At 67.2% G+C, this 52,849-nt stretch carries 50 protein-coding genes and 2 pseudogenes; 30 read left to right on the plus strand and 22 right to left on the minus strand.

The window, feature by feature from the left end:
- Positions 1-97 precede the first annotated feature (97 nt).
- Positions 98-952: a DMT family transporter gene (locus QGG75_08790; protein ID MDP6067334.1), complete on the minus strand. Its 855-nt coding sequence runs from the start codon at positions 950-952 to the stop codon at positions 98-100.
- Positions 953-1,084: 132 nt separating this feature from the next.
- On the opposite strand from QGG75_08790, the gene QGG75_08795 reads away from it, so the two are divergent.
- Positions 1,085-1,864 carry an SDR family oxidoreductase gene (locus tag QGG75_08795; protein MDP6067335.1) on the plus strand — a complete coding sequence of 260 codons (780 nt, stop codon included), beginning with the start codon at positions 1,085-1,087 and terminating at the stop codon, positions 1,862-1,864.
- Positions 1,865-1,992: 128 nt separating this feature from the next.
- On the opposite strand, the gene metH is transcribed toward QGG75_08795, so the two are convergent.
- From metH to QGG75_08810, 3 genes are read right to left on the minus strand one after another with little or no spacing between them, the layout of a single operon-like run.
- Positions 1,993-5,508 (minus strand): methionine synthase, encoded by a 3,516-nt coding sequence (metH, locus tag QGG75_08800; GenBank protein ID MDP6067336.1) that lies wholly within the window; start codon positions 5,506-5,508, stop codon positions 1,993-1,995.
- A gap of 31 nt (positions 5,509-5,539) precedes the next feature.
- Entirely contained in the window at positions 5,540-6,475 is a 936-nt protein-coding gene (gene metF, locus QGG75_08805; GenBank protein MDP6067337.1) for a methylenetetrahydrofolate reductase, read from the minus strand.
- Positions 6,472-7,446, minus strand: a complete 975-nt coding sequence (locus QGG75_08810; GenBank protein ID MDP6067338.1) for a metalloregulator ArsR/SmtB family transcription factor — start codon at positions 7,444-7,446, stop codon at positions 6,472-6,474. Before QGG75_08810 ends, metF begins: the two co-directional genes overlap by 4 nt.
- 530 nt (positions 7,447-7,976) lie before the next feature.
- On the opposite strand from QGG75_08810, the gene QGG75_08815 reads away from it, so the two are divergent.
- Together QGG75_08815 and QGG75_08820 are read left to right on the plus strand one after the other, a co-directional pair.
- A complete protein-coding gene (locus QGG75_08815; GenBank protein MDP6067339.1) occupies positions 7,977-8,822 on the plus strand; it encodes a VacJ family lipoprotein in 846 nt (281 codons plus the stop codon).
- A 17-nt stretch (positions 8,823-8,839) separates the two neighbouring features.
- Positions 8,840-9,448: an ABC transporter substrate-binding protein gene (locus QGG75_08820; protein MDP6067340.1), complete on the plus strand. Its 609-nt coding sequence runs from the start codon at positions 8,840-8,842 to the stop codon at positions 9,446-9,448.
- A gap of 31 nt (positions 9,449-9,479) precedes the next feature.
- Here the strand turns inward: QGG75_08820 and QGG75_08825 are convergent, their stop codons facing one another.
- The 3 genes from QGG75_08825 to ettA form a co-directional block, all read right to left on the minus strand.
- Positions 9,480-9,791 carry a HigA family addiction module antitoxin gene (locus QGG75_08825; GenBank protein ID MDP6067341.1) on the minus strand — a complete coding sequence of 104 codons (312 nt, stop codon included), beginning with the start codon at positions 9,789-9,791 and terminating at the stop codon, positions 9,480-9,482.
- Between the two features lie 38 nt (positions 9,792-9,829).
- On the minus strand, positions 9,830-10,108 hold the full coding sequence (locus QGG75_08830; protein ID MDP6067342.1) for a type II toxin-antitoxin system RelE/ParE family toxin: 279 nt from the start codon (positions 10,106-10,108) through the stop codon (positions 9,830-9,832).
- 94 nt (positions 10,109-10,202) lie between these two features.
- On the minus strand, positions 10,203-11,885 hold the full coding sequence (ettA, locus tag QGG75_08835) for an energy-dependent translational throttle protein EttA (GenBank protein MDP6067343.1): 1,683 nt from the start codon (positions 11,883-11,885) through the stop codon (positions 10,203-10,205).
- 111 nt (positions 11,886-11,996) lie between these two features.
- On the opposite strand from ettA, the gene QGG75_08840 reads away from it, so the two are divergent.
- Complete coding sequence (locus QGG75_08840) at positions 11,997-12,716, plus strand: HAD-IA family hydrolase (GenBank protein MDP6067344.1); 720 nt, start codon at positions 11,997-11,999, stop codon at positions 12,714-12,716.
- A 188-nt stretch (positions 12,717-12,904) separates the two neighbouring features.
- On the opposite strand, the gene QGG75_08845 is transcribed toward QGG75_08840, so the two are convergent.
- The 3 genes from QGG75_08845 to QGG75_08855 are packed head-to-tail and all read right to left on the minus strand — an operon-like array spanning position 12,905 to position 17,418.
- Positions 12,905-14,938 carry an acetyl/propionyl/methylcrotonyl-CoA carboxylase subunit alpha gene (locus QGG75_08845; GenBank protein ID MDP6067345.1) on the minus strand — a complete coding sequence of 678 codons (2,034 nt, stop codon included), beginning with the start codon at positions 14,936-14,938 and terminating at the stop codon, positions 12,905-12,907.
- 33 nt (positions 14,939-14,971) lie between these two features.
- Positions 14,972-15,757, minus strand: a complete 786-nt coding sequence (locus QGG75_08850) for an enoyl-CoA hydratase-related protein (GenBank protein ID MDP6067346.1) — start codon at positions 15,755-15,757, stop codon at positions 14,972-14,974.
- 53 nt (positions 15,758-15,810) lie between these two features.
- Positions 15,811-17,418, minus strand: a complete 1,608-nt coding sequence (locus QGG75_08855) for a carboxyl transferase domain-containing protein (GenBank protein MDP6067347.1) — start codon at positions 17,416-17,418, stop codon at positions 15,811-15,813.
- Positions 17,419-17,542: 124 nt separating this feature from the next.
- Between QGG75_08855 and QGG75_08860 the strand changes: the two genes are divergently transcribed.
- Positions 17,543-18,325, plus strand: a complete 783-nt coding sequence (locus tag QGG75_08860; GenBank protein MDP6067348.1) for an SDR family NAD(P)-dependent oxidoreductase — start codon at positions 17,543-17,545, stop codon at positions 18,323-18,325.
- Here QGG75_08860 and QGG75_08865 read toward each other — a convergent pair.
- Together QGG75_08865 and QGG75_08870 are read right to left on the minus strand one after the other, a co-directional pair.
- Positions 18,322-20,223, minus strand: coding sequence for a tetratricopeptide repeat protein (locus QGG75_08865; GenBank protein MDP6067349.1), 1,902 nt, complete (start codon positions 20,221-20,223; stop codon positions 18,322-18,324). The two genes, QGG75_08860 and QGG75_08865, sit on opposite strands and share 4 nt — an antisense overlap.
- A gap of 126 nt (positions 20,224-20,349) precedes the next feature.
- Complete coding sequence (locus tag QGG75_08870; protein MDP6067350.1) at positions 20,350-20,793, minus strand: hypothetical protein; 444 nt, start codon at positions 20,791-20,793, stop codon at positions 20,350-20,352.
- Positions 20,794-21,074: 281 nt separating this feature from the next.
- On the opposite strand from QGG75_08870, the gene QGG75_08875 reads away from it, so the two are divergent.
- The 6 genes from QGG75_08875 (at position 21,075) to QGG75_08900 (ending at position 27,406) form a co-directional block, all read left to right on the plus strand.
- A complete protein-coding gene (locus QGG75_08875; GenBank protein MDP6067351.1) occupies positions 21,075-22,124 on the plus strand; it encodes a DUF3179 domain-containing protein in 1,050 nt (349 codons plus the stop codon).
- A 106-nt stretch (positions 22,125-22,230) separates the two neighbouring features.
- Positions 22,231-22,944, plus strand: a complete 714-nt coding sequence (locus QGG75_08880; protein MDP6067352.1) for a VWA domain-containing protein — start codon at positions 22,231-22,233, stop codon at positions 22,942-22,944.
- A gap of 3 nt (positions 22,945-22,947) precedes the next feature.
- The gene (locus QGG75_08885; GenBank protein ID MDP6067353.1) at positions 22,948-23,697 is read left to right on the plus strand and encodes a DnaJ domain-containing protein; all 750 of its coding nucleotides are present in this window, start codon (positions 22,948-22,950) and stop codon (positions 23,695-23,697) included.
- Between the two features lie 93 nt (positions 23,698-23,790).
- Positions 23,791-24,669 (plus strand): UTP--glucose-1-phosphate uridylyltransferase GalU, encoded by an 879-nt coding sequence (gene galU / locus QGG75_08890; GenBank protein MDP6067354.1) that lies wholly within the window; start codon positions 23,791-23,793, stop codon positions 24,667-24,669.
- A 31-nt stretch (positions 24,670-24,700) separates the two neighbouring features.
- On the plus strand, positions 24,701-26,023 hold the full coding sequence (locus QGG75_08895) for a UDP-glucose/GDP-mannose dehydrogenase family protein (protein ID MDP6067355.1): 1,323 nt from the start codon (positions 24,701-24,703) through the stop codon (positions 26,021-26,023).
- Positions 26,024-26,026: 3 nt separating this feature from the next.
- Entirely contained in the window at positions 26,027-27,406 is a 1,380-nt protein-coding gene (locus QGG75_08900; protein MDP6067356.1) for a phosphomannomutase/phosphoglucomutase, read from the plus strand.
- Here the strand turns inward: QGG75_08900 and QGG75_08905 are convergent.
- The 3 genes from QGG75_08905 to QGG75_08915 form a co-directional block, all read right to left on the minus strand.
- A complete protein-coding gene (locus tag QGG75_08905; GenBank protein MDP6067357.1) occupies positions 27,403-28,641 on the minus strand; it encodes an MFS transporter in 1,239 nt (412 codons plus the stop codon). The genes QGG75_08900 and QGG75_08905 overlap by 4 nt on opposite strands.
- A gap of 334 nt (positions 28,642-28,975) precedes the next feature.
- Positions 28,976-30,445, minus strand: coding sequence for a sulfotransferase domain-containing protein (locus QGG75_08910; GenBank protein ID MDP6067358.1), 1,470 nt, complete (start codon positions 30,443-30,445; stop codon positions 28,976-28,978).
- On the minus strand, positions 30,427-30,813 hold the full coding sequence (locus QGG75_08915) for a response regulator (GenBank protein MDP6067359.1): 387 nt from the start codon (positions 30,811-30,813) through the stop codon (positions 30,427-30,429). The genes QGG75_08910 and QGG75_08915 overlap by 19 nt, the downstream gene beginning before the upstream one ends.
- A 115-nt stretch (positions 30,814-30,928) precedes the next feature.
- Between QGG75_08915 and QGG75_08920 the strand changes: the two are divergent.
- The 4 genes and pseudogenes from QGG75_08920 to QGG75_08935 all read left to right on the plus strand — a co-directional run bounded on the left by QGG75_08920 (position 30,929) and on the right by QGG75_08935 (position 34,014).
- A pseudogene (locus tag QGG75_08920) lies at positions 30,929-32,278 on the plus strand (UbiD family decarboxylase).
- Positions 32,279-32,364: 86 nt separating this feature from the next.
- Positions 32,365-33,063: a DNA-3-methyladenine glycosylase I gene (locus QGG75_08925; protein MDP6067360.1), complete on the plus strand. Its 699-nt coding sequence runs from the start codon at positions 32,365-32,367 to the stop codon at positions 33,061-33,063.
- 4 nt (positions 33,064-33,067) lie between these two features.
- Positions 33,068-33,574 (plus strand): hypothetical protein, encoded by a 507-nt coding sequence (locus QGG75_08930; protein MDP6067361.1) that lies wholly within the window; start codon positions 33,068-33,070, stop codon positions 33,572-33,574.
- Between the two features lie 23 nt (positions 33,575-33,597).
- Positions 33,598-34,014 carry a PaaI family thioesterase gene (locus QGG75_08935; GenBank protein ID MDP6067362.1) on the plus strand — a complete coding sequence of 139 codons (417 nt, stop codon included), beginning with the start codon at positions 33,598-33,600 and terminating at the stop codon, positions 34,012-34,014.
- Here the strand turns inward: QGG75_08935 and QGG75_08940 are convergent.
- From QGG75_08940 to QGG75_08960, 5 genes and pseudogenes are all read right to left on the minus strand, one after another.
- Positions 33,992-34,624 (minus strand): hypothetical protein, encoded by a 633-nt coding sequence (locus tag QGG75_08940; GenBank protein MDP6067363.1) that lies wholly within the window; start codon positions 34,622-34,624, stop codon positions 33,992-33,994. The two genes, QGG75_08935 and QGG75_08940, sit on opposite strands and share 23 nt — an antisense overlap.
- 72 nt (positions 34,625-34,696) lie before the next feature.
- Entirely contained in the window at positions 34,697-35,446 is a 750-nt protein-coding gene (locus QGG75_08945) for a multiheme c-type cytochrome (GenBank protein MDP6067364.1), read from the minus strand.
- Positions 35,446-36,762 carry a multiheme c-type cytochrome gene (locus QGG75_08950; protein MDP6067365.1) on the minus strand — a complete coding sequence of 439 codons (1,317 nt, stop codon included), beginning with the start codon at positions 36,760-36,762 and terminating at the stop codon, positions 35,446-35,448. The genes QGG75_08945 and QGG75_08950 overlap by 1 nt, the downstream gene beginning before the upstream one ends.
- Before the next feature lie 32 nt (positions 36,763-36,794).
- A complete protein-coding gene (locus QGG75_08955; protein MDP6067366.1) occupies positions 36,795-37,988 on the minus strand; it encodes a 4Fe-4S binding protein in 1,194 nt (397 codons plus the stop codon).
- Positions 37,985-38,463 (minus strand): annotated as a pseudogene (locus tag QGG75_08960) (hypothetical protein). The gene QGG75_08955 and the pseudogene QGG75_08960 overlap by 4 nt, the downstream one beginning before the upstream one ends.
- Positions 38,464-38,717: 254 nt before the next feature.
- Between QGG75_08960 and QGG75_08965 the strand changes: the two are divergent.
- Positions 38,718-39,389: a metalloregulator ArsR/SmtB family transcription factor gene (locus tag QGG75_08965; protein MDP6067367.1), complete on the plus strand. Its 672-nt coding sequence runs from the start codon at positions 38,718-38,720 to the stop codon at positions 39,387-39,389.
- 7 nt (positions 39,390-39,396) lie between these two features.
- Here QGG75_08965 and QGG75_08970 read toward each other — a convergent pair whose 3' ends face one another.
- Positions 39,397-40,284, minus strand: a complete 888-nt coding sequence (locus tag QGG75_08970) for a helix-turn-helix transcriptional regulator (protein MDP6067368.1) — start codon at positions 40,282-40,284, stop codon at positions 39,397-39,399.
- A 146-nt stretch (positions 40,285-40,430) separates the two neighbouring features.
- On the opposite strand from QGG75_08970, the gene QGG75_08975 reads away from it, so the two are divergent.
- The 5 genes from QGG75_08975 to QGG75_08995 all read left to right on the plus strand — a co-directional run bounded on the left by QGG75_08975 (position 40,431) and on the right by QGG75_08995 (position 44,478).
- On the plus strand, positions 40,431-42,032 hold the full coding sequence (locus QGG75_08975) for a benzoate-CoA ligase family protein (protein MDP6067369.1): 1,602 nt from the start codon (positions 40,431-40,433) through the stop codon (positions 42,030-42,032).
- 11 nt (positions 42,033-42,043) lie between these two features.
- Positions 42,044-42,826 carry an alpha/beta hydrolase gene (locus tag QGG75_08980; GenBank protein MDP6067370.1) on the plus strand — a complete coding sequence of 261 codons (783 nt, stop codon included), beginning with the start codon at positions 42,044-42,046 and terminating at the stop codon, positions 42,824-42,826.
- An 85-nt stretch (positions 42,827-42,911) separates the two neighbouring features.
- Positions 42,912-43,256 carry a Crp/Fnr family transcriptional regulator gene (locus QGG75_08985; protein MDP6067371.1) on the plus strand — a complete coding sequence of 115 codons (345 nt, stop codon included), beginning with the start codon at positions 42,912-42,914 and terminating at the stop codon, positions 43,254-43,256.
- Between the two features lie 2 nt (positions 43,257-43,258).
- The gene (locus QGG75_08990; protein MDP6067372.1) at positions 43,259-43,525 is read left to right on the plus strand and encodes a hypothetical protein; all 267 of its coding nucleotides are present in this window, start codon (positions 43,259-43,261) and stop codon (positions 43,523-43,525) included.
- Positions 43,526-43,575: 50 nt separating this feature from the next.
- Entirely contained in the window at positions 43,576-44,478 is a 903-nt protein-coding gene (locus QGG75_08995) for an EamA family transporter (GenBank protein MDP6067373.1), read from the plus strand.
- Here QGG75_08995 and QGG75_09000 read toward each other — a convergent pair.
- Positions 44,475-45,245 (minus strand): methyltransferase domain-containing protein, encoded by a 771-nt coding sequence (locus QGG75_09000; GenBank protein MDP6067374.1) that lies wholly within the window; start codon positions 45,243-45,245, stop codon positions 44,475-44,477. The two genes, QGG75_08995 and QGG75_09000, sit on opposite strands and share 4 nt — an antisense overlap.
- Positions 45,246-45,373: 128 nt before the next feature.
- On the opposite strand from QGG75_09000, the gene QGG75_09005 reads away from it, so the two are divergent.
- The 9 genes from QGG75_09005 to aprA all read left to right on the plus strand — a co-directional run bounded on the left by QGG75_09005 (position 45,374) and on the right by aprA (position 52,791).
- Positions 45,374-45,994, plus strand: a complete 621-nt coding sequence (locus QGG75_09005; GenBank protein MDP6067375.1) for a methyltransferase domain-containing protein — start codon at positions 45,374-45,376, stop codon at positions 45,992-45,994.
- Between the two features lie 36 nt (positions 45,995-46,030).
- On the plus strand, positions 46,031-46,165 hold the full coding sequence (locus tag QGG75_09010) for a hypothetical protein (GenBank protein MDP6067376.1): 135 nt from the start codon (positions 46,031-46,033) through the stop codon (positions 46,163-46,165).
- Positions 46,166-46,404: 239 nt separating this feature from the next.
- Entirely contained in the window at positions 46,405-47,457 is a 1,053-nt protein-coding gene (locus QGG75_09015) for an amidohydrolase family protein (protein ID MDP6067377.1), read from the plus strand.
- A 13-nt stretch (positions 47,458-47,470) separates the two neighbouring features.
- Positions 47,471-49,168 (plus strand): thiamine pyrophosphate-requiring protein, encoded by a 1,698-nt coding sequence (locus QGG75_09020; GenBank protein MDP6067378.1) that lies wholly within the window; start codon positions 47,471-47,473, stop codon positions 49,166-49,168.
- A 21-nt stretch (positions 49,169-49,189) separates the two neighbouring features.
- Positions 49,190-49,363: a hypothetical protein gene (locus tag QGG75_09025; protein ID MDP6067379.1), complete on the plus strand. Its 174-nt coding sequence runs from the start codon at positions 49,190-49,192 to the stop codon at positions 49,361-49,363.
- A 119-nt stretch (positions 49,364-49,482) separates the two neighbouring features.
- Positions 49,483-49,833: a hypothetical protein gene (locus tag QGG75_09030; protein ID MDP6067380.1), complete on the plus strand. Its 351-nt coding sequence runs from the start codon at positions 49,483-49,485 to the stop codon at positions 49,831-49,833.
- A complete protein-coding gene (locus QGG75_09035; GenBank protein ID MDP6067381.1) occupies positions 49,830-50,084 on the plus strand; it encodes a hypothetical protein in 255 nt (84 codons plus the stop codon). Before QGG75_09030 ends, QGG75_09035 begins: the two co-directional genes overlap by 4 nt.
- A 289-nt stretch (positions 50,085-50,373) precedes the next feature.
- Positions 50,374-50,799, plus strand: a complete 426-nt coding sequence (gene aprB / locus QGG75_09040) for an adenylyl-sulfate reductase subunit beta (protein ID MDP6067382.1) — start codon at positions 50,374-50,376, stop codon at positions 50,797-50,799.
- An 81-nt stretch (positions 50,800-50,880) separates the two neighbouring features.
- Positions 50,881-52,791: an adenylyl-sulfate reductase subunit alpha gene (gene aprA / locus QGG75_09045; protein ID MDP6067383.1), complete on the plus strand. Its 1,911-nt coding sequence runs from the start codon at positions 50,881-50,883 to the stop codon at positions 52,789-52,791.
- Positions 52,792-52,849: the final 58 nt, after the last annotated feature.

The raw sequence follows: 52,849 nt of genomic DNA on the forward strand, positions 1-52,849 counted from the left end.
CCTCATCCCTGATGACGAAACGTCCCGTGTTCATCAAAACCTCCTTGCAAAAGGAAGTTTGAATCACTTTTTGACGCTCTTGGGAATCCCTTAAATGTCAACAGGCCCTAGCCCGCCAGTTCGGCAGCAACACGCCGGCCAGTACGATGACGATGGCTGTGTAGTCGAGGGCCGTTACCTGCGTTCCCAGGTACCAGGCCGCCATGGGTGCGGAAAGCGGTGCGATGAGGCAGATGAAGAGGCTGATGCGCCCCACGGGAATATGCCGAAGGGCGTAATTGTAGATCAGGAACGTGCCGCAGGTGCCCAAGAGTGCCATGTAGGCGATCGACGACCAGACCATGGCATCGGCCCCGGCATAAGGCGCCTCCGGGCGCTCCAGCGTCAGCATGACGAGAAGCGCCAGCGCCGCCGAGACCGTCAACTGCCAGGCCGTGACCAGCAGCGGCCGGCCGTAGGCCTGGGCCACGCGGCGCGCCAGCAACTGATTGACACAAAGCGTCAGCACGCCCAGCCCGACGATGAAATTCCCCAGCGCCGAGCCGCCGCCGTGACCGGCTTGGCCATGCAGCAAGAGCGCCGTGCCGGCGAAGGCAATGGCGGTGCCGATGTAGACCACCGGGCGCACCGCCTCGCCCAGCACCAGACGGCCCAGGAGCGGCATCAGCACCGGCATCAGGCTGAGGAAGACGGTGGCGCTGAGCGCACTGGTCATGGTCATGCCCCAGGTGATCAAGAGGCCGGCCAGGCCGGGCTCGAGGAGGCCCATGAGCAGGGGCCGCCAGCCGACCTGGCGCATGGCGCGCAAATCGCCGCTCAGCACCACCAGGACCCAGAGCACGATGGCGGCTATGGCGAAGCGGCCGCTAACCACCTCGCTGGGTCCGATGAAAGGCAGCACCGACTTGTTGACCACCCAAGATGAGGCCCACAGCGCGGCGGCGAGGATCATGGCGGCAGTGGGCATAGGGGGACCGGGGCAAGGCGGAGGGGCGGCAGAGCTTAGCCCCGCCTCCGTTGTCAGGCCAGCGGCGGCAGGCTAGAAAAGGATCCCCACCAGAGGCACTTCAGCAGGGAGAAAAAAATGGATCTGGGAATCACCGGGCGCAACGCCATCGTCTGCGCCTCCAGCCGCGGCCTGGGCAAGGGCTGCGCCCGGGCCTTGGCGGAGAACGGCGTCAATCTGGTGATCAACGGCCGCGACGCCGAGGTCACCCAGGCCACGGCCGAGGAGATCGGCAAGGAAAGCGACGTCAAGGTAACCCCGGTGATCGCCGATATCTCGACGCCCGAAGGCCAAAAAGCGCTCTTGGACGCCTGCCCGCAAGCCGACATCCTGGTCAACAACAACGGCGGCCCGCCCTTTCGCGATTTCCGCGAGCTCGACCGCGAAAGCATGCAGCAAGGCGTGGCGATGAACTTCGTCACCCCCATCGAGCTGGCCCAGGCGGTCATCGACGGCATGATCGAGCGCCGCTTCGGGCGCATCGTCAACATCACCTCGGTGTCGGTAAAACGGCCGGTCTTCGGCCTCGATCTTTCCTCGGGCGCCCGCGCCGGCCTCACCGCCTTCATGGCCGGGGTGGCGCGTTCGGTGGCCCAACACAACGTCACCATCAACCACATCCTGCCGGGCTACATCGACACGGATCGCCTGCGCGGCGGCCTCGCCTTCAACGCCCAGAAGCAGAACATCTCGGTCGACCAGGCAGCGGCCAGCCAGACCAGCCAGGTCCCGGCGGGGCGCTTCGGCAACCCGGGTGAATTCGGCCAGGCCTGCGCCTTCCTCTGCAGCCAGCACGCCAGCTACATCACCGGCCACAGCCTGCTGGTCGATGGCGGGCTTTTCGAAAGTAATTTTTGAGATGACGGCGGTCCCTGCGGGACCGCCTGCGTTCAGGCGCCACGCAGGCTTCCGCGCCCGCGGGCGCGAGGGCGGCCGACCTTGCCCGGCGGCAAAGGGCGGTGCCCGCCGATAACGCCCCCGTGGGGCTACAGCGAAAAATACTTGGCCTGGGGGTGGTGGAGGACCAGGGCCGAGGTTGACTGTTCGGGGTGGAGCTGGTCCGCCTCGGCCATTTCGACGCCGATTTGTTCGGCCTCCAAAAGAGCGAGAATCTGGCGCTGGTCGGCCAGCTTGGGACAGGCCGGGTAGCCGAAGGAATAGCGTGCGCCGCGGTAGCCCTGGCGCAGCAGTGCCTCCATCTCGCGCGCGTCTTGGTGGCCAAAGCCGAGCTCGCCGCGGATGCGCTTGTGGACGTATTCGGCCAGGGCCTCGGTCAACTCGACGCCGAGCCCATGCAGATAGAGGTAATCCTGGTAGCGGTCGTCGGCGAACCAGCGGCGCGCCGTATCGGCCACCTGCTGGCCCATGGTGACGAGCTGCAGGCCGACCACGTCGCGCTGGTTCGACGATACGTCGCGCACGAAATCGGCCAGGCACAGCCCGCCCGGCCGCGGCTGGCGGGGCAGCGGAAAACGCGCGGCCTCGGCGCCGTCGTCCGCGAACAGCACCAGATCGTCGCCTTGCGCGGCTGCCTGCCAAAACCCGTAAGCCGCCCGGGGCTGGAGAATGCCCTCGTCGGCACAGGTCTCCAGCAGCCGCACCAGGATCGGCTTGACCTCGCTTTCGGCCCAGGCCCGGAACCCGGTCAGGTCGCGGCCGGCTTTGCGAAAACCCCAGTGGAACTGGTAGAGCAGACGCTCGTTGAGGTAGGGCAGCAGCGCCTCGACAGCCACTTCCTCGAGCACCCGGGCGCCCAGGAAGGGCGGCTCCGGCACCTCGGCGTCGGCAGCCAGTTCATCGCGCCTGAGCTCGATCTCGGTCCAATCGATGGGTCGCTCGGGAGGCGCCTCGGGCGTCTGGCCCAAGCGCTTTTTGCTGCTCGGCCTGGCGGCGTGCGCTTGGGCTTCGCCCAAAACGTGGGCGTCGAAGCTGCCGGCCGCCACCTTGTTGGCGAGGTCGAGGCCGCCGAAGGCGTCACGGGCATAGGCCACGCGGCCCGGGCCGTAGGCCTGGCGGCAGTCTTCCTCGACATATCGCCGGGTCAGCGCCGCGCCACCCAGAAAGACCGGCAGATCGAGGCCCTCGCGGGTCAATTCCTCGAGGTTCTCGCGCATGATGACCGTCGACTTGACCAGCAGGCCCGACATGCCGATGGCGTCGGCCTGGTGGTCGCGGGCGGCCTGGATAATGGCGGCGATGGGCTGCTTGATGCCCAGGTTGACGACCTCGTAGCCGTTGTTGGTGAGGATGATGTCGACCAGGTTCTTGCCGATGTCGTGGACGTCGCCGCGCACCGTGGCCAGCACCACGGTACCGCGGGAAGCGCCCGCGCTTTTGTCCATATGGGGCTCCAGATAGGCCACCGCGGCCTTCATGGTTTCGGCCGATTGCAGCACGAAGGGCAACTGCATCTGGCCCGAGCCGAAAAGCTCGCCCACCACCTTCATGCCGGCCAGCAAGTGGTCGTTGACGATGTCGAGCGCCGGCATGGCGGTCAGGGCCAGGTCGAGGTCTTCCTCGAGGCCCTGGCGGTCGCCGTCGACGATGCGCTGGCTGAGCCGTTCCTCGACGGCCTCGGGGCGAATTTTCTCGCTCTGGGCGGCCGACTTGCGGTCCTCGAAAAGCGCCATGAACGAAATCAGCGGATCGTATCCCTCGTCGCCGTCGTCGCCGCTCGTGGCCGGACGGCGGCGGTCGAGGATCAGATCCTCGGCCATCTTGCGTTCGTTCTCGGGGATCTTGTGCAGCGGCATGACGCGGGCCAGGTGGACGATGGCGCCGGTCATGCCGCGCTCCAGGGCCTGCGCCAAGAAGACCGAGTTGAGCACGTGCCGGGCCGGCGGATTGAGCCCGAAGGAGACGTTGGAAACGCCCAGGATGATCTGCGAGGCGGGCATCTCGGCGGCCATGGCCTCGATGGCGTCGAGAGTGTTGAGCGCCAGGCGCCGGTCGTCTTCGTTACCGGTGCAGACGGTGAAGGTGAGGGGGTCGATCAGCAGGTCCTCGGGCGGCAAGCCATGCTGCTTGCAGGCAAAATCGTAGAGCCGGCGCGCGATCTCGAGCTTGTGTTCGGTCTCCTTGGCCATGCCGCTTTCGTCGATGGTCAGCGCAATGACGGCGGCGCCGAAACGGCGCGCCAGCTTGAGGCGATCGGCCGCCGCCTGCTCGCCGTCCTCGAAATTGATCGAATTGATGACGGCCTTGCCGCCATAAAGCTTGAGCGCCGCCTCGATGACCGGAAGCTCGGTCGAATCGATGACCACCGGCGCCGGCACGGCACCGCGCATGCGGCCCAGCACCTGGCCGATGTCGGCCATCTCGTCGCGGCCCACGTAAGCCGTGCAGAGATCGACGGTGTGGGAGCCCTCGCGGGCCTGTTCGCGGCCCATGGCGACGCAGGCGTCCCAGTCCTCGGCGGCCAGCAGTTCGCGGAACTTCTTCGAGCCATTGGCGTTGCAGCGCTCGCCGATGGAGAGATAGGCGTTTTCCTGGCGCAGCGGCACCTGGCTGTAGAGCGAGGCCAGCGAGGGCGTCCAGCTTCCCGGCCGGCTCGCCGGAGCGACACCCGGGCCGCCGCCGGCCAGACCCTCGAGCATACCTCGAAGCGCCGCGATATGTTTGGGCCCGGTGCCGCAGCAACCGCCGATCAGATTGATGCCGTCCTCGCGCACGAAGCGTTCCAGCCAGCCCGCGATCTCGTCGGGACCCAGGGGATAGCGGGTTTGGCCGTCGACCAGTTCGGGCAGGCCGGCGTTGGGCTGGACCGAAATCGGCTTGGGCCAGTTCTCGCTCAACCAGCGCACGTGCTCGGCCATCTCCTGGGGGCCGGTGGCGCAGTTGAGGCCGAGGCTGTCGACCTCGAGGGCATGCAGCACGGTGGCGGCGGCGGCGATCTCGGAGCCCACTAGCAGCGTGCCCGTGGTCTCCACCGTGACCTGCACCAGGATGGGCAACTGCTGCCCGGCGGCGGCCAGGGCCAGGCGGGCGCCGTTGACAGCGGCCTTGATCTGCAGCGGGTCCTGGCAGGTCTCGATAAGAATACCGTCGACGCCGCCGGCCACCAGGCCGGCGGCCTGCACTTCGAGGGCCGCTTCCAGGCTGTCGTAATCGACGTGGCCCAGGCTGGGAAGGCGAGTGCCGGGGCCGATCGAGCCGAGTACGAAACGGCGCTTGCCGTTCTCAGCGAACTCGGCCACCGCGGCGACCGCGATCTCGGCCGCCGCGCGGTTGATCTCATGGGCCTGGTCGGCCAGCCCGTACTCGCCCAGGGTCAGCGGCGAGCCGCCGAAGGTGTTGGTCTGGATGATGTCGGAGCCGGCCTTGAGATAACCCTGGTGGATCTCGCGGACCACGTCGGGGCGGCTCAGGTTGAGGATTTCGGCGCAATTCTCATGGCCCTGGAAGTCGGCCTCGAGATCGAGCTCGAAGGCCTGCACCTGGGTACCCATGGCACCGTCGCAAAGCAGCACGCGGCTGGCCAGTTGGTCGAGCAGTTCAGTCATATTGTCCCTGTAGATTCCTGTTGCGTTGCTGTCAGCCCCGTTCCGCGGCCAGGCACAGCGGCGCCGGCCGTAGCCCCAGGCCGTGGCAGATGGCGTAGGTCAGCTCGGACCGGTTGAGGGTGTAGAAGTGGAATTCATCGACGCCCTCGGCGGCCAGGCGGCGGCACTGATCGCCGGCCACCATGGCGGCGATCAGGCGGCGCGTCTCGGGGTCGTCTTCGAGGCCGGCGAAGCTCTCGGCCAGCCAGCCCGGCACGCTGGCGCCGCAGGTAGCGGCGAAGCGCACCACTTGGGTGAAGTTGGTCACCGGCAGGATGCCCGGCACCAGGGGCACGCTGATGCCGGCCGCCCGGACGCGGTCGCGAAAGCGCAGGAAGACCTCGGGGTCGAAGAAGAACTGGCTGATGGCGCGACTGGCGCCGGCGTCGAGCTTGGCTTTCAGGTTGTCGAGATCGTATGCCGCCGAGGGCGCCTCGGGGTGGCTTTCGGGATAGGCCGCGACGGTGATCTCGAAGTCGGCCACGGCCTTCAGCCCGGCCACCAGGTCGACGGCGTAGGCGTAGCCCTGTGGGTGGGGCCGGTAATGATCCTCGCTCGCTGGTCCCTGTGGCGCGTCGCCCCGCAGCGCCACCAGATGGCGCACGCCGGCCTGCCAGTAGTCCTCGGCCACGGCGTCCACCTCGGCCCGGCTGGCGCCGATGCAGGTCAGGTGGGCGGCCGGCTCGAGCCCGGTATCCTGGACCAGGCGACGGACAGTGGCGTGGGTGCGCTGGCGGGTGCTGCCGCCGGCGCCGTAGGTCACCGAAACGAACCTGGGTGCCAGCGGCTCAAGGCGGCGGATGGCCCGCCACAGAGCCTCTTCCATTTTCTCCGATTTGGGCGGAAAGAACTCGAACGAGACCGAGATATCGGCCGGCGGCCATGGTTGGGCCTCGGGTTGCGGCAGGCGGTTGGCCAGCAGGTTCATGGCCGGGCCTCGGTCCAGGCCGGCGGCGCCACGGCTGGGCCCAGGCCCGGCGCATGGCCGGGCCAAATGACGACGGTCAGCGGTTGGCCCTCGAGGCGCACGCTGGGGCCCAGTTCCAGGCCGCAGGCGTGGAACCATTCGGCCACCTCGGTATCGCTGAAACCGAGCCGGCGGTGGGCATGGTCGTGGCGCAGCGCCTCGAGCTCGTGGGGTGCGAAGTCGACCACCGCCAGGCGTCCACCGGGCGCCAGCACCCGGGCTCCTTCGGCCAGCGCCGCCGCCGGCTGGTCGGCGAAGTGCAGCACCTGGTGGAAGGTCACGGCGTCGAGCGAAGCGTCGGCAAAGGGTAGGCGGTACATGTCGGCGTGGCGCACCTGGCAGTGGTGCAAACCGCTATCCTCGAGGCTGGCCCGGGCCACCGCCAGCATGTCGTGGCTCAGGTCGACGCCGATGCCACGGCGAATTTGCTCGGCGAAAAGTTGCAGCATCCGGCCGGTGCCGGTGCCGATGTCGAGGAAGCTGTCGATGGCGCGGTCGGCGAACAGCGCCAGCAGTGCCGCCTCGACCTCGGCCTCGGGCACGTGCAGCGAGCGGATCTCGCTCCAACACGAGGCGTTGGCCCGGAAATAGGCGTTGGCCTCGTCGGCCCGGGCCCGCTTGACCGCCTGCAACCGTTGCAGATCCTGGCCCAGGGCCGCGTCGTCGGCCGGCAGCAAGGCAATCAGGGTGCGGCCGAGTTCGCCACAGGCGCCCTCCTCGGCCAGCCGATAGAAGGCCCAGGTGCCTTCGCGCAGGCGTTCCAAAAGGCCGGCGTCGCAGAGCAGCTTGAGGTGGCGCGAGACCCGCGGCTGGCTCTGACCCAGAATCTGCGTCAGCTCCGTCACCGTGAGCTCGCCCCGGGCGCAGAGCGCCAGGATTCTCAAGCGGGTGGTCTCGCCGGCCGCCCGCAGCCCGTTGAGCAGCGCCTCCATGTCAGGTCATAGCCTCGCGGTTCATCGATCAATGCCGTCCTGTGTAGATACGCATATATAAACATATATTTATATGTATGTCGAGATCATATTGCGCCGCCCTCGGGCGGCTCCCCGATCGCCTGGAAATCCGGTGTCAAGGTCGTTGGATTTTAGGCTATATTTTGTGGCCCAACATCGATCACACCCAATATGTTGAGCGATTTGAACTTGCGGCAAAAAAGCAACAGAATCCCATTTCCTGTGGCAGGAAGCCCACGGCTGGCTGGCCAAGCGTTGCCAGTTGTGCTACTGACAAAGTCGAAGTGCCTGATCCGATCGGGGCTGGGCGGCGATGTTTGCCTTGCACCTGGCAAGCGTGCTGTGAGCTTTTTTCAAGTTCATGCAGTGCCGCCAGGGTGGCCCTGAAGCGGGATCGGAACGGGACGGAGAACGACGCGAGTGGGCAACCCGAACGGGCGACGCGTGCATGAAACAAAAGGACGCCGGATCAAGGCGGAGACAGTTGAGACGGGGAGCCCGCTAGCACCATGTTGACGGGCGTAAAACTGCGTCGTTGGTGGCTGGTCGGTATGTTGGGGGCAACGCTGGCCCTGGCCGGATCGCTGGCCGGCTGTGCCTCGTTCCCCGATTCCGATGACGCCCAGGCGGTGGCCGAGTACAAGGCCGCCAACGATCCGCTGGAACCGCTGAACCGTTATTTCTTCGAACTCAACCGCGGCCTGGATATGCTGCTGCTGCGCTGGGTGGCCGAGATCTACCGTGACGCCGTGCCCGATGTGGGCCGCTCGATGGTCAAGAACTTCCTCGACAACCTGCGCTCGCCGGTGATCTTCGGCAACGACCTCTTGCAGGGCGAGTTCCAGCGGGCCGGCGAAACCGGTGGCCGCTTCATCATCAACAGCACGGCCGGCATCCTGGGGCTGTTTGACGTGGCCTCGTACGAACGCGCCGGCGGTCTCGAATTCCACAACGAGGATTTCGGCCAAACGCTCGGGGCCTGGGGCGTCAACGAAGGGCCCTACCTGGTGCTGCCGTTGCTCGGCCCCTCGCCGGTGCGCGACACGTTCGGGCTGGTCGGCGACTACTTCATGGACCCGGTCTACTATTACGCCCGCAACGTCGACCGGCCGCTGATACCGGCCGTACGCTTTACGCTCCGGGCCATCGATTCGCGGTCGCGCAACATCGAGACCCTGGACGAGATCGAGCGTTCGGCCATCGACCTCTACGCCACCATCCGCAGCCTCTACCGGCAGCGCCGCAACGACGAGATCCGCAACGGCCAGCCGGCACCGACCGTACCCATGCCCGAAATCTCCATTGACATGGACGACGCGATCGGCGACGAACGCGCTTCAGCAAAGCCCGAATAAGCCAGATCCCGCGCCATATGTTTCTTCGCCGCTTCGTCCCCCTCGCGTTGCTTGGCCTGCTGCTTGGCGCCAGCGGGGCCGCGCGCGCCGACGACGAGGGGGCGACGGATTTCATCCAGACGCTGGGCGACGAGTTCGTGGCCGTGCTGGCCGACAAGGAACTGCCGGCCGAGCGCCGGCTGGAAGAGTTTCGCCGCCTCTTTATCGAGAGCTTCGACGTCGCCACCATCAGCCGCTTCGCGCTGGGCCGCTACTGGGGCCGCGCCAGCAAGAGCCAGCGCCAGGAATACGGCCGGCTTTTCAGCGACTACATAGTCAACACCTATTCGGCCCGCCTGGGCCAGTATTCGGGTGAGAAAGTCGTCGTCGGCGAGACGCGCAACGACCGCAAACGCGACCGCATCGTCGCCAGCAAGATCGTGCCCCCCGAAGGCAAGCCGGTGCGCCTCGACTGGCGGCTGCGCCGCCGCGGCGAGGACTTCAAGATCGTCGACGTCATCATCGAGGGCGTCAGCATGGCCATCACCCAGCGCGACGCCTTCGCCTCGGTCATCCGCCGCGGCGGCGGCAAGGTCGAGAGCCTGCTCGAAGAGTTGCGCTCGAAGGTCCGCGGCGAGGAAGGTTAGCGCCGGACGGCGAACGGCAAATCAGCCAGCGCTACGCGGCGCTTTGAGACTCGCCTACAAACACCTCCGTCGGCTGCCAATTTTCGAGGCTCTGCTTGGCGTCATAGAGATCAACGCCGCGCTGAAGGTTGAGCCAGAGGTCGGCGCTGGTTCCGAGCACGCCCCCGACCTTGTAGGCCAGGCTAACGCCTACCCGCACCTTGCCGTGGATCACATTGCTCATGTGCTTTTGGCTGACGCCGATGGCCCGGGCGAAGCGACTGATCGAGATGCCACGCGGCTTGAGATAATGCTCGAGCAGAATCGTACCGGGTGGCGTGGGTCTGCGATTTCTGGGCAACATGAAGTTTCCTTTCTTCTTTCCACTTTGTTCCACCGGTATCAATGGTAGTCCTCGAAATTCAAATCAGCGAACTCTCCATCCTCATATTTGAAGGTAACCCGCCAGTTGCGGCTGACGATCATTGCGAAGGTGCCCTTGCGGTTTCCTTCGAGCTCGTGAAAGCCCCAGACATCTTCGCAATCGCCAAGATCCACGGCCGCCCCAAGATGATCCAAAATCATGGTCGCGGCAGCAGCGAATTGCTTGCCCAGTCTGCGGTGGGAGCCGTTGTGGAACAGCTCCCGTAATCCCTTGTGCTTGATGTTCCTGATGGCCATTGTAGGCGATACCTATCTATAACCCAATAGGTAATATAACCTGTCGGGTAGTATGTGATCGCATGCTTTGATTCTGCTGCCCGGCTCGGTGCCCTCAATCCCGGTGCAGCGGCTTGTATCGGATGCGGTGGGGTTGCTCGGCCTCGGCGCCGAGGCGGCGTTTGTAATCTTCCTCGTAGGCCTCGTAGTTGCCCTCGAACCACTCGACGTGACTGTCGCCCTCGAAGGCCAGGATATGGTTGGCGATGCGGTCGAGGAACCAGCGGTCATGGCTGACCACGACGACGCAGCCGGCGAACTCCAGGAGCGCTTCTTCCAGCGCCCTGAGCGTGTCGACGTCGAGATCGTTGGTGGGCTCGTCGAGCAGCAGCACGTTGGCGCCCGATTTCAGCATCTTGGCCAGGTGTACGCGGTTGCGCTCGCCGCCCGAGAGCTGGCCCACCTTCTGCTGCTGGTCGGCGCCACGAAAGTTGAAGGACCCGACATAGGCCCGGCTGGGCATCTTGCGCTTGCCCAGTTCGACCTCGTCGAGGCCGTCGGAGATCTCCTCCCACACGGTCTTGCCGGCATCCAGGCTGTCGCGCGACTGGTCGACGTAGCCCAGCGCCACCGTATCGCCGATGCGAACCGCTCCCTTGTCGGGCTGCTCCTGCTCCGTCAGCAGGCGCAGGAACGTGGTTTTGCCGGCGCCGTTGGGGCCGATGACGCCGACGATGGCGCCGGGCGGCAGGCGTAGCGAAAGATCGTCGATCAAGAACTGGTCGCCGTAGGCCTTGGAGACGCCCTCCAGGTCGATCACCAGATCGCCCAGCCTGGGCCCCGGCGGCACCATGATCTGGGCCTCGGCCCGGACCTTCTCGTGCTCCTCCGAAAGCAATGCCTCGTAGGCGCTGACGCGGGCCTTCGACTTGGCCTGTCGGGCCCGAGGCGACTGCTGGATCCATTCCAGCTCGCGCGCCAGGGTGCGCCGCCGCGCGTCCTCCTGGCGGCCTTCCTGTTGCAGCCGGGCCTGCTTTTGCACCAGCCAGCCGGAATAGTTGCCCTCGAAGGGAATGCCGCGGCCGAGGTCGAGCTCGAGGATCCAGCCGGCCACGTTGTCGAGGAAATAGCGGTCATGGGTGACCGCCACCACGGTGCCGGGGTAGTCCTTCAAGAAGCGCTCGAGCCAGGCCACGCTTTCGGCATCGAGATGGTTGGTCGGCTCATCCAGGAGCAACATGTCGGGGCGCTCGAGCAGCAAGCGGCACAAGGCCACGCGGCGGCGCTCGCCGCCCGACAGCGTCTCGACCGCGGCCTCGCCGGGCGGGCACCTCAGCGCGTCCATGGCGATCTCGATGGTGCGGTCCAGGTCCCAGGCGTCGAGGGCGTCGATCTGTTCCTGCACCTCGCCCTGTTCGGCGATCAGGGCGTTCATCTCGTCGTCGTCCATGGGCTCGGCGAATTTGGCGCTAACTTCCTCGAAACGGTCCAACAGCGCCTTGGTCTCGGCCACCCCGTCCATGACGTTGCCCAGCACGCCCTTGGCCGGGTCGAGCTCGGGCTCCTGGGCCAGGAAACCAACCCGCACGCCCTCGGCCGGCCAGGCCTCGCCGGCGAACTCGGTCTCGATGCCGGCCATGATGCGCAACAGCGTCGACTTGCCGGCGCCGTTGAGGCCCAAGACGCCGATCTTGGCGCCGGGGAAGAACGAGAGACGAATATCCTTCAGCACCTCGCGGCCGCCGGGAAAGGCCTTGGTCAGGCCGTTCATCACGTAGATGTATTGGTAACTTGCCATGGAATTTTCCGCCGTTTTCGGGGCCCCAAAATACAGCCCTTTCAGCCGGGGGCAATAAGGCGTTACCGTCGGCCCTTCCGGGCTGGCAAACAAACAAAGTGGATCGGACCCGTGACCATAGATCTTTCCCGCATCCGGGCGCTCACCTTCGATGTCGGCGGCACCGTTTTCGACTGGCAGAGCACCATCATCGGCGCCGTCGGCGAACTCGCCCAGGCCAAGGGGGCCTCCGTCGACGCCGAGGCCTTCGCCCGCACCTGGCGGGCCGCCATGTTCGGCCACTTGGTGGCCATGAATAAGGGTGAGGCTGAGGTCATGAACGCCGACGGCATGCACAGGAAGGCGCTCGACGGCATGGACGAAGCCTTCGCTGACCTCGCGCTAAGCCCGACCGAGAAGGACGATCTGACCCGGGCCTGGCACCGCATGCCGGCCTGGCCGGGAGTGCCCGAGGCCATCGCGGCGCTGCGTCAGCGCTACGTGGTCTCGATCCTCTCGATCCTCAGCGTGCCCATCCTGGTGGGCTCGTCGAGGACCGCGGGCATCGATTGGGATTTGATCCTGTCTTGCGAATTCCTACCGGCCTACAAGCCCGAGCCCGAATCCTACCAGGGCGCCGTTGGCCTGCTGGCCATGCAACCCGACCAGGTGATGATGGTGGCGGCGCATCCCTTCGACCTGCGCGGCGCCCGCGCCGCCGGCCTGAGGACCGCCAACCTGCAGCCCAACCTCAGCGAGCCCAACGAATTCCTGCCGCCCGAAAGCGAGCCCGGCGAGTTCGACATCGAAGCCGAGAATTTCGCCGATCTGGTGCGCCAGCTTTGTCCTTGAGGGCGGAGTCTGGGGGAAGCGGATGGTTGACCACAGAGGCACAGAGACGCAGAGAAGATTCGGGGTCGCCCCCTACGGAATCTCTGTGCCTCTGTGCCTCTGTGGTTCCCTACCCCACTTTGAGTAATTCGCGGACTGGGACTAATTAATTCGGGGACCAATTAACTCGCGGAAGGGCACCCGCGCCTTCAGGCCTCGTCCTCGGCGACCTCGAAATCGATGAGCAGGGTGCCTTCCTCGACCTGGGCGCCCTCGGCCACGTGGACGCCGGCAATGCGGCCACTCATGGGCGCGGCCAAGGTGTGTTCCATCTTCATGGCGTCCATCACCACCAGGGGCTCGCCCCGGTCGACCTCGGCGCCGGCTTCGACCAGCAGGCTGACGACGCGACCCGGCAATGGCGCCGCCACCGTCGAGCCGCCGTCCTCCTCGACCTCGCCGGCCGCCAGCGGGTCGTGGAATCCCAAACGGTAGGTGGTGCCCTCGACCACGATGGTGATGTCGTTGCCGCTGCGCCAGGCCCCGGCCGAGGTGCGCACGCCGGCGACGCGAGCTTCGAGCCGGCCGTCCTCGCCCAGATTTCCCTGGACCTCGACTTCGCCGTCGGGCAACTCGAGGAGATATAGCCCCTCGGCACCGGGCGGGTAGAGGACGGTGATGGTGATTTCGCGCTCGCCATCGACCAGGGCGAACTCGTCGTGGCCGGTGTCGTTGAGGCGCCAGCCGTTGACCCGGTTGAAGGGCGAATAAGGATCGTGAGAGGCGGCGGCGGCGACCTGGGCCTCGGCTTCGCGGCTGAGCAGTACGTGAAGTGCCGCCAGCGCCAGGGCGCGGTCGGGGGCGGGCTCGGGCGGCGGCACCAATTCATCGAGATGACGCTCGATGAAGCCGGTGTCGAAATCGCCCGCGGCAAAGGCCGGATGGGCGGCGATGCGGCCGAGGAATTCGATGTTGGTGATGACGCCGGCCAGGTGGACGTCGGCCAGCGTGCGCTTGAGGCGGCGCAAGGCCTGGCTGCGATTGCGCTCCCAGACCACCAGCTTGGCGATCATGGGATCGTAGTAGGGCGTCACCAGATCGCCCTGGACAACGCCGGCGTCGACCCGCACGTGCGGCCCCTCGGCCGGCATCTGCAGCCATTCCAGGCGGCCGGGCGAGGGCAGGAAGCGTTTTCGCGGGTTCTCGGCATAAAGCCGCACCTCGATGGCGTGGCCCTGGCTGGTCACCTGGTCCTGGCTTAGCGGCAGGGGCTCGCCGGCGGCCACCCTGAGCTGCCATTCGACCAGATCCAGGCCGCAGGTCATCTCGGTCACCGGGTGCTCGACCTGCAGCCGGGTGTTCATCTCCATGAAATAGAATTTTGCTTCGTCGAAGCCGGCGCCCGAGTCGACGATGAACTCTACGGTACCGGCGTTCTGGTAGCCGATGGCCGCGGCGGCGGCCACGGCGGCCTGGCCCATGGCCTGGCGCATGGCCTCGGGCAGCCCCGGCGCTGGCGCTTCCTCGACCACCTTCTGGTGGCGCCGTTGCAACGAGCAATCGCGCTCGAAAAGATGGATGACGTTGCCCTCGGCATCGCCGAAGACCTGCACCTCGATGTGGCGCGGACCCGAGACGAAACGCTCGATCAACATGCGCTCGTCGCCAAAGGCGCCACGAGCCTCGCGCCTGGCGCCAGCCAGCTCGCGGGCGAAGGCGTCGGCCTCGGTGACCAGCCGCATGCCCTTGCCGCCGCCGCCGGCCGAGGCCTTGATCAGCACCGGGTAGCCGGTTTCCTGGGCCTCCCGGGCCAGCACCTTGTCGTTTTGATCCTCGCCGTGATAGCCCGGCACCACCGGCACCCCGGCCTCGGCCATCAGGGCCTTGGCGGCGTGTTTTTGCCCCATGGCGCGGATGGCCGCGGCGGGCGGGCCGATGAAGACCAGCTCGGCGGCGGCGCAGTCCTCGGCGAACTCGGCGTTCTCGGACAAGAAACCGTAACCCGGATGCAGCGCCTGGGCCCCGGCGTGGCGCGCCACCTCGAGAATACGGCCGGCGTTGAGGTAGCTCTCGTTGGCCGCCGGCGGCCCGATCAGGTAGGCCTCGTCGGCCATCTCGACGTGCACGGCAGCAGCATCGGCTTCGGAATAAACGGCCACCGTGCGCACCCCCAGGCGGCGGGCCGTGCGTATCACGCGGCAGGCGATTTCGCCGCGGTTGGCGATGAGGATCTTGTCGAACATGGGGAACCGGAGCTTACAAACAGAAGACCCGTGCTACCACTCCGGCTTGCGCTTGTCGAGGAAGGCGCTGAGGCCCTCGATGCCCTCGGCGCTGGCGCGGCGCGTGGCGATGCGCAGCGCCGTGTCCTCGATCATGGCGTCGTCGACCGGCCGCGCCCGCACCGCCGCCACCAGGTCCTTGGCGGCCCGCGCCGCCTTGGGCGCGGCCTCGTGGATATGGCGCAGCAAGCGGTCGCGGGCGGCAAGCATCTCGCCGCCGTCGGTGACCACGATGTGCACCAAGCCCATGCGCTTGGCCTCTTTGGCATCGAAGCTCTCGCCGGTGATGAAGTAGCGCCGCGCCTGGCGCGTGCCGATGGCGCTGATGACGTAGGGCGAGATGGTGGCCGGCGTCAGGCCCAGGCGCACTTCGGAGAAGGCGAATTTGGCGCTCTTGACCGCCACCGCGATGTCGCAGGCGGCGATCAGGCCGACGCCGCCGCCGAAGGCCGAGCCCTGGACCAGCGCGATGGTGGGCAGCGGCATCGAGTTGAGGCGGTACAAGAGGCGGCCCAGAAGGCGGGCGTCGGCGAAATTTTCCTCCTCCGAGAAGCCGGCGGCCTGCTTCATCCACTCGACGTCGGCGCCGGCGCTGAAGGTTTGGCCGCGCGAGGTGATGACCACCACCCGGGTTTCTTCGTCCGCGGCCACCTGGTCGAGTTTTTTCATGAGATCGGCGACGACCTCGTCGTCGAAGGCGTTGTGAACGTCGGGCCGGTTGAGGATGATGGTGGCCACGCCCTCGCTATCCTGCTGCAGCAGTACCTTGCCCACGCTCATGCGATCAGTCTCCCTTGACGCAGCCGCTTGGCCCTGACTTCCTCAACCTACCTCTACATCCTGAAAACACCGAAATTGGTCTTCTCGACCGGCTGGTTGAGCGCCGCCGAAAGCGACAGCGCCAGCACCATGCGGGTGTCGGCGGGATCGACGATGCCGTCGTCCCAGAGCCTGGCCGAGGCGTAGTAGGGGTGCCCCTGGCTCTCGTACTGGGCCTTGATGGGCTCTTTGAAGGTCTCTTCGTCGGCCGCCGGCCAGTCCTCGCCGTCGGCCTCCATGTAGTCGCGCTTGACCTGGGCCAGCACGGCCGCGGCCTGGTCGCCGCCCAGCACCGAGATGCGCGCGTTGGGCCACATCCAGAGGAACCGCGGGCCGTAGGCCCGGCCGCACATGCCGTAGTTGCCGGCCCCGAAGGAGCCGCCGATGATGATGGTGATCTTGGGTACGTTGGCGCAGGCCACGGCCGTCACCATCTTGGCGCCGTCCTTGGCGATGCCGCCGGCCTCGTATTTGGCCCCGACCATGAAGCCGGTGATGTTCTGCAGGAAGATCAGCGGTATGCCGCGTTGGCAGCATAGCTCGATGAAGTGCGCTCCCTTGAGTGCCGATTCCGAGAACAGCACGCCGTTGTTGGCCACAATGCCCACAGGATAGCCGTGGATGCGCCCGAAACCTGTGACCAGCATCACACCGTAGAGTTTCTTGAATTCGTCGAATTCGCTGCCGTCGAGCAGCCGCGCGATGACTTCGCGCACGTCATAGGGGATGCGCACGTCCTTAGGGATAAGGCCGTGCAGCTCGGCCGGATCGTATTTCGGCTCGCGGGCCGGTGCCAGCGTCAAGTTGGGGGCTTTTTGGCGGTTGAGGTTGGCCACCACGCGGCGCGCCATGCGCAAGGCGTGGCGGTCGTCCAAGGCATAGTGGTCGGTGACGCCCGAGGTCCGGGAATGGACGTCGGCGCCGCCCAGTTCTTCCGGCGTGACGATTTCACCGATGGCGGCTTTCACCAGCGGCGGCCCGCCGAGAAAGATGGTGCCCTGCTTGCGCACGATGATGGATTCGTCCGACATGGCCGGGATGTAGGCGCCACCGGCCGTGCACGAGCCCATGACCACGGCGATCTGCGGGATGCCGGCGCCCGACAGCGTGGCCTGGTTGTAGAAGATGCGGCCGAAGTGTTCGCGATCGGGAAAGACCTCGTCCTGTTGGGGCAGGTTGGCGCCGCCCGAATCGACGAGATAGATGCAGGGCAGGTTGTTGAAGCGCGCGATCTCCTGGGCCCTCAGGTGCTTCTTCACCGTCAGGGGAAAGTAGGAGCCGCCCTTGACGGTGGCGTCGTTGGCCACGATGACGCATTCCGTACCCTCGACACGGCCGATGCCGGTAACGATGCCGGCACCGGCGATGTTGTCGCCATACATGTCGTGAGCGGCGAGCTGCGAGAGCTCGAGGAAGGGCGAGCCCGGATCCAGGAGCCGGCGCACGCGCTCACGCGGCAAAAGCTTGCCGCGCTTGAGGTGCCGCGTTCGCGATTTCTCGCCGCCGCCCAGCTTGATCCGGCCGATTTGCTTTCTCAGGTCGTCGACCAGGCCAGCCATGTGGGCGGCGTTTTCGGCGTAGCTCTCGCTGCGCGGATCCAGGCTGCTCTCGAGCACGGTCATGACGCCGTCCGGAAATTTTCCTTCGCCACGGACTCCTACTCCCTATCCAACGGCTGCCGCCTCTTTTAGCATGGCCGGCGGCGGTTGGCGTCCATCTAGTACCCACTCGAACAAACGGTGCAGCATGACCTATCAGGCTTTCGATCTCAGCGGCAAGGTGGCACTGGTCACGGGCGGCAACGGCGGTATCGGACTGGGCATGGCCGAGGCCGCGGCCCAGGCCGGCGCCGACGTCTGCATCTGGGGCCGCAACGAGGAAAAGAACGCCGCCGCCGTGGCCCAGCTCGAGGCCGCCGGCGCCAAGGCGCTGGCGCTGCCCGTCGACGTCGTCGACCAGGCAGCCGTCAAGGACGGCATGGCCCGCACCATCGCCGAGTTCGGCCGTATCGACGCCTGCTTCGCCAATGCCGGTGCCAGCACCCGGGGCAAGACCATCCTCGACATCACGGCCGAGGAATGGCACCGCATCATCTCGGTCAACCTGGACGGCGCCTTCTACACCATGCAGGCGGCGGCGGCGCACATGGCGGAACGGGCCCAGGCCGGCGACCCGGGCGGCCGTATCATCGGCACCGCCAGCCTGGCCGCCGTCTCCGGCGCGCCGGGCAACGAGCACTATGCCGCCACCAAGGGCGGCCTGATCTCGATGATCCGGGCCATGGCGGTCGGCCTGGCGCGCTACGGCGTCACCGTCAACGCCGTGCTGCCGGGCTGGATCGAAACCGCCATGACGGCCGACGCTTTCGCCTGGAAGAAATTCGAAGATGCCGTGCTGCCGCGCATCCCCATGCGGCGCTGGGGCAAGCCCGAGGACTTCGGCGCCATCGCCGTCTACATCATGTCGGACGCCTCGGCCTACCACACCGGCGAAACCTTCATGATCGACGGCGGGTATTTTTTGTTCTAAAGCGCGATGCGGGCCGGAGGCTGGCCACGGTCCTGGCGCGCCACCATCTCGGCAAAGGCGGCTTCCAGGTGGCCGACCAATTGGGCGGTGTCGAAAAGCGCGCAGCTCTCGCGGCCCTGCCGCAGGCGCCGGCGCAGGTCTTGAAGACGAGCCGGGTCACGGGCCAGCGCCAACGCCGTTTCTTCGTACTCGGCCGGCGATGCGGCTATCAGTTCATCGATTCCGGCCGCCGCCACCAGGCTGGCGCCAACCCGGGCGGAAAAGTTGGCGCCGGGGCAGGTCAGTACCGGCACCCCGGCCCACAGCGCGTCGCTGGCCGTGGTGTGGGCGTTGCAGGTGATGGTGTCGAGAAAAAGATCGGCCGCCTGGCAGCGTGCCAGATGGGCCTCGGGCTGGAGGCGCGGGGCGGCGATCAGGCGCTCGCCGGCCAAACCCCGAGACGCGGCCTCACGGCGTAAATTCTCCAGGGTCTCGGGGTGATCCACCAGCAGCCACAGCACTGCCCCGGGCAGACCTTCGAGGATGTCAAGCCACAGCCTCAGGCTGGCGGCGTCGATCTTGCGTGAGACGTTGAAGCAGCAGAAAACAAACCCCTCGGGCAGCCCCAGCTCGGCCCGCCCGGGCATTGGCCCCAGCGCCATGGCGCGGTAGCTGTTGACCTGGTAGCTCTCGGGCAGCAAAACCGGCGCCTCGCTGACGAAGGCCTCGTTTTCGGGCGGCAGCACCCGGTGGTCGGCAATCATGTAATCCATGTAGGCCGCCCCCGTGGTGCCGGGAAAGCCCAGATAGGAAACCTGCAGCGCCGCGCCCCGCAGCGCGAAGATGCGGGCCCGGTTGCCGCTGACGAAGCCGTCCAGGTCGACCAGCACGTCGAGGCGGTCGCGGCGCATGGTGTCGGCGGCCTGGCGGTCGGAGTGGCCGGAGAGGTCGTGGAAGATGTCCATGTCGGCGACGATGCGTCGGCGCAGCTCGGAGCCGTCGCTGGGTTTGAGGCCGTAGCCGATGATCTCGAAGCGCCCGCGGTCGTGGTGGCGGAACATGTCCTGCACCAGGTGGCCGGTGGCGTGGCCGGCGAACTGGCCCGAGGCATAGCCGATGCGTAGCCGCTGGGCGCGGCGGGGCGAGAGGGGGGGACGGCCCTCATCGCTGCCCGCCCCAGGGCTGGTGGTGGCGGCGATGGCGCCGGCGCGGTCGCCGGCCAGGCGCTGAAAGTCGGCCGGGGGCAGATCGAGGAAGCAGGCCAGGAAGGGATCGATGGGGCTGGGTTGGCCGGCCGCCAGGGCCGCCGCCGCCAAGGCGTCGAGCTCGCTGGTTGCCGCTTCCAGTTCGGCGAAGCGGCAGAGCGTCATCAAGGCGTAGACCAGGTTGCCCAGTACGCCGCCGTTGTCGGGGTCGAGCTCGAGCGCCCGGCGATAGCAGCTTACGGCTTCCTGCCAGCAGCCCAGCTCGCGCTGCACGTCACCCAGGTTGGACCAGGCGATATCGAGCTCGGCATCGAGCTCGACGGCACGTTGCAGGCGCTCGGCGGCGGCCGTGAAATCGCCGCTGCGAAACAGCAGGTGGCCCAGGTTGCTGAACACCAGTGCCGCCTCGGGATCGAGTTCGGCCGCGCTTTCCAGGCTGCTCCGGGCCGCCGCCGCCAGGCCCAGCTCGGCCTGCACCACACCCAACTTTCCCAGAGCTTCGGCGTGGTTGGGATGATGGCGCAGCAGCGCCGCGAAGCACTCGGCCGCCGCCTCGAGTTGGTGGGCTGCGGCCTGCAGGCCGCCAAGCCGCAGCAGGGCTTCCAGGTTGTCCGGCTCGCGCACCAGGATCTCTTGGCAGAGCGCCATGGCCTGGCCGCCCTGCCCCGCCGCTTCCAGTTCGGCCGACCGGGCCAGAAGTTCGTGTAGCGCCATGAGGAACCCCCGCCCCCGGGGACGGGACGTGTTTCGAGACGACGCTGAATCTACACCAAAATGGGCCGGGGTATTTCGAGCTTGCGCCGAATCCTCCGATGTCGGCGCCTTTTGTGCATCTTTGCCTCAGTGCTGATGGCGGTGGACGAAGGTCGTCCGGTGCACCCGCGGCTGGCCGGGAAGCCGAATGCCGAAGCTGAGCTCGAAGGTCTGCCCGGTGGACATGGCGAAATAATTGCAGTAGCTGACGGCCCCGGCGGTTTCCGTCGCCGCCATGACCCGCTCGTTGCCCACCAGGCCCAGCTCCGACACCCGGCCCGCGACTTCGGCCCCGTCTACGCGTTGGCCGGTGCGGCGATCGAAAAGCGCCACCAGCACGTGGTGCAGATTCTTGCCTTTCGGCAGCACCCCGGGATGGTCCTTGACCTGCTCGACGGCCGTGATGCCGAGATGGACATCGAGACCGTCGACCACGTGGTAACGCTCGCCAAGATGCCCGGCCAGGGCGGCCGGCCACCAGAGCAGCGCCAGCACGACGCCAGAGAGGCCTATTCTCCTTATCATAAGCATGCCCAACCCCCTTTTCCGGTGGAGGGTGGGAAGGGTTTCGGCAGGATCCGGACGAAGGCTCGCGACCGCATCCTGCCCGCCCGCCGGTTCGACACGAGGTAACGGGCGAGGGACTCCACCGCGTTCAGGCTAGCCCCGCCCAGGATCCCTGTCGCCGTGGCATATGGTCACGCCCCCCCCTCACGTCCCGCCTCACGTCCCGCATCACAAAACAGTGAATCGCGGTGACTTGCCAAGCCGCCGCCGGGCCCCGACCATGGGGCGGCGAAAATTCCGCCACCATGAGGTCCGCCATGCCCAGCGCCCGCACTTTTTCGTTCCTGGCCGCCGCCGTGTTGCTGGTGGTGGCCCTGGCCATGGGCTGGAGCCAGGTTTCGGCGGGTTCCGGTTCCTCGCCCCAATCGTGGAAATTCGAATGGCCGCGCACCGATTTTGCCAAGACCTCGGTGGACTTCGACGAAATCATGTCGGGCGGGCCGCCCAAGGACGGCATTCCCTCGATCGACAAGCCCAAGTTCGTGGCCCTCGAGGCGGCCGGACATCTCAAGGGCAGCGAGCCGGTCATTGGTTTGACGCTGGGCGGCGAAATGCGGGCCTACCCCATTCAGGTGCTGATGTGGCACGAGATCGTCAACGACGTCATCGCGGGCGTGCCGGTGGCGGTGACGTATTGCCCGCTGTGCAACGCCGCCATCGTCTTCGACCGCCGTCTCGATGGCCGCGTGCTGGAGTTCGGCACCACCGGCAAGCTCAGGCGATCGGACCTGGTGATGTACGACCGCCAGACCGAAAGCTGGTGGCAGCAGTTCCTCGGCCAGGCCATCGTCGGCGAGTTGCTCGGCAAGACCCTCGAGGTCTTGCCGGCCAGACTCGAATCCTTCGCCCGCTTCCGCCAACGCGCCCGCACGGCCGGCCAAGCGGCCCAGGTCCTGGTGCCCAACAACGACGGCCTGCGGCGCTATGGTGCCAATCCCTACGTCGGTTACGACAGCCTCGAGCGGCCCTGGCTCTATGGCGGTGCCATGCCGGCCAAGGTGGCGCCCTTGTCGCGCGTGGTGTCGCTGCAGTTGCCTGGCGGCGGGCGCGCGGCCTGGAGCATTCCCCTGCTGCGGCGGCAAAAGCGCATCGAGACCAGCCAGGGGCTGATCATCACCTGGCAGCCGGGCCAGGCCTCGGCCCTGGACCAGGCCGTCATCAGCCAGGGCTTCGACGTGGGCAACGTGGTGGTTCAGCGCCGTACCGCCAAAGGCCTGATCGACGTGCCCTACGGCGTCGATTTTGCTTTTGCTTTCCACGCCTTCTTCCCCGACGCCCCCATTCACGGCGAATAAGCCGGGCTCAACCCACACAAAAACCCCCCGGCAAAGCCATTTCCTGGTGGCAGGGGGGTTGAGGTATTATGTCTATTGTGGGCTTGCCGCCCGCAGGGAAGGGACGATGGCCAGGAAATCCGGCAGCCTGACGCCGCGCAGTTCGCGGACCCAGGTCGACGAATTCATCAAGCAGGTGGCGACGCGGCCGGCGCTTAGGCCGGAGGCTGCCCGCGGCCGCCTGATCTTCGCCCTCGACGCCACCGCCAGCCGCCAGCCGGCCTGGGACCGGGCCTGCCACATCCAGGCCGAAATGTTCAACGAAACCGCGGCGCTTGGCGGCCTCGAGGTGCAGATGGCCTACTACCGCGGCTTCGGCGAATTCCGGGCCGGCAGCTGGTCGGCCAACTCGCATGACCTGGTGCGCCAGATGGGGGCCGTTTATTGTCTCGGCGGCCACACCCAGATCGAGCGCGTGCTGCGCCACGCCATCGATGAGACGCGCAAAAAGGCGGTCAACGCCCTGGTCTTCGTCGGCGATTGCATGGAGGAAGATGTCGACGGGCTTTGCCAACTGGCCGGCGAGTTGGGCATGCTGCGGGTGCCGGCCTTCGTCTTCCAGGAGGGCCAGGAGCCGGTGGCGCGCCAGGCCTTCGAGCAGATTGCCCGGCTCAGCGGTGGCGCCTATTGCAGTTTCGACGCCTCCAGCGCGCAGCAGTTGCGCGAGCTGCTGAGTGCCGTTGCGGTCTACGCCGCCGGCGGCCGCCGGGCGCTCAAGGACTACAGCCGCCGGGCCGGCCGCGAGGTCATGCTGTTGACCAGCCAACTCGGATCGGGTTGAGCCATGCCCTGGCTGGTCCTTGGCCTCAGCGTTCTGATCGCCTTGATCCTGGCCGCCCGCTGGTTCATCAGCGCCGATCCCAAGCTGCTGGCCCGACTGCTCAAGTGGGGCAGCCTGGGCCTGTTGGTTCTGGTCGCGGCATTTTTGGCCCTCACCGGCCGGCTGGTCCTGGCGCTGCCCTTGGCCATCCTGCTGCTGCCGCTGATCAGGGGCTGGCTGCGCCGCCGCATGGGTCTCGCGCCGGGCGGCGGATTTGGCGGCCTGGGCGGTTTTGGGGGCTTTGGCCGCTTCGGCGCCGGGCCTTCGCAGGGGCAGTCCTCGGAAGTCGAGACCGACATGCTGAGCATGACGCTGGACCACGATTCCGGCGCCATCAGCGGCACCATCAAGAAAGGCCGTTTCGGCGGCCAGCAGCTCGTCGACCTGGATCTTGGCGACCTTTTCAAGTTGCTCGACGAGTGCCGCCAAAAGGACCCCGAATCGGCTACCGTGATAGAAGCCTACCTCGACCGCATCGTGCCTGACTGGCGTGGCGATGAGAGCGCTGAAAACAGCGCTGGCGCCGCCGGCACCCGGGGCGCCATGAGCCGCGAGGAGGCCTGGCGTATCCTCGGCCTCGAGCCCGGCGCCAGCACCGACGAGATCCGCGAGGCGCACCACCGCCTGATGCTGAAACTGCATCCCGACACCGGCGGTTCGACCTATCTGGCCAGCCAGATCAACCAAGCCAAGGAAGTTCTGGAAAGCTCCTAGAACACTTTCCGACCGGGCTTGCCAGGTTGGCGTGGGCGTGGCAAAAAGCAGCGCCTGCCGGCCCGGCCCGGCGGCAGCAGGAAAAAGGGCGCCATGACGACAAAGGTGAAGAAGGCCGTCTTTCCAGTCGGCGGGCTGGGCACGCGTTTCCTTCCGGCCACCAAGGCCCTGCCCAAGGAAATGATGCCGGTGGTCGACAAGCCATTGATCCATTATGCCGTCGAGGAGGCGGTGGCGGCCGGCATCGAGGAATTCATCTTCGTCACCGGCCGCGGCAAGAGCGTCATCGAGGATCACTTCGACCAGTCCTACGAGTTGCGTGCCGAGCTGGCGGCGCGCCACAAGACATCCGAGATCGCCGCACTCGACGCCTGGCTGCCGCCGGCCGGTGCCGTCGCCTATACCCGCCAGCAAGTGCCCAAGGGGCTCGGCCATGCCGTCTGGTGCGCCCGCAACCTGGTCGGCGACGCGCCTTTCGCGGTGCTTCTGGCCGACGACCTGGTGCTGGCCGAGAAGCCCTGCCTGGCCCAGATGATCGAGGCCCACGGCGAGACCGGCGGCAACCTGGTGGCGGTGATGGACGTGCCGCGCGAGCACACCCGGCGCTATGGCGTGCTCGAGGTGGGCGAGACGCGCGGCCCCTTGGTCGAAGTCAAGGGGCTGGTGGAAAAGCCGGCCCCGGCCGAGGCACCGTCCACGCTTTCGGTGATCGGGCGCTATATCCTGCAGCCCGAGGTCTTCGGCCACATCGAGCGCCAGGACCCCGGCGCCGGCGGCGAGATCCAGCTCACCGACGCCCTGGCCCGGATGATCGGCGACGATCCCTTCCACGGCTTCCGCTACCAAGGTACCCGCTTCGATTGCGGTGACAAGGTCGGCTTCATCCAGGCCAATATTGCTTTCGCCCTGGCCCGCGACGACCTGCGCGAGGGCGTCGGCGCCTACCTCAAGACTCTCGACCTCGACGCCTGACGGGGCGCGCCCTGAGAACGGAGAACCGCTAATGCGAATTGCCATGATCGGCACGGGCTACGTCGGCCTGGTCTCGGGCGCCTGCTTTTCCGAGTTCGGCGTCGACGTCACCTGCGTCGACAACGACGGCCCCAAGATCGCCACCCTGGAGGCTGGCGAGGTGCCCATCTTCGAGCCCGGCCTGGCCGACCTGGTGGCGCGCAACGTGGCCGCCGGCCGGCTTTCTTTCAGCACCGAACTGGGGCCGGCAGTGGCCGCGGCGGACGCCGTTTTCATCGCCGTCGGCACACCCAGCCGCCGCGGCGACGGCGACGCCGACCTGAGTTATGTCTTCGCCGCCGCCGAGGAAATCGCCGACGCCCTCGAGGGCTATACCCTGGTGGTGACCAAGTCGACGGTGCCGGTGGGCACCGGTGCGGGGGTGGCCGAGCTGATCGCCAAGCTTAGCCCCGGGGCCGATGTCGACGTCGCCTCGAACCCCGAATTCCTGCGCGAAGGCGCCGCCATCGAGGATTTCATGCGCCCCGACCGGGTGGTCGTGGGCACCGACAGCGAGCGCGCCCGCGAGGTCATCCGCGAGATCTACCGGCCACTCTTTCTCAACGAGACGCCGGTGCTGTTTACCAGCCGCGAGAGCGCCGAGCTCATCAAGTACGCCGCCAACGCCTTCCTGGCCACCAAGATCAGCTTCATCAACGAGATGGCCGACCTTTGCGAACGCCTGGGCGGCGACGTGCAGGACGTGGCCCGCGGCATCGGCCTCGACGGCCGCATCGGCGCCAAGTTCCTGCACGCCGGTCCCGGTTTCGGCGGCAGTTGCTTCCCCAAGGACACGCTGGCGCTGGCCCACCTGGCCAGCCGCCGGGGCGTTCCCAGCCGCATCGTCGAAGCGGTGGTCGCCGTCAACGACGCCCGCAAGCGCGGCATGGCGCAGCGCATCATCCGGGCGCTCGGCGGCGATGTCGCGGGCAAGACGGTGGCACTGCTGGGTACCACGTTCAAGCCCAACACCGACGACATGCGCGCCTCACCCAGCCTCGATATCGTGCCCGCCTTGCAGGCCGCCGGCGCCCAGGTCCGGGCCTTCGATCCCGAGGGCATGGCGGAGGCGCGGAAACTGCTGCACAACGTGGTCTGGTGCGATGATGCCTACCAGGCCGTCACGGGCGCCGACGCCCTGGCCATCGTCACCGAATGGAACCAGTTCCGCGGCCTCGACCTGGGACGCGTGCGCGGTCTTATGAAGAGCCCGCTGTTTATCGATCTGCGCAACATCTACGCCCCCGAGGAGATGGCCGCCGCCGGCTTCGACTACCACAGCATCGGCCGTCCGGCTAAACCGCCCGAGGCCTAGCGCATGAGCCACCGTTTCGACCCCACCATCCTGCGCGAATACGACATCCGCGGCATCGTCGGCGAGACGCTCTCGCAAGCCGACGCCGGGGCGCTGGGCCGCGCCTTCGGCAGCGTCGTGGTGGAACGAAACGGCGGCCGTGTGGCCGTGGGCTACGATGGCCGGCTGACCTCGCCCGGGCTCGAAGAAGCCTTGTGCCAGGGCCTGGCGGCTTCTGGCCTCGAGGTGCTGCGCATCGGCCGCGGCCCGACGCCGATGCTCTACTTCGCCGTCCACCACCTGGACGCAGAGGCCGGGGTGATGATCACCGGCTCGCACAATCCGCCTGACCACAACGGCTTCAAGATGATGCTGGGCACGGGCCCCTTCTTCGGCCCCCAGATCCAGGAGCTGGGCCAGCGGGCGGCGACCGGCGATTTCGCCCAGGGCGCCGGCAACATGCGCCAGGCCCCGGTCTTCGATGCCTATCTCGAACGGCTGGTTAGCGAGGACCCCGGCGATTGGCCCCTGGCCGCCGCCTGGGATCCCGGCAACGGCGCCTCGGGCGAGGTCTTGGCGGCGCTGCTGCCCCGGCTTTCGGGCCGCCATGAGTTGCTGAACGGCGACATCGACGGCAGTTTTCCCAACCACCACCCCGACCCCAGCGTGGCCGAGAATCTGGTGCAGTTGCAGGACGCCGTGAAAGCGGGGGGCCTCGACCTGGGCCTCGCTTTCGACGGTGACGGAGACCGCCTGGGGGCGGTTGACGGAGAGGGCCGGATTCTTTGGGCCGACCAATTGGTGGCGCTTTACGCCCGCGAGGTGCTGGCCCGAAACCCCGGCTCCACCATCATCGCCGACGTCAAGTCGAGCCAGGTGCTGTTCGACGAGATCGCCCGGCTGGGTGGCCAGCCGCTGATGTGGCGCACCGGACATTCGCTGATCAAAAGCAAGATGGCCGAGACCGGGGCGCCGCTGGCCGGCGAGATGTCGGGGCACCTGTTCTTCGCCGACCGCTACTTCGGCTATGACGATGCCCTCTATGCGGCACTCCGGCTGCTGCGCGTGGTGGCCCAAAGTGGCCTCAGCCTGGGCCAGCTGATCGACGCCCTGCCGGCGCTGGTCAACACCCCCGAGTTGCGCTTTACGGTGCCCGAGGAACGCAAATTCGCCATCGTCGAAGAAGTACGCCAACGCCTGGCCACGGCAGAGGGCATAGAGGTCAACGCCATCGATGGCGTACGCGTCTCGAACGCCGACGGCTGGTGGTTGCTGCGCGCCTCCAACACACAGAACGTGCTGGTGGCGCGCTGCGAGGGCGGCGACAGGGCGGCGCTGGAACGCCTCAAGCAGGGCTTGGCCGAGGCCCTGGAGCCCAGCGGCGTCGAGGTGCCGTTCGCTTAGCTCGGCTTCGCCTTCAGCAATCTTCCGGCCACGAAGAACCAGAGCAGCGCCGTCACCTCGATGGCCAGCATGGTGCCGAAAGCGGCCTGGTAGGCCCCCGCCTGGTAGTTGCCGCCGGCCAGCGGCGGCCACAGGTCGATGATGGCGCCGATGGCGTACTGGGCGGCGAAGGAGGCGGAAAACACCATGACGTTGAGGCCGGTGTTGGCCCGGCCCGAGAACTCGGGCGGGAAGTGCTGCGAGAGGATGGCGAAGGAGAGCGAGATAAAGGCCGACAAGGCGCCGACTCCGATCCACAGCGCCAGGGCGATGCTGGTCAGTTCGGCAACCAGGCCGGCCTGCACCAGGAGCAGCGCGCTGAGGCCGCCGCCCAGCACCGTGATCGGGCGGATGGCGAAACGGCGGTAGAGAAAGTCGGTGAGGAAGGCGGCGAAGGCAAAGCCCAGCGTCATGGCCAGGGCCATGATAAAGAGGTGGTTGGCCACGGCGGCGCGATCGAGCCCGGCCACGTCCCTGAGCCAGGGCCCGGCCCACAGGCCCTGGATTGCCATGGTGGTAGCCGGCGTCACCACACAGAGTGGCGCCAGGCGCCAGAACAGGCGGTCGCGGTAGACCCGGCCGAGATCACGGAACTGCTTGACCAGGCCGCCGCTGGGCGCCACGCCGGGCCGCGTCGGCACGACGAAAAAGACCAGCGCCGCGGCCACGAAGGTGGCCAGCCCGAGCGCGCCATAGACGCCACGCCAGTCGGTCACGCCCAAGGCCAGCTCGACCGGTACCGTGGCCGCCATGGCGCCGACCCCGCCGAAGGCGAGAAAGAGCCCGTTGAAGAGCGGCAGGCGCTGGCGGGGGAACCACAGCACAATGGCTTTCAGCGAAGCCATCAGGCCGCCGGCCACGCCCAAGCCGATCATGGCCCGGCCGATGATCAGGGTCTCCGGCGCCTGGCCGTTGGCGAAGACCAGCGCCCCCAGGCCGGCCGAAAGCAGCAGCACGCCCTGCACGCGGGACGGGTTGAAGCGGTCGAGGAGCAGGCCCAGCGGCACCTGGAAGGCGGCGAAGGCGAGGAAGTAGGCGGCCGTGATCAGGCCCAGGTCAGCCGCCGAGAGGCCGATCTCAAGCACCAAATGCGGCGCCAGCACGGCATTGATGGTGCGAAAGACATAGGAAAGCGTGTAGCCGGCGGCAAAGGGCAGAAAGACGACCAGGACGCTCCGCGCGATGCTAGCCCGCATTTCTCACCTGGTCATGGCCTGCGCGTCGCTGTCGCGCCGACAGGGTAGGAGCGCTGCGCCGCGCGATGTGGGACATCGGGCAAGCAGCGTGACGCACCCTGTCGGTGCGACAAGGGACGACCCTGGGGCGCCCGAAGGGTCGCTCCGCAGAGTCCCTGTGCGCGCGCCCGCTTTGGCAAAAGGTCGAAGAGCGTAGTCCCACTACGCTCATCGACCTTTTCCTTCCGGATCGCATCACCTGGGGGCTTTGCTGCCCGTGACCCGGTGAGAAATGCGGGCTAGGCGCCGAAGGCTGGCGGGTGGCCTGGCGCTTCATATCAAACTTGAAACACCCTCAAACGGCCGTCAGCAGGCGGCGCCAATAGGGCGTGGCGTAGTGGCGCTTGAGCCCTGCCGCGGTTTCACCGTCGCTGGCGTAGATCTCCATCTCGGTGCCGGGCACTGTCTCGAAGACCTGGCCGGGATGGCGAAAGACCACCTCCGAGCCCAGCGTGAGGTGCGTGGTGTAGTCGTGCCAGGCCAGCCAGGCCCGGTCTATGGCGATCTCTTCGCCGGGCGGCCGGCCGGCCAATCCGTCCCGGAAATCGCTCTCGTATCCCAGCTCGCCGAGCAGCGAGGCGTAGTCGAGCTCTTCCAGCGTGGCGGCGTGGGCGGCACCCAGCAGCCCCTTCCATTTGCCCGCCGAGGGCTTCCACATATGGCCGCTCTCGAACAAGGCGGCCGGCGAGCCGGGTTGTTGCAGCGACTTGAAAAGGAACTGGTCCCTCAGTTCCTCGGCGTAGGAATCGTCGGGCAGTGGCAGGCCGGCGATCTCGGCCAGTTTGTGGATCTCGCGCACGGGCTCGGCCAACAGGTCCTCATAGCGCACCAGCGGCACCTCACCGGCACCCAGCGCCGCCGCCCACCAGTCACGCAATACCGTTGCCATGGTGCGGAACCAGTCGGCATCGTGCAGCACCGCATCGGGCGGCCGCCAGTACTTGGCGGCCAGCGACACCAGCACGTCCAGAGGATGGCGGCAGATGGCGACGGTGGTGTAATTGAGCGCCGCCATCTCGCGCCTGAGCGCCGCATCCGGCGCTTCGTGGCTGGCATAGAAGGGCCGCGTCGGGTGGCTGAAGGCGCTGAGGCCGGAAAGATAGAGAAAGCCGTCGGAGAGGAACCCCCGCTCCGCCTCCAGCGGCCGCCGGGCGCCGGTGCCGAGCGCCACTTCGAGCCGGCCCATACCGTTGGGCCGGAGCTGAAAGCCCCAGGCCCCGAGGCCGACGGTGCTGTGGTATATGGCGTCATAGAGCACTTCGAGGTGATCGGCACAGAGCGCCCGGATCTTGCCGGCCACCGGGTCCAGGCCGGTGGCGTCGGGGTCGCGGGCCGCCAACAGCGAGCCCAGGATCGAGTTGATCACCGTGTTGCCCGATGAGGGAAAGCCGAAGACGCCGAGGCCGCCGGGAAAGCGCGGCGTCACGTAGCGCTTGATGAAGGCGGGATGGCGCAGCGGGCAGTCGATCCCCCATTCGTTGAGGATGGCCACGAAGTTGCGCGAAAAATCGCTCTGCCGGCCGTCGGCCGAGCGGCTGGCCACCACCACCGGAAGGGCCGCCGCCGGATCGTAGCGCCGGCGGAATTCCTCCTCGTCGACGATCGGCGCTCCCTGGAAATCGGCGCCCTCGGCCTGGCTGCCGACGACGTAGGGCAGGGCCACCTCGAGCTGGCGCAGCACGCCGGCCAGGAAGGCGCTCCAATCGTTGAGGCCCCAGATGATGACGGCGTCGGGCGGGCTAGTGTTCAGCGCTCTCGGGCCCACATCTCGCGTATGGTGTCCGCGAGCTTCATCGGATCGAAGGGCTTGGCGATGACGTCGATGGCGCCCAGCTCGCGGTACTGGGCGACCTCGGCGGGCTGCACCTTGGCCGTCATGAAGATCACCGGCGTGGCCGCCAATTGGGGCAGTTGGCGCAGCTCCGCCAGCGTCGTCGGGCCGTCCATGCCCGGCATCATGACGTCGAGCAGGAAGAGCTGCGGAGCGAAGCCCGGCGCGCGCTCCAGCGCCTCGGGGCCGGAGCTGCAGACCTCGACCGTGAAGCCGCCGGCCAATTCCAGGGCCATGCGCGCCACCTGCTGGATGTCGGGCTCGTCCTCGACGAAAAGAATGCGCTCGAGGGTCTCGGTCATGTTTGGCTCCCGTGACGTCCGCAAGGAGTCTGGGCACCCACCCGGTGTACGTCAAGGCGGTGCTATGCAAGGAGATGTCCCTTTTCTAGACTAAGGCGCAAACAGGGAGGCAAACATGGTCGACATCAAGGACCTGCAGGCCATCGTCAAGGCGCTGGACAAGATGGGCCGGCTGGTGCGCGTCAAGTCCGAGGTCGATCCGGCCTACGACCTGGCCGGCATCGCGGCGCGCTTCGAGGGCGGGCCCAGGGCGGTGCTCTTTGAAAACGTCAAGGGTTACGACGAGCCGGTGCTCACCGGGCTCTACTGGTCGCGCGAGCTCCTTGGCGCGCTCCTGGGCAAGGCCGAAGGGGATCTTCCGGGCTACGTTCAGGACTGCATCGAGAGCTGGCAGAAGAAGCCCATGGCTCCCGTCAGCGTGACCAAGGCGCCGGTCATGCAGGTGACGGAAAACCGCGTCGATCTCAGCAAACTGCCCATCCCGACCCACGCGCTGGACGACGGCGGAGCCTATTTCGATGCCGGCGTGGTCATCGCCCGCGACCCCGAGACGGGCGTGCGCAATGCCTCGATCCAGCGCTTCATGGTGGTCGACCAGGACACCCTGACCATCAACATCGACGCCGGCCGCCACCTCGAGCTTTATCTCGAGAAGGCGGCAAAGCGCGCCGAGACGCTCAAATTCTCGCTCAATCTGGGCGTCGGGCCCGGGCTCCATTTCGCCGCCGCGACGCCGGCCGAGGCGGCGCCGGCCGACACCGACGAGCTAGGCATCGCCAGCGAGTTTCACGGCGAGCCCTTGGAGCTGGTGGACGGTACCGTGCTGCCGGTCGAGTGCGTGGCCCACGCCATGTGGTCGCTGGAATGCCAGATCGCACCCGGCGTGGTGGGCGCCGAAGGCCCCTTCGCCGAGGTCACCGGCTATTACGCCACGCGCGCGCCGCGCCCCGTGGTGCACGTGCGGGCCGTGCACCGGCGGCGAAATCCCATCTTCCAAACCATCATCTCGGGCAAGGAGGTGTTCAATTCGGTGGGCCTCTTGGGCGAGGCCAACGTGCTGGCGCTCTTGCAAAAGCAGGTGCCCGGGGTGCGCGACGTCTATTTCAGCCACGGTGGCGCCGGTTTCTACCATGCCGTGGTGCAGATCGCCCAAGGCCGCGCCGGCTGGTCCAAGCAGGCCCTGATGGCGGCCTTCGCCGCCTTCCCGCCCTTGAAGATGGTGACGGTAGTGGACGACGACGTCGACATCCGCAACCCCAGCGACGTCGAATGGGCCATGGCCACACGCCTCGATGCCGCCAGCGGCATTCTCACCATCGACCAGGTCTTCGGCCACGGCCTGAATCCGAGCTTTCCCGATTATCTCGGCGCCAAGGTGGGTTTCGACGCGACGCGCCCCTTCCCCCACACCCGCGAATTCGACCGCGCCAAGATGAAGGAGGTGGGCCTCGAGGGCCTCGATATCGAGGTGCCGGAGATCGCCGCCAAGGCCAAGCGCCCGCGGCGCAAGGCGGCGGCCAAGAAGCCCAAAGGCAAGCGCAAGAGCAAAAAATGACCCCCTTCGCGGCTCTTTACGAACGCGCGGCCGGGCGCAAGGGCGGCCCGGCCGAGCTGGAAAAGCAGCTGCCGACCCCCAAAAGCGCGGCCGAGCTGGCCCGGCTGCCCGACGACCGCTGGCTTTCGGGCATGAGCAAGATCGTCTTCCAGGCCGGCTTCAACTGGCAGGTGGTGGACAACAAGTGGCCGGGCTTCGAGGAAGCCTTCGCGGCTTTCGACCCGGCCCTGTGTGCCGCCTTCGACGACGACCGTATCGATGCGCTGCTGAAGGACAGGCGCATCATCCGCAACGGCGCCAAGGTGCTGTCGGTGCGCGCCAACGCCGTCTTTTTGCGCGAGCTCGCCACTGAGTACGGCAGCGCCGGGCGCTGTTTCGCCGACTGGCCGGCCGAGGATTTCGTCGGCCTGCTGGCCATGCTCAAGAAACGCGCCAGCCGGCTGAGCGGCCGTTCGGCGCAATATTTCCTGCGCAGCATGGGCAAGGACGGTTTCATCATCTCGCCCGATGTGGCCACGGCGCTCATCCGCGAAGGCGTGGTGACCAAGGACCCGACATCGGCCCGCGATCTCAAGGCCGTGCAGGAGGCGTTCAATGCCTGGCGCACCGAGAGCGACCGGCCGATCAGCCATATCAGTCGCGTGTTGGCGATGACGGTGGAGCGCGAGATGCCCGAGGGGCGGGTTAGGCTGTAGGGCCATGTTTAGCTCCAGCCACACCTCCCACGGCCGTTGGAGCGAACCCGGCGTTCCCCATAATGGCTGGCGTTGCATCGACTTCATCGATCTGGGGCGGCCCTCGGAAACCTGCGGCATGTGCGAGCGCCAGCAAATCCGCTACGTCCACGTCATGGAGCACGCCGAATTTCCCCAGCGCATCCGGGCCGGCTGCGTCTGCGCCGGCAACATGGAATCCGACACGGTGGCGGCGAAGGAGCGCGAGCACCGGGCCAAGAGCCTGGAGGCCCGGCGACGGCGCTGGGTGGAAAAGGTCTGGCGGGTGTCCAGGCGGGGCAACCCGTTCCTCAACGTCGATCGCTTCAACGTCGCGCTGTTTCGCAAAGAAGGCGCCTGGTCGGGGCGGATCGAGGACAAGACCTCGGGCAAGACGATTTTCGCCAAGCGCCGCTATGCCGACCAGAACGCCGCCAAGCTGGCCGCCTTCGACGCCGTTGCCGTGCTCAAGCAGCGCCGCGAGAAGCGCTGAGAAAACTAAAGGAAGGCCCAACCTTGATCCGCAACGACGTCAATGCCGCGCCCATCTTCAGCCAGCACCTGCCCATGCAGGTGATGGAGCGCGGGCCTGGCCGCCTGGTGCTGGCCGCCGCCTTCGACGAGATCCACTTGAACGCCGCCGGCATCGTGCATGGCGGCCTGCTGTCGTCGCTGCTCGACTGCTGCCTGGCCGGCGCCGCCTCGGCGGCCGTGGGCGACGAGCTCGGTGAGGGCGGGGGTTATGGAATTACGCTCTCCATGACAGTCAACTTCGTGCGCGCCACCGGCGCCGGCGAAGTGCGCTGCGAGGCCCAGGTGCAGGGCGGCGGCAACAGCACCAAGTTCGTCGAGGCGCGGGTGCTGGACGGCGGCCAGGGGCCGGTGGCCACGGCCAGCGGCACGGTTCGGGTTATTCCCATGCCAAGCGCCTGAGGGGCGCCCTGCCGGGCTCCTCGACCGGCCCCTCGACCATGGGCGTCTTGGGCAACTGGATGAGATAGAAAATCCCCTGGGGCGAGGTGTCGGTGATCACCAGATCAAGGTTGGCGGCGCCTCCCGGCCGCACCTCGCCGCCCGAAAAACGCAGGAAATCGAAAGACTCCATGATCGGTTCGATAATCTGGAAACGGTCCGAGGCAAAGGGGACCGGGGTGGTCGAGGCCTGATCGAACGATAGCCCGTCGAAATAATCGCTGGGCAGGCCCACCTGCTCGCGCAGCTCGAGATCGAAATGGCCCCAGACGTCGGCCGTCAGGTTGCGCACCTGTTTGCGCAGGTGAATGGCGATGGGCCGCGTCTCACCGCGCTTGCCGCCCGCCAGCCGGTCCAGCCCGCGGACCACCAGGACAGCCGGTCCCGGGCCGAAGATTTCCTCCACCAGCACGAAGGGATCGGCGCGGCTGCCGCGGCCCGAGGCCGCCAGCAGACGAAAGCCGCCGCGTTCGTCGCTGAACTCGACGCCCTGGATGACGAAGGCGGCCGCCGCGGCGGCTGCCGGCAGCAGCAGCACGACCAGGGTGGCCAGCATGAGACGAACGGGCATGCGGCGATTGTCGGCCGGCCGCCGTCCGGCGGCAAATAGATTCGCTGGGATACTGTGGCGACCGCCGTCGCGCTAGCGTTGATCGCCCAGCGCTCGCCGGCGCCGGTGACGCGTAATCGCCGCCTTGATGCGCAATAGCGCACCGTCGAGCGCCGCCTGGCCGAGCCACCATTGATGGTCGGGGGAGTGGTGGGCCAGGCCCTGGCGCAACGCCGCCAGCGGCCCCTCGCGCATGGCCTTGAGCTCTGCCCCGAGATCGATGCCGGCAGCAGCCGCCGCGGCGGCCGCCGCCTCGGCTTCGCGGAACTTCAACTGGCCGATGGCCAGGCCGCGCCGCGCACTGGCCAGCAGGGTATCGACGAAGCGCGGCGAGTGGCAGTCGAGGCAGGCGGCCTCGGCCGTCTCGGCGCTGGCGCCGTGGTCGGCCTCGTGCAGGTGGCAGTAGGCGCAGCTCGGCGCCCGCTGGTTGCCCTCGGCCAGCGGCAGCGTGAAATCCGCCTCGGCCGCCTCGAGTCCGGCGATGACGCCGTGCTTGGAAACCGTGTAGGCGTGCACCAGCGAAGCCTTCGGCCCGCCATGGCAGTCGACGCAGGCCTGGCCCTGCCGGGCCGCCGCCAGAGCGCCGTGGAGCTGGCCGTGGCAGGCCGCGCAGCCGGCCTGCTCGGGCCCGTGCCGGCCATCACGCCAGTCGGTCACCAAGTCGGGCGTCTGCTGCCGGTGACAGTCGCGGCAGGCCGCTTCGTCGAAGGGTCCGGGCGGCAATTCCGCGGCCGCGAGCGGCGGCGCCAGCAGAAAAAAAGCCATGACCAGCACGCCGCGCATCAGTTTTGCTCGCGGTTGAGGCCGGTATAGGGGCCGTCGAGCCACAGCCGGCCGGGATCGAAGATCGCCCCGGCCGCTTCCTCGCGGGCCCCCAGCGTCCGCAGCTCGCGGGCCCGTTCCTCGATGCCCTGCAAGGAATGGCGCAGCCGGCGGTGGCCTTCGCGCACGCCCTTTGCATCGCCGTGGGCGGCCGCCTTGTAGGAGCCCAGGCCGTCGAAGTACCACATCTCGAAATAGTCGCGCTCGATGGCCGAGACGTTATAGAAGGCCGAGGCCTGACCTTCGTAAAAGCCGATGCGCAGCGTCGGCCAGAAGCTTTCCCACCAGTCCAGCGGATAGGGCGGGCGGCGGCCCGGCGGCGGCTGGATGAGGTCGCCACGGCGCAGCGCACGCAGCTCGTCCTCGGCCCGGTACAGGAGCTTCCAGGCCGCCTTGCGCTCGTCGTCGAGGCCCCGCAGCCAGGCCGCGGCCTGGGCCCTCTCGTGGCAGTCCGCACAAACCGCGATCCAGCGCTTGCGTTTGACCTGGTTCTGGGCCGTGCGCGGATTGCGCTGGCGCAGGCCGAACTTCCAGATCGCCTTGTCGGCCACCTGATGGTTGCCGCCGCCAAGGTGGCAATAGGCGCAGGTCGGCACTGGGTAGTTGCCGGGCCTAAGCGGCTTGGACCAGTCCCAGCCGGCGCCCTCGGCCAAGTAAAGCTGGCCGTGGGCCGAGGCCAGGTAGCTTTCATCGTCGGGGTGCGGCGGGCCGGAATGGCAGGTCAGGCAGGCCTCGGGGCGGCGCGCCTCGGCGGCCGAGAAGCGGTGCCGGGTGTGGCAGGAATCGCACTTGGTGGCCACCGAATGGCATTGCAGGCAGGCCGTCACTTCGGCCTTGGGCTTGTCGACGAAGTGCTTCGAGTTGACGGCCCTGGTCATGGCCAGGGCGTGGCTGGGAAAGCCGTAGCGCCGCTCGGCCAGGAACTGGCCATGCTGGCGCTCATGGCAGGCGCCGCAGTCGGCCGGGGTGGGAAAGCGCAGGTCCTGGTGGTCGCTGCCGTGGCAGCCGTCGCAGGCCACCGCGGGGACAAGGCCTTGCCCCTGACTGGGCGCGGCATGGCGGCTTTGGCGCCAGTCCTTGACGATGCCCGGGGTGACGCCGGCATGGCATTCGAGGCATTCGGCGGCGCCGAAGCGGCCCTCGACGAGTTCCGTTTCGGGCCGCTGGAAGGTTTCCGGATCCCAGTATTCCTGTACCGCCTCGGGTCGCCAGAGATGACCGTAGAGGCCGTTGCCGCTGGCCTGCTCGTCCATGCCGGCCCGAGCCGGAGCGGACAAGACCGCCGCTGCCAGTAGCAGGGCGAGGACTGTCAGTGGGTGAAGCAAAAGCTGGCCGATGACAATAGGGTGGGAAGTTCGTCGGCGCTGCCCACCGCCGCCGAGAACCACCACGAGGCTGTCAAGGAAAGCATCAGCACCGCGGCAAAAACCCAGGCCTGGGGTCGCGCTGTCGGCAGCCGGCCCGAAGCCCAGGCGCGCAGCCGGCCGCGATTGCGCACCACGGCCGGGCTGAGCACGCTGCGCACGTCGTGGAAAGCCAGGCTGCCGGGCGCGCATTCGCTGACGCAGCGGCCGCAACCCATGCAGTCGGCAACGTCGATGCGGCCTTTCTCACGCCCCAGCCCGAGCACCGGGATGCCCATGTCGCAGACCTGGTCGCAGACGCCGCAGTCGTTGCAGCTTTGGCCGTCGAAATCGAGGCGGTAGAAGCCGACCCGGTTCAAGATGCCGAAGGTGGCGCCATAGGGACAGAGATAGCGGCAATAGGCGCGGTTGCCGGTCAGCGGCGACAACAGCATGGAGGCGAAGTAGGGCAGCACCACGAGCATGCCGAAGATGCCCAGGTAGCCGGCCGACCAGGCGTTGGGCGGGAACAGCAAAAGCGCCCCGGCGGCCAGGTAGAGTGCGAAGAAGAACCATTTGATGTGCCGCAGGCGCCAGGCCCAGGGCCCGCGCGGGGTTTTGTGGCGGAAGACGAATCCCACGGTCTCGCGGATGGCGACGCAGGGACATCCCCAGCCGCAGATAACACGGCGGCCAAAGAGCAGCACCGCCGCCAGCACCAGGAAAAACGTCAGCGTTCCCGGCCGGTGCAGATCGGGAAAGGCGGGCTGCGCCCCGGGGTAGCCGAGATAGGGCTCGAAGAAGGGAAAGAGCCATGGGATCAGCCACCAAAAGACGCTGATCACCGACACCAGGACGATCAGGCGCTTGCGCGTGTAAGGGTTCTGCTCGGCCCTGATGCGCCAGATGCCGAAGCCCAGGATGATGGCGTATTCGCTGTAGCGGTTGAGCCAGATCGGGTTGTCGCCGATAAACAGCCAGGTTTCGTTGAACCAGCCCAGGAAGGCCCAGGCGAAGGCCGCCAGGGCCACAAGCCGCAGCGGCCAAGCGTAGCGCCCGGCCAGCGAACGCTGCTGCCCGACCGGCAGCGCCTTGGCCCGGTAGACGCCGGCCAGGCGCCCGCCCGGGGCGCCGGTGGCCCTGTTCGTGGCGGCGCTCACAGCGCTCTCTCCTGTGTCGCCGCGCGGCCGCCGGCCTGGCGGAAGGGCTGCGACAGCATGCGGTCGAGGCGCAGTTCGGCAGCTTCGCGGAAGTCCTCGAGGCCGATGCTCATGGCCTCGTGGCCGGCCGCCGGTTGGGCCCGGTAGCTGCGTAGCAGGCGGTCCCACCAGGGCAGGTTGAAGCCGAAATTGCTGTCGCTTTCGGCCGCCACGGTGGAATGGTGCACGCGGTGCATGTCGGGGGCGACCGCCAACAGCCGCAGTCAGCGATCGAGGCCGCCAGCCAGGCGCCGCCCAACGCGGCGCCCGGGAAGATCAGGCGCAACAGCACGATGTCGAGCATCACGATGCCCAGATTGGCCGGCCAGCGCCAGCGCCGCGGCGCCGCCACTTCCCACGGCATCATGGCTGCCAGCAGCCCGAAGAAGACGCCCAGCCGCAAGCTGCTCTCCTGCTGCAAGAGGTTTGCGCTCATGGCCCCACAGGTCCTACAGCCGTCCTTGCCCCGCCACCGGCGCACCATTTGTCCCCGGGGATCCGGCCCGTGATGGCAAAACCGTCCGGCACCGCTTTCATCTTGGCTGCCACGCACTTTCTCTTTTGACTTGATTCAAGCATTCAATTGAATGCATAATAGGATTTCACGAGTTCGATTGTCAAGCTGGTGCGTTTGGGGCGGCGCCGATTTGGGCCGGCCGACCTGAGCCGCAAAGAATGGGAGCGGCGACGATGGCCGAGGAGATCAACGTCAAGAAGGCGCTGTTTGCCGAGTTCGCCGTGCTCGCCAAGGCCCTGGCGCATGGCAACCGGCTCGAGCTTTTGGAACTGGTGGCTCAGGGCGAGCGTTCGGTCGAGGCTCTGGCCAAGGTCGCCGGGCTGAGCATCGCCAATGCCTCGCAGCACCTGCTCAAGCTGCGCCGCGCCGGCTTGGTTTTGACCCGGAAACGCGGCGCTTACGTTTATTACCGCCTGCGTGACGAGGCCGTGATCTCGCTCTTGGGCAACCTGCGCGCCTTGGCCGAGCAGAACCTGGCCGAGGTCGATCGCCTGGTCGAGCGTTTCCTGCACGACAAGGACGAGCTCGAGCCGGTCTCATCGCGGGAGCTGCTGGCACGCAGCCGCCAGGGCCAGGTCACGGTGCTCGACGTGCGGCCGGCGGAAGAGTTCGCCGCCGGCCACCTGCCCGGCGCCGTCAACATTCCGCTACGTGAGCTGGAAAGCCGCCTGGCCGAGCTGCCGCGCCGGCGCCAGGTGGTGGCTTATTGCCGCGGCCCCTATTGCGTGCTGGCTTTCGAGGCGGTGGCAACCCTCAGACGCCAGGGCTTCGAGGCCCGCCGCCTCGAACAAGGCTTGCCCGAATGGCGCCGCGACGGCCTGCCCGTGGAAACCCGCCCGGCTTGAATCCGCGCTAAGCCGTTTCTGCCAAAGCCGCCCGGGCCAGGGCCTCGAGCTCGTCGAGGCATTCCGCGGCATTGCGGCCCGAGGTCTCGACCACGGCGCCGGCCTTCCGGTAAAGCGCTTCGCGTCCGGCCAGGATGCGGCGCAAATCCTCCATGGCCTCGGCGTTGCCGGCCATCGGCCGCTGGTCGCCCTGGGCCACGACGCGGCTCATGTGATCCTCGGGCCGGGCCTTGAGCCAGATGGTGGTGCAAGCGGCCAGCAGGCGCTCGAAGGTGGCGGCCTCGGAAACCAGGCCGCCGCCGCTGGCGATCACCGCCAGTTCGTGGCGCGCGATGACACCCTCCAGGGCCCGGCGTTCGTGGCGCCGGTAGGCGGTCTGGCCGGAAAGCGCGAAGATCTCCTCGGCGCTCATGCCGGCCTCAGCCTCGGTCTCGGCCACCAGTTCGATGAAGGGTACGGCCAGGCGCTCGGCCAGGCCCCGACCCAGGGTGCTCTTGCCGGCACCGCGCAGGCCGATCAAGGCAATGCGGCCCTGGCGCTCGTCGCCCAGGTCCTGGGCCAGGATCTCGGCCAGCAAGGTGTCGACCCGTGCCAGGGCGGCGCCGTCGAGGCGGGCCAGCCGCTCCTGCATCAGTGCCAGCTCCGGCGCCGCCTCCGGCCCCTCGCGCAAGAGATCCCCGAGCTTCAGGCCCAGCGCGCCCGCCACCTGGCGCAACCGCCCGATGGAAATGTTGCCCTGGCCGCCCTCGAGCTGTGCCAGATAGCGCTCCGAGACCCCCGAATCCCCGGCCAACTGGCGCCGCGTCATGCCCCGCCGGGCGCGCCCCGTGCGCACCCGCTCGCCCAACGTGCGCAGGAATTCGCCATCGTCGCGGGCGTCTCGTGAGCTTTCCATGCATTATAGTGCCACTGTTTTTCGCGAATTTCCAGAACGGCACTATGTCGCACCAAGGTGCCCCTCTTGTATTTCCGCCCCGGAACAATAGAGTCCACGGCGCTTCCAGGGGCGCCCAGCGCCGATCGAGAGCCGGGAGAGCCAGCATGCCCGAATTCGCCACGGAATTTGCCCTCGTCGACCTGACGCAGAGGCCGCCCGCGGTCAGCCTGCCGCGCCATTACAACGCGGCCCACGATTTCGTCGACCGCCACCTCACCGAGGGCCGCGGCGACAAGCTCGCCATCATCGACGATGGCGGCCAGTACAGCTATGCCGAGGTGGCGGAGCGGGTGAACCGGGCCGGCAACATGCTGCGCGCCCTGGGGGTGGGCATGGAGCAGCGGGTCTTTCTTTGCCTGCTCGATTCCATCGACTTCGTGGCCTGTTTCTTCGGCGCCATCAAGATCGGCGCCGTGCCGGTACCGGTGAATACGCTGCTCACCAGCGCCGACTACGCCTACATGCTGGGCGACAGCCGGGCCGGCGTGCTGGTGGTCAGCGACGTCTTGCTGGAGAAATTCACACCCCTGATCGCCGACCAGGCCCAGCTCGAACACGTGCTGGTCTCGGGTGATGGAGTCGAACATGGCCACAGCAGACTGGCCGCCTTGCTGGCCGCCGCCGAGAGCGCCCTCGAGCCCGCGGCCACGACGGCCGACGACGTCGGTTTCTGGCTCTATTCCTCGGGTTCCACCGGCGCCCCCAAGGGTGCCGTGCACCTGCAGAGCGATGCCGTCCAGACGGCCGCACTCTATGGCTCGGCCGTGCTCGGCATCGTCGAGGACGACGTGGTCTTTTCGGCCGCCAAGCTTTTTTTCGCCTATGGCCTGGGCAACGCCCTGACCTTCCCCTTCCACGTCGGCGCCACGGCGGTGCTGATGGCCGAGCGGCCGACCCCTGAATCGGTGATGGCGCGGCTCAAGCGCCACGACCCCACCATCTTCTACGGCGTGCCGACGCTCTATGGCGCCATCCTGGCCGACCAGGGGCTGGACAAGGGGGCAAGCTCCCAACGCCTGCGCCGCTGCGTCTCGGCCGGCGAAGCGTTGCCCGAGGACATCGCCAAGCGTTGGGTCGAGCGCTTCGGCATCGATATTCTCGATGGCATCGGCTCGACCGAGATGCTGCATATCTTTCTTTCCAACGCGCCCGATGATTTCAGCTACGGCACCACCGGCAAGGCGGTGCCGGGCTACGAGCTCAGGATCGTCGACGAAGACGACCAGCCGGTGGCGGCCGGCGAACTCGGCGAGCTCTTGGTGCGCGGCCCCTCCAGCGCCACGGCCTACTTCAACAACCGGGCCAAGAGCCTGGCCACCTTCCAGGGCCCCTGGACCCGCACCGGCGACAAATACCTGCAGGACGAGGCGGGCTATTACGTCTATGGCGGGCGTTCCGACGACATGCTCAAGGTGGGCGGCATCTGGGTCTCGCCCTTCGAGGTCGAATCCGCCCTGATGGCCCACGACCAGGTGCTGGAAGCGGCGGTGGTCGGCCAACCCGACGCAGACGACCTGATCAAGCCCAAGGCCTTCGTCGTGCCGACCGAGGGCAGCAACGGCTCGCCCGAGCTGGCCGACGAGATCAAGGCCTTCGTCAAGGACCGCCTGGCGCCCTACAAGTACCCGCGCTGGGTCGAGTTCGCCGACGAATTGCCCAAGACCGCGACCGGCAAGATCCAGCGCTTCAAGCTGCGTGGCAACTAGGTATTAGCGCCATGCCGCATTACGACGTCGACGGCGTGCGGCTGGAGTACGCCTGGCACGGCCCCCGGCCGGACCAGGCACCGACCATCGTCTTTTTGCACGAAGGCCTGGGCTGCGTCTCTATGTGGCGCGACTTCCCGGCCGAACTGGCAGCCGCCACCGGTCTCGGTGCCCTGGTCTACAGCCGCCGCGGCTACGGCACCTCCGATCCTTGCGAACTGCTGCGCCAGCCCGACTTCATGCACGTCGAGGGTCTCGAGGTGCTGCCGCGCCTGGTCGAGCTGGCGGGGCTGGGCGATTTCCTGCTGGTGGGTCATTCCGACGGCGCCTCCATCGCCCTCATTTATGCCGGCAATCCCGCCGGCTACGGCCGTGATGGCCTCAAAGGGGTGATGGTCGAGGCACCGCATGTCATGGTCGAGGAGATCTCGGTGCAGGGCATCAAGCAGGCCCACCGGGCCTTCGAGAACGGCGACCTGCGCCAGCGCCTGGCGCGCCACCATGGCGACAACGTCGATTGCGCCTTCTACGGCTGGAGCCTGGTTTGGCTGCAGAACGATTTCGCCCAATTCAACATCATGGACTATGTCGGCCGCATCGAGGTGCCGCTGCAGGTCATCCAGGGCGAAGGCGACGACTACGGCACGCCCGGGCAGTTGGCGGCCATCGGCCGCGCCTTGGGCGACGGCGTCGAGCTCAACCTGTGGACCGATTGCGGCCACGCACCGCACCAGGAGAAGCCCCGGGAAGTGCTGGCTGCCATGACCCGCTTCATAGGGGAAACCCTGGGCTGAAGGCCGCTTGGCCCCTTGCAACTGCGTTGAACCGTCGCGGCAAGGCCCTATAATAGCTCGCCTTTCGTCAAGGGAGCGCGGTCAGGTGTCACGGCAAGTATTCGAGCGTCAGACCTTTCAGCCCGGCGAATCCGTCTTCAAGCAGGGCGAGGCGCCGCGTTGCGCCTACCTGATTCAGGCCGGCAACATCGACATCGTGGCCAACGAGACGGTGGTCGACACCTTGGGCCCCGGCGATATCTTCGGCGAGATGGCGCTGGTCGACGATGAGCCGCGCTCGGCCGCCGCCGTAGCCAAGGGGGCGGCGACGGTAGTACTGATCTCGAAGCAGGATTTCGAACAACGCATCGCCAAGGCCGATCCCTTCACGCGGGCATTGCTCAAGCTGTTTTCCAAGCGCCTGCGCAAGATGACCTCGGGAGCCGCCTAGTCATGCCGACCACGGCACAGCGCCAATACCTCAGTCGCGGTCTCTCGCAGGCCGGCGGCAAGCTGCCTCTGTTTGACGAATGGGGCCAGGCTATCAACCCCAAGACCATACGCGCCTGCGTTCGCGCCGGCTGGGCCGAACCTTGGTTCAACAACCCGCTCAAGCCCGACTGGCTGGTCTGCAAGTTGACCGCCAAGGGGCGCCAGATGCTCGACCCGGCGAGCCCGGCGGCCGGGGCTGAATCGGGCGCTGCCGACGCCCTGGCCTGAAGCGCGGCCGTTCCTCCGGCCCTGCCCTTGACGCAGAACGGCAAGCGCTGATGGACGCCTGGATCGCCATCACCATTGCCGCCGCCTTTTTCCAGAATCTGCGCATGGCGGTGCAGAAACACCTGACGGCGCGTCTCAGTACCGCCGGCGCCACCTCCGTGCGCTTCTACTATGCCTTTCCCCTGGCCGCTCTCTACGCCCTGGCGGTGGCCAACTTGACGGGCCAGGCGCTGCCCCCGGCCAATACCTCGTTCGTGCTCTACGCCATGGTTGGCGGCGGCGCCCAGATCGTCGCCACGGCGCTCCTGGTGTCGCTCTTTTCGCTGCGCAACTTCGCCGTCGGCACGACCTTTTCCAAGACCGAGACGGTGCAGGCGGCGGTCTTCGGCATCGTCATTTTGTCCGACCCGTTGAGCGCCTGGGCGCTGGCTGGAATCCTGGTCAGCCTGGCCGGCGTGATGGCCATCTCGATGGCCCGTGGCAAGGCCGGCCTGGGCGGCCTTGCCCGGGGCTTGAGCGGGCGGCCGGCGCTCTTGGGCATGGCCTCTGGGGCGGCTTTCGCGGTTTCCGTGGTCTCCTACCGGGCGGCGGCTTTGTCGTTGGAAAGCGGCGGCGTGGCGCTGCGGGCCGGACTGACCCTGGCCGTGGTGACGGTGATGCAAACCATCGCCATGACGGTCTACTTGCGCTGGCGCGAGCCCGGCCAGATCAGCCTCGTCTTCCGCTCCTGGCGGGTCTCGGTCTGGGCCGGCATCTTCGGCACCGCCGCCTCGGCGTGTTGGTTCACCGCCTTCACGCTGCAGAACGCGGCCTACGTTCGGGCCGTGGGCCAGGTCGAGCTGGTCTTCACTTTCGCCATTTCGTATTTCTTCTTCCGCGAACGCGCCACACCGGTCGAGATCGCCGGAATCCTGCTCGTCGTGGCCGGCATCCTGGTGCTGCTGCAGGGCTAGGCAGTAGCCGTGAAGCGACCGCCGCCGAGGCGGCCTTCGGTGATGCGACCGACGAAGAACTCGTAAGCCGTGATGTAGGTCTCGTGGCGCTGTTGGCCGAAGCTGGCCACGGTGCCAGCTTCCATGCCGCGGAACATTTCCAGACGCTGGATGAGCAGATCGTGCCACCAGGCCGAGAGGTCCTCGTGGATGATGGCCTGGAAGCCGGCGGCAGCTATCAGATCGCGGTACTCCTCGGGCTCGTGGATGGCCTGGGCCATGATGCCGCTTTGCAGCCGCTGGCGGTCGGCCGGCGAGAGGCCGGGGCCGGCCAGCCAGTCCGTGAAGCAGAGCCGGCCGCCCGGCCTGAGCACGCGGCGCAACTCAGTGAACAGCGCCGGCTTGTCGGCGATGTGGAGAAAGGCTTCTTGCGAGAGCGCCGCATCGAAGCTCTGCCCGGCAAACGGCATGTTCGTGGCATCGCCCTCGGCGAACCTGCACCGAGCGTCCAGCCCAACCAGGTGCGTCAGTTTTTCCGCCCCGGCGACGCGGCCGGCGTTGAGGTCGAGGCCCTGCACCTTGACGCCAAAGCTGGCGGCCAGAAAGCGGGCCGGCCCGCCGAGGCCGGCGCAGACGTCGAGCACTTGGTGCCCGGGCGCGAGCTCGAGCCGGGCTGCGATGGTGCGCACGGCATCGAGGTGGCCGTAGTGGTCCTGATCAAAGGGGTAGAGGTCGGCGGGCTGCAGCGCCGCCAGGTCCTTGCCCTCGCGTTCCAGTCCGGCCAGCACCGAGCCCTCGTTGATGGGGTGCTCGTCATAGAAAGAAATAACGTCGATGATCGCGCCCCTGTCTCTATCCGCCCTGGGCGAAATGAAGCTACAATAATAGACACTTCGGCGGATCGGGGGGATTTGAGATGACCGACGAGTTGATCGCGGACGACGTCATCGTCGACGCGGAGGCGCTGCGCGAACAGGTCCGGGAAAAATACCGCGAGGTGGCGCTGGAGCCCGAGCGCGAATTTCATTTCCATACCGGACGGCCGCTGGCCAAGCGGCTGGGCTACGACCAGGCGCTGGTCGATGCCTTGCCCGATGCGGCCGTCGAATCCTTTGCCGGCGTCGCCAGCCCGTTTGCCTTGCAAGCGCTGCAAGCGGGCGAACGCGTGGTCGACGTGGGCTCGGGCGCCGGCTTCGACAGTTTCATCGCGGCCGCCCAGGTCGGTGCCGAAGGCCAGGTCGTGGGCGTCGACATGACCGAGGAAATGCTGCTCAAATCCCGCGCCACGGCGCAGCAAATGAATTGCCGCCAGGTCGAATTCCGCGACGGCCTGGCCGAAGAACTGCCTATCGAGGATGGCTGGGCCGACGCCGTCGTCTCGAACGGCGTGATCAACCTCTGCGCCGACAAGCAGCGGGTGTTCAGCGAAATCGCGCGCGTGCTCAAGCCGGGCGGCCGGCTGCAGTTCGCCGACATCGCCAACGGCCAGCCGGTACCGGCCTCGGCGGTGCGCGACATCGACTTATGGACGGCCTGAATTGCCGGTGGCCTGCCGTGTGCAGGCTGGCAGAAGATGCTCGAAGATTCAGGCTTCACGGACGTCGCCATCGGCCCACCCAACGACACCTTCGGTGGCGCCGGCGGTGAAGCCAAGGCGCGGCAGTTCGAGGTTTTTGGCTACTCGTTCCTGGGCCGCAAACCGCGGTAGCGCCGAACTGTTTGCCGCTGCTGCCGAGCGGCGGGGCCGACGAGATCAGGCCGGCTGTGATCAACGCGGTGGACGGGGTGTGACTGCTCTCGATCGCCATTGCCGGTTACTTCCCGCGCGCCCTGAGGCCGCCGTTGCGTCGGACCTTTGCCGGAGCCGGCCTGACCGATATCATCGGGGTGGCCGGTGGTCTGGCGCTGATCGGCTACGAGGTGTTGATGGCGCGGCGCCAGGCAGCGATGTCATGGAGTTCGCCTGAAAGCAGCGGAGACAAAGACGTGAAAATCGACATCTACAACCACATCTTTCCGCAAATCTATTTCGACGCCATGATGAAGGTGGCACCCGCTCACACCGACATGGGCAAGCGGGTGCGCAACATTCCCATCCTCACCGACCTCGACATCCGCTTCCGCTGTATGGACCTGTTCGGCGAATATCAACAGATACTCTCGCTGGCCTCGCCGCCTATCGAGGTCTTGGCCGACGCCGAGACCTCGCCCGAGCTCGCCCGGCTGGCCAACGACGGCATGGCCGAACTCTGCCGGAAATACCCTGATCGCTTCCCCGGCTTCGTCGCTTCGCTGCCGCTCAACAACCCCGAGGCCAGCCTGGCCGAGGCCGAACGGGCGCTCAGCGAACTGGGTGCCCGGGGCACGCAGATCTTCTCCAACGCCGCCGGCCGGCCCATGGACGAGCCCGACTTCATGCCGCTCTACGACCTCATGGCCGCGCACGACCTGCCGATTTGGCTGCATCCGGCCCGGGGCGCCAAGCATCCCGATTACCTGGGCGAGGAGAAATCCCTCTACGAGATCTGGTGGACCTTCGGCTGGCCCTACGAGACCTCGGTGGCGATGGCGCGGCTGGTCTTCGCCGGACTCTTCGACAAGCACCCCGGCCTCAAGATCATCACCCACCACCTGGGTGCCATGGTGCCCTATTTCGAGGGCCGTGTGGGACCGGGCTGGGACCAGCTCGGCAGCCGCACCTCGGACCAGGACTATGGCGCGCTGCTCGACCAACTGGAAAAGCGGCCGCTGGACTATTTCAAGATGTTCTATGCCGATTCGGCGGTCTTTGGCTCGGCCTCGGCAACGCGCTGCGGTCTCGATTTCTTCGGTGCGGACAAGGTGCTGTTCGCTTCCGATTCGCCCTTCGATCCGGAAAAGGGGCCGGGCTATATCCGCGAGACCATCGCCGTCCTCGACGGCCTCGGCTTGAGCCCGGCCGAGCTCGAGCAGATCTATCGCGGCAACGCCGTCAAGCTGCTCAAGCTCGAGGGCGACTGAGGCGGCGCGCAACATGGCCTACGAGACCGTCGGCGACCGCCTGTTGGCCCGCTTGGCCGACCATGTCGATTACCTCTTTGCCAACGCCGGTACCGATTTCCCCTCGCTGATCGAGGCCATCGCCCGGGCCGAAACGACGAACGCAGCGGCTCCCAAGGCCATCGCCGTACCGCACGAAAACCTCGCCGTGGCCATGGCGCTGGGCCACACCATGGTCTCGGGCAGGGCCCAGGCGGTCATGGTGCATGTCGGCGTGGGCACCGCCAACGCCATCTGCGGTCTCCTCAACGCCAGCCGCGAGCGCCTGCCGCTGCTGCTGGCGGCCGGGCGCACGCCGCTTTTGGAGGCAGGCGCTGAGGGCGCGCGCAGCCGCTATATCCACTGGGCCCAGGAGATGTACGACCAGGCCGGCATGTTGCGCGAGGCGGTCAAGTGGGACTATGAGCTGGGCCGGCCGGAACAGCTCGAGACCGTGCTCGACCGCGCCTTCGCCATCGCCACCAGCGAGCCCCGGGGCCCGGTCTATTTGTCGTTGCCACGCGAAGTGCTGGCAGCGCCTGCCGCCGCCACCGCCACCACCGCCACCACATTGCCCGCCGCCCAAGCGCCGGCTGCCACGGCGAGCGCCATCGACGCCGCCGCGGCCATCCTGGCGGAGGCCCAGCGGCCCCTGATCGTCACCGCCAGCGCCGGCCGCGACCCGGCCGCGGTGGAGCACCTGGCCCGCCTGGCCGAGCGCTTCGCGCTGCCGGTGGTGTCGTTTTTTCCGCGCCAGCTCTGCCTGCCCAGCGACCACCCCATGCACCTGGGCTATGAGCCCGGCCCCTTGCTGGCCGAGGCCGACGCCGTGCTGGTGCTGGAGTGCGACGTGCCCTGGATCCCCAGCCTGCAGGGACCACCGCAAGGCGCCCGCGTCATCCAGCTCGGCGTCGATCCGCTGTTCGCCGACTACCCGCTGCGCGGCTTCCCGGCCGAGCTCGCCATCACGGCCCAGCCGGCGGCGGCGCTCGAGGCCCTGGGCGAGGCTTTGGCGGCCCGCCTGGTGGGGGCCGGCGAGGCAGTCGCGGAACGCCGCCAGCGCCTGGCTCAGGCGCGCCAGGAGCTCGAAGCCGGCTGGCTCGAGACCCGCGAGCGCCTGGCCGGCGCCACACCCATCCACCCGGTCTGGCTCAGCCACTGTCTCGACCAGGTCATCGACGACGAGGCCATCGTGGTCAACGAGATGGCGCTGGCGCTGGCGCACATCACCCGGCGCCGGCCCGGCAGCTACTTCGGCCCCAGTCCGGCCGGCGGCCTGGGTTGGGGCCTGGGGGCGGCGCTGGGGGCCAAACTGGCGGCGCCCGAACGCTTCGTGGTGGCCGCGGTGGGCGACGGCTCCTACATGTTCGGCAACCCCACGCCGGCCCACTTCGTCAGCCGGGCCCACGACCTGCCAGTACTGTTCATAGTTGCCAACAACTCGGGCTGGGGGGCGGTGAGCGCCGCCACCCGCGCCATGTACCCGGACGGCGAGGCGCTGAAGCGGAACCGCATGCCCCTGGCGACGCTGGAGCCGACGGTGGCCTTCGAGCACGTGGTCGAGGCCAGTGGCGGCTGGGGCGAAAGGGTCGAGGACCCGGCGGCACTGCCCGAGGCCTTGCAGCGCGCCGTCCGGGTGGTGCGCGAAGAGGGCCGCCAGGCGCTGCTCAACGTCATCACCCAGGACCGCTGAGGCGCCTTTCAGGAGCGCACCATGGCCGCCGACCCCAGCCTGCAGATGTGGCTCACCTTCGGCATCATTGCGCTGGCGCTGGTGCTCTACATGCAGGAGCGCCTGGCGCTGGAGCTGACCTCGCTGGGCGTCATCTGCGCCCTGATCGTGCTCTTTCAGATATTGCCGCTACCCGGCCCCGCCAGTTCGTGCTGACGCCACACTATTTCGGGCCCGACCGGCGCCGGCGCGAGGTCGAGATGGAAAGCTCCGAACGTCGCCTGCGCGGCGAGGAAGACGCTGAAATCCACTACGAAAACGCCTAGGATCCGCCCATGGCGACCGACAAGAGCCCCGCAGCCGCCTCGCACGACGCCAAGGAACGGCCCCGCATCCGCTATTTCCGGCTGCGCAACAAGCTCAAGGAAAAGGCCAGCGGCGGCATGATGGGGGCCGGCGGCGGCGGCGGCGAGATCACGGCCGAGCTCTTGGAGAAAGCCATGGCCGAAGTCCAGAAGGTGGCCGAGGACTACCCTGACTGGGTCAAGGGCTTTATCGCCGAGCTGGCCAGCGAACACGGCGCCGCCCTGGGCCAGCAACCGGCCGAGCGCGTGCCCACTTCAAGCGCATCAGCGAAATGGCGCACGAGCTCAGGGGTCAGGGCGGCACCTTCGGCTACCCCTTGATCTCGGTTTTCGGCAAGTCGCTTTACGGCTTCACCAGCCCCGGCGCGGTCTATTCCGACAGCCACCTGGAAATCGTCAAGGCGCACATCGATTCCATGCGCGTGGTGATCAACGATCGCATCGAGGGCGACGGCGGACGCCTCGGCCTCGAGCTCAGCAAGGGCCTGCAGGTGGCCATCGCCAAGCACACCAAGGTCGAGAGCGGGAAGGCCCCGGCCAAAGGCAGCGCCAAACCGACGCCAAAGCGCTGAGCGGCGCGGTCTGAGGATTTGACAGGGCCGGCCGACGGTCTGTATATTAGAAAATCATAATATTAAGAAAAGAGCCGGCCGCCAGGCTGGGTAGGGAGAGGGTTGATCGTGTTGTAACCATTTTTTTCAGGGACCGGCGAGGGCCGCCTTGGGCGGCGTTGACTCAGCCGGTCCGGTCCGCTAGAGGGAGACTTCACAGGGCTCCAAAGCATATCCTGTGTGGAATTCCGTCGTCCGGGGCGCGCCGCTTGGAGCGCTTTCGCGTTGCCGACTTCAGGGAGAACATTTGATGCCGACGTTTGTGCACACCGACAAGTGTGACGGCTGCAAGGGCGGTGAGGTCACCGCCTGCATGCACATCTGCCCCAACGACCTGATGGTGCTCGATACCGGGCGCATGAAGGCCTACAACCAAGAACCCGAGCAGTGCTGGGAATGCCAGTGCTGCGTCAAGGCCTGCCCCCAGCAGGCCATCGAGGTGCGGGCCTACGCCGACGTCGTGCCCATGGGCGGTGCCGTCATCCCGCTGCGCACCGACGACGCCATCATGTGGACCATCAAGTTCCGCGACGGTGAGCTCAAGCGCTTCAAGTTCCCCATCCGCACCACTCCGGTGGGCTCCATCGAGCCCTACGCCGGCAAGCCCGAGGCGGACGACCTGGAGAACCAGAACCTGTTCACCGAAGCCGGCCGCAATCTACCCACGATCGCCTGATCGGCGGCCCGCACTCAAGTCATCGAGACACCCGACGGCGGCGCCCGGCGCCCAGACCGTCACGCAGTTGGAGGAGACACCATGATCGAGGGCACCTTCGGTAACCCGGAAATCATCGAGATCGAGACCGATATCCTCATCATCGGCGGCGGCATGGCGGCCTGCGGCGCGGCCTACGAGGCCAAGCGCTGGGCTGGTGACGACGTCCGCATCACGCTGGTCGACAAGGCCGCCATGGACCGCTCGGGCGCCGTGGCCCAGGGCCTTTCCGCCATCAACACCTATCTCGGCGAGAACTCGCCAGACGATTATTGCCGCATGGTCTCGGCCGATCTCATGGGGCTGACGCGCGACGACTTGGTTTACGATGTTGGCCGCCACGTCGACGACTCGGTTCATCTCTTCGAGGAATGGGGCCTGCCCATCTGGAAGGACAAGGAGACCGAGGGCGTGGCGCTCGGCGATGGCGGCAAACCGGTACGCTCGGGGCGCTGGCAGATCATGATCAACGGCGAGAGTTACAAACCCATCGTCGCCGAGGCGGCCAAGAAGGCCGTCGGCATCGAAAACGTCTACGAGCGCGTCTTCATCGTCAAGCTGCTGCTCGACGAAAACGAAGATAACCGCATCGCCGGCGCCGTCGGCTTTTCGGTGCGCGAGCACAAGCTCTATGTCTTCCGCGCCCAGGCCGTGCTCAATGTCTGCGGCGGCGCCGTCAACGTCTTCAAGCCGCGCTCCATCGGCGAGGGCATGGGCCGTACCTGGTATCCGGTGTGGAACGCCGGCTCGACCTACGCCATGGCGGCCGAGGTCGGCGCCGAGATGACGATGATGGAAAACCGTTTCGTGCCGGCCCGCTTCAAGGACGGCTACGGCCCGGTGGGCGCCTGGTTCCTGCTCTTCAAGTCGCAGGCCACAAACGGCTACGGCGAGAACTACATGCAGAAGAACGCCCACATGCTGGAGGATTTCGCGCCTTACGACAAAGCCGCCGTGGTGCCGACATGCTTGCGCAACCACGCCATGCTGCACGAGATGAAGGAGGGCCGCGGACCCATTTTGATGGATACGCCGACGGCCATGGCCAACCTCTCCGAGACCATGACACCGAAGGAGGTCAAGCACCTGGAGGCAGAGGCCTGGGAGGATTTCCTCGACATGTGCATCGGCCAGGCCGGGGTCTGGGCCGGCATGAACATCCGGCCCGAGGAATCACCCTCCGAGCTGATGCCGACCGAACCCTACCTGCTGGGTTCGCACTCGGGTTGCTGCGGCATCTGGGTCTCGGGACCCGAAGACATCGAGGCACCGGCCGAATGGAGCTGGGGCCACAACCGCATGACCACGGTCACCGGCCTCTTCACCGCCGGTGACGGCGTCGGCGCCTCGGGTCACAAATTCTCCTCGGGCTCGTTCACCGAAGGCCGCATCGCCGGCAAGGCCATGGTCCGCTTCGCCGGCCAGCAAAGCGCCTTCAGCCCGGCGCTGAAGGATGACATCGCGACCATCACCGAGGAAATCTACAAACCGGTCCGCACCTACCTCGAGCACAAGGACAAGACCACGTCGGAAGACATCAACCCGCACTACATCTCGCCCAAGATGTTCCAGATGCGGCTGCAAAAAAATATGGACGAATACGTCGCCGGCGTCGGGCCCTACTACCAGACCAACGGCAAGCTGCTGGAGATCGGCCTGCATCACCTGGAGCTGCTCAAGGAAGACAGCCAGCACCTCAGGGCCAATGACTTGCACGAGCTGCTCAGGGCCTGGGAAAACTACCACCGCCTGCGCACCGCCGAGGCCCATTTGCGCCACATCCTCTTCCGCGAGGAATCGCGCTACCCGGGTTTCTACTACCGCGCCGACTTCCCCGGACTGGACGAGGACAACTGGAAGTGCTTCGTCAACTCGCGCATGGATCCGGAAAGCGGCGAATGGGCCATGAAAAAGGTGCCGCACAAGGACCTAGTGGAAAAACACTACGGCTGAACGGGCCGTCGAGACCAACGCAAAGGGGCGCCTGGCGGCGCCCCTTTTTGTCTGCACG

It is taken from the genome of Alphaproteobacteria bacterium, from assembly GCA_030740435.1.
Taxonomy (GTDB): domain Bacteria; phylum Pseudomonadota; class Alphaproteobacteria; order UBA2966; family UBA2966.

Bases quoted from the DNA above. Each gene is read 5' to 3' on its own strand.
- QGG75_08790 (MDP6067334.1), bottom strand. From the start codon at position 952: ATGATCCTCGCCGCCGCGCTGTGGGCCTCATCTTGGGTGGTCAACAAG.
- QGG75_08795 (MDP6067335.1), top strand. From the start codon at position 1,085: ATGGATCTGGGAATCACCGGGCGCAACGCCATCGTCTGCGCCTCCAGC.
- metH (MDP6067336.1), bottom strand. From the start codon at position 5,508: ATGACTGAACTGCTCGACCAACTGGCCAGCCGCGTGCTGCTTTGCGAC.
- metF (MDP6067337.1), bottom strand. From the start codon at position 6,475: ATGAACCTGCTGGCCAACCGCCTGCCGCAACCCGAGGCCCAACCATGG.
- QGG75_08810 (MDP6067338.1), bottom strand. From the start codon at position 7,446: ATGGAGGCGCTGCTCAACGGGCTGCGGGCGGCCGGCGAGACCACCCGC.
- QGG75_08815 (MDP6067339.1), top strand. From the start codon at position 7,977: ATGTTGACGGGCGTAAAACTGCGTCGTTGGTGGCTGGTCGGTATGTTG.
- QGG75_08820 (MDP6067340.1), top strand. From the start codon at position 8,840: ATGTTTCTTCGCCGCTTCGTCCCCCTCGCGTTGCTTGGCCTGCTGCTT.
- QGG75_08825 (MDP6067341.1), bottom strand. From the start codon at position 9,791: ATGTTGCCCAGAAATCGCAGACCCACGCCACCCGGTACGATTCTGCTC.
- QGG75_08830 (MDP6067342.1), bottom strand. From the start codon at position 10,108: ATGGCCATCAGGAACATCAAGCACAAGGGATTACGGGAGCTGTTCCAC.
- ettA (MDP6067343.1), bottom strand. From the start codon at position 11,885: ATGGCAAGTTACCAATACATCTACGTGATGAACGGCCTGACCAAGGCC.
- QGG75_08845 (MDP6067345.1), bottom strand. From the start codon at position 14,938: ATGTTCGACAAGATCCTCATCGCCAACCGCGGCGAAATCGCCTGCCGC.
- QGG75_08850 (MDP6067346.1), bottom strand. From the start codon at position 15,757: ATGAGCGTGGGCAAGGTACTGCTGCAGCAGGATAGCGAGGGCGTGGCC.
- QGG75_08855 (MDP6067347.1), bottom strand. From the start codon at position 17,418: ATGACCGTGCTCGAGAGCAGCCTGGATCCGCGCAGCGAGAGCTACGCC.
- QGG75_08860 (MDP6067348.1), top strand. From the start codon at position 17,543: ATGACCTATCAGGCTTTCGATCTCAGCGGCAAGGTGGCACTGGTCACG.
- QGG75_08865 (MDP6067349.1), bottom strand. From the start codon at position 20,223: ATGGCGCTACACGAACTTCTGGCCCGGTCGGCCGAACTGGAAGCGGCG.
- QGG75_08870 (MDP6067350.1), bottom strand. From the start codon at position 20,793: ATGCTTATGATAAGGAGAATAGGCCTCTCTGGCGTCGTGCTGGCGCTG.
- QGG75_08875 (MDP6067351.1), top strand. From the start codon at position 21,075: ATGAGGTCCGCCATGCCCAGCGCCCGCACTTTTTCGTTCCTGGCCGCC.
- QGG75_08880 (MDP6067352.1), top strand. From the start codon at position 22,231: ATGGCCAGGAAATCCGGCAGCCTGACGCCGCGCAGTTCGCGGACCCAG.
- QGG75_08885 (MDP6067353.1), top strand. From the start codon at position 22,948: ATGCCCTGGCTGGTCCTTGGCCTCAGCGTTCTGATCGCCTTGATCCTG.
- galU (MDP6067354.1), top strand. From the start codon at position 23,791: ATGACGACAAAGGTGAAGAAGGCCGTCTTTCCAGTCGGCGGGCTGGGC.
- QGG75_08895 (MDP6067355.1), top strand. From the start codon at position 24,701: ATGCGAATTGCCATGATCGGCACGGGCTACGTCGGCCTGGTCTCGGGC.
- QGG75_08900 (MDP6067356.1), top strand. From the start codon at position 26,027: ATGAGCCACCGTTTCGACCCCACCATCCTGCGCGAATACGACATCCGC.
- QGG75_08905 (MDP6067357.1), bottom strand. From the start codon at position 28,641: ATGCGGGCTAGCATCGCGCGGAGCGTCCTGGTCGTCTTTCTGCCCTTT.
- QGG75_08915 (MDP6067359.1), bottom strand. From the start codon at position 30,813: ATGACCGAGACCCTCGAGCGCATTCTTTTCGTCGAGGACGAGCCCGAC.
- QGG75_08925 (MDP6067360.1), top strand. From the start codon at position 32,365: ATGACCCCCTTCGCGGCTCTTTACGAACGCGCGGCCGGGCGCAAGGGC.
- QGG75_08930 (MDP6067361.1), top strand. From the start codon at position 33,068: ATGTTTAGCTCCAGCCACACCTCCCACGGCCGTTGGAGCGAACCCGGC.
- QGG75_08940 (MDP6067363.1), bottom strand. From the start codon at position 34,624: ATGCCCGTTCGTCTCATGCTGGCCACCCTGGTCGTGCTGCTGCTGCCG.
- QGG75_08945 (MDP6067364.1), bottom strand. From the start codon at position 35,446: ATGCGCGGCGTGCTGGTCATGGCTTTTTTTCTGCTGGCGCCGCCGCTC.
- QGG75_08965 (MDP6067367.1), top strand. From the start codon at position 38,718: ATGGCCGAGGAGATCAACGTCAAGAAGGCGCTGTTTGCCGAGTTCGCC.
- QGG75_08970 (MDP6067368.1), bottom strand. From the start codon at position 40,284: ATGGAAAGCTCACGAGACGCCCGCGACGATGGCGAATTCCTGCGCACG.
- QGG75_08975 (MDP6067369.1), top strand. From the start codon at position 40,431: ATGCCCGAATTCGCCACGGAATTTGCCCTCGTCGACCTGACGCAGAGG.
- QGG75_08980 (MDP6067370.1), top strand. From the start codon at position 42,044: ATGCCGCATTACGACGTCGACGGCGTGCGGCTGGAGTACGCCTGGCAC.
- QGG75_08990 (MDP6067372.1), top strand. From the start codon at position 43,259: ATGCCGACCACGGCACAGCGCCAATACCTCAGTCGCGGTCTCTCGCAG.
- QGG75_08995 (MDP6067373.1), top strand. From the start codon at position 43,576: ATGGACGCCTGGATCGCCATCACCATTGCCGCCGCCTTTTTCCAGAAT.
- QGG75_09005 (MDP6067375.1), top strand. From the start codon at position 45,374: ATGACCGACGAGTTGATCGCGGACGACGTCATCGTCGACGCGGAGGCG.
- QGG75_09010 (MDP6067376.1), top strand. From the start codon at position 46,031: ATGCTCGAAGATTCAGGCTTCACGGACGTCGCCATCGGCCCACCCAAC.
- QGG75_09015 (MDP6067377.1), top strand. From the start codon at position 46,405: ATGTCATGGAGTTCGCCTGAAAGCAGCGGAGACAAAGACGTGAAAATC.
- QGG75_09020 (MDP6067378.1), top strand. From the start codon at position 47,471: ATGGCCTACGAGACCGTCGGCGACCGCCTGTTGGCCCGCTTGGCCGAC.
- QGG75_09025 (MDP6067379.1), top strand. From the start codon at position 49,190: ATGGCCGCCGACCCCAGCCTGCAGATGTGGCTCACCTTCGGCATCATT.
- QGG75_09030 (MDP6067380.1), top strand. From the start codon at position 49,483: ATGGCGACCGACAAGAGCCCCGCAGCCGCCTCGCACGACGCCAAGGAA.
- aprB (MDP6067382.1), top strand. From the start codon at position 50,374: ATGCCGACGTTTGTGCACACCGACAAGTGTGACGGCTGCAAGGGCGGT.
- aprA (MDP6067383.1), top strand. From the start codon at position 50,881: ATGATCGAGGGCACCTTCGGTAACCCGGAAATCATCGAGATCGAGACC.